51 protein-coding genes and 2 pseudogenes are annotated in these 50,726 nt (G+C 71.1%); 21 read left to right on the top strand and 32 right to left on the bottom strand.

Annotated elements, in window-relative coordinates:
- The first annotated feature begins 180 nt into the window (after positions 1–180).
- Positions 181–468 (top strand): hypothetical protein, encoded by a 288-nt coding sequence (locus ABZU52_RS17235; protein ID WP_091396025.1) that lies wholly within the window; start codon positions 181–183, stop codon positions 466–468.
- Between the two features lie 49 nt (positions 469–517).
- Here the strand turns inward: ABZU52_RS17235 and ABZU52_RS17230 are convergent, their stop codons facing one another.
- Positions 518–1,297 carry a class I SAM-dependent methyltransferase gene (locus tag ABZU52_RS17230; protein ID WP_354971990.1) on the bottom strand — a complete coding sequence of 260 codons (780 nt, stop codon included), beginning with the start codon at positions 1,295–1,297 and terminating at the stop codon, positions 518–520.
- A gap of 53 nt (positions 1,298–1,350) precedes the next feature.
- Here ABZU52_RS17230 and ABZU52_RS17225 point away from each other — a divergent pair, with 53 nt between their 5' ends.
- Positions 1,351–1,731, top strand: coding sequence for a PPOX class F420-dependent oxidoreductase (locus tag ABZU52_RS17225; protein ID WP_354971989.1), 381 nt, complete (start codon positions 1,351–1,353; stop codon positions 1,729–1,731).
- Between the two features lie 94 nt (positions 1,732–1,825).
- Here ABZU52_RS17225 and ABZU52_RS17220 read toward each other — a convergent pair whose 3' ends face one another.
- Both ABZU52_RS17220 and ABZU52_RS17215 read right to left on the bottom strand, forming a co-directional pair.
- The gene (locus tag ABZU52_RS17220) at positions 1,826–2,035 is read right to left on the bottom strand and encodes a BldC family transcriptional regulator (RefSeq protein ID WP_007073996.1); all 210 of its coding nucleotides are present in this window, start codon (positions 2,033–2,035) and stop codon (positions 1,826–1,828) included.
- A 250-nt stretch (positions 2,036–2,285) separates the two neighbouring features.
- Positions 2,286–3,125, bottom strand: a complete 840-nt coding sequence (locus ABZU52_RS17215) for a hypothetical protein (RefSeq protein WP_354971994.1) — start codon at positions 3,123–3,125, stop codon at positions 2,286–2,288.
- Positions 3,126–3,318: 193 nt separating this feature from the next.
- On the opposite strand from ABZU52_RS17215, the gene ABZU52_RS17210 reads away from it, so the two are divergent.
- The gene (locus tag ABZU52_RS17210; protein ID WP_354971988.1) at positions 3,319–4,401 is read left to right on the top strand and encodes a Glu/Leu/Phe/Val dehydrogenase; all 1,083 of its coding nucleotides are present in this window, start codon (positions 3,319–3,321) and stop codon (positions 4,399–4,401) included.
- Positions 4,402–4,703: 302 nt separating this feature from the next.
- The gene (locus tag ABZU52_RS17205; RefSeq protein WP_030332207.1) at positions 4,704–4,919 is read left to right on the top strand and encodes a DUF3073 domain-containing protein; all 216 of its coding nucleotides are present in this window, start codon (positions 4,704–4,706) and stop codon (positions 4,917–4,919) included.
- A 136-nt stretch (positions 4,920–5,055) separates the two neighbouring features.
- On the opposite strand, the gene amcA is transcribed toward ABZU52_RS17205, so the two are convergent.
- The 5 genes from amcA to ABZU52_RS17180 form a co-directional block, all read right to left on the bottom strand.
- The gene (gene amcA, locus ABZU52_RS17200) at positions 5,056–5,283 is read right to left on the bottom strand and encodes a multiple cyclophane-containing RiPP AmcA (RefSeq protein WP_124821604.1); all 228 of its coding nucleotides are present in this window, start codon (positions 5,281–5,283) and stop codon (positions 5,056–5,058) included.
- Positions 5,252–6,355, bottom strand: a complete 1,104-nt coding sequence (gene amcB, locus ABZU52_RS17195; RefSeq protein WP_354971993.1) for a cyclophane-forming radical SAM peptide maturase AmcB — start codon at positions 6,353–6,355, stop codon at positions 5,252–5,254. The genes amcA and amcB overlap by 32 nt, the downstream gene beginning before the upstream one ends.
- Before the next feature lie 127 nt (positions 6,356–6,482).
- Complete coding sequence (purM, locus tag ABZU52_RS17190; protein WP_354971987.1) at positions 6,483–7,637, bottom strand: phosphoribosylformylglycinamidine cyclo-ligase; 1,155 nt, start codon at positions 7,635–7,637, stop codon at positions 6,483–6,485.
- Between the two features lie 57 nt (positions 7,638–7,694).
- A complete protein-coding gene (purF, locus tag ABZU52_RS17185; protein ID WP_354971986.1) occupies positions 7,695–9,233 on the bottom strand; it encodes an amidophosphoribosyltransferase in 1,539 nt (512 codons plus the stop codon).
- A gap of 167 nt (positions 9,234–9,400) precedes the next feature.
- Positions 9,401–9,754, bottom strand: a complete 354-nt coding sequence (locus tag ABZU52_RS17180) for a sterol carrier family protein (protein WP_354971985.1) — start codon at positions 9,752–9,754, stop codon at positions 9,401–9,403.
- Positions 9,755–9,915: 161 nt separating this feature from the next.
- On the opposite strand from ABZU52_RS17180, the gene ABZU52_RS17175 reads away from it, so the two are divergent.
- Positions 9,916–11,829, top strand: a complete 1,914-nt coding sequence (locus ABZU52_RS17175; protein ID WP_354971984.1) for a carboxypeptidase-like regulatory domain-containing protein — start codon at positions 9,916–9,918, stop codon at positions 11,827–11,829.
- Between the two features lie 219 nt (positions 11,830–12,048).
- On the opposite strand, the gene ABZU52_RS17170 is transcribed toward ABZU52_RS17175, so the two are convergent.
- The 4 genes from ABZU52_RS17170 to purS are packed head-to-tail and all read right to left on the bottom strand — an operon-like array spanning position 12,049 to position 16,469.
- Positions 12,049–12,804, bottom strand: coding sequence for a 2-phosphosulfolactate phosphatase (locus ABZU52_RS17170; RefSeq protein WP_354971983.1), 756 nt, complete (start codon positions 12,802–12,804; stop codon positions 12,049–12,051).
- Between the two features lie 5 nt (positions 12,805–12,809).
- A complete protein-coding gene (gene purL / locus ABZU52_RS17165; protein WP_354971982.1) occupies positions 12,810–15,479 on the bottom strand; it encodes a phosphoribosylformylglycinamidine synthase subunit PurL in 2,670 nt (889 codons plus the stop codon).
- Between the two features lie 46 nt (positions 15,480–15,525).
- Entirely contained in the window at positions 15,526–16,209 is a 684-nt protein-coding gene (purQ, locus tag ABZU52_RS17160; RefSeq protein WP_354971981.1) for a phosphoribosylformylglycinamidine synthase subunit PurQ, read from the bottom strand.
- Complete coding sequence (gene purS / locus ABZU52_RS17155) at positions 16,206–16,469, bottom strand: phosphoribosylformylglycinamidine synthase subunit PurS (protein ID WP_167180584.1); 264 nt, start codon at positions 16,467–16,469, stop codon at positions 16,206–16,208. Before purS ends, purQ begins: the two co-directional genes overlap by 4 nt.
- A 356-nt stretch (positions 16,470–16,825) precedes the next feature.
- Between purS and ABZU52_RS17150 the strand changes: the two genes are divergently transcribed.
- The gene (locus ABZU52_RS17150; RefSeq protein WP_354971980.1) at positions 16,826–17,506 is read left to right on the top strand and encodes a trypsin-like serine protease; all 681 of its coding nucleotides are present in this window, start codon (positions 16,826–16,828) and stop codon (positions 17,504–17,506) included.
- A 24-nt stretch (positions 17,507–17,530) separates the two neighbouring features.
- Positions 17,531–18,094, top strand: coding sequence for a YbjQ family protein (locus ABZU52_RS17145; RefSeq protein ID WP_354971979.1), 564 nt, complete (start codon positions 17,531–17,533; stop codon positions 18,092–18,094).
- Between the two features lie 96 nt (positions 18,095–18,190).
- On the opposite strand, the gene purB is transcribed toward ABZU52_RS17145, so the two are convergent.
- Both purB and ABZU52_RS17135 read right to left on the bottom strand, forming a co-directional pair.
- The gene (gene purB / locus ABZU52_RS17140) at positions 18,191–19,615 is read right to left on the bottom strand and encodes an adenylosuccinate lyase (protein WP_354971978.1); all 1,425 of its coding nucleotides are present in this window, start codon (positions 19,613–19,615) and stop codon (positions 18,191–18,193) included.
- Positions 19,616–19,681: 66 nt separating this feature from the next.
- A complete protein-coding gene (locus ABZU52_RS17135; protein WP_354971977.1) occupies positions 19,682–20,974 on the bottom strand; it encodes an acetyl-CoA C-acetyltransferase in 1,293 nt (430 codons plus the stop codon).
- A gap of 55 nt (positions 20,975–21,029) precedes the next feature.
- Between ABZU52_RS17135 and ABZU52_RS17130 the strand changes: the two genes are divergently transcribed.
- Both ABZU52_RS17130 and ABZU52_RS17125 read left to right on the top strand, forming a co-directional pair.
- Positions 21,030–22,382, top strand: coding sequence for a 3-oxoacyl-ACP reductase (locus tag ABZU52_RS17130; RefSeq protein WP_354971976.1), 1,353 nt, complete (start codon positions 21,030–21,032; stop codon positions 22,380–22,382).
- 140 nt (positions 22,383–22,522) lie between these two features.
- On the top strand, positions 22,523–23,338 hold the full coding sequence (locus ABZU52_RS17125) for a MaoC/PaaZ C-terminal domain-containing protein (RefSeq protein ID WP_354971992.1): 816 nt from the start codon (positions 22,523–22,525) through the stop codon (positions 23,336–23,338).
- 87 nt (positions 23,339–23,425) lie between these two features.
- Here the strand turns inward: ABZU52_RS17125 and ABZU52_RS17120 are convergent, their stop codons facing one another.
- Positions 23,426–23,929: an Lrp/AsnC family transcriptional regulator gene (locus tag ABZU52_RS17120; protein ID WP_354971975.1), complete on the bottom strand. Its 504-nt coding sequence runs from the start codon at positions 23,927–23,929 to the stop codon at positions 23,426–23,428.
- Positions 23,930–24,034: 105 nt separating this feature from the next.
- Here ABZU52_RS17120 and ABZU52_RS17115 point away from each other — a divergent pair, with 105 nt between their 5' ends.
- Positions 24,035–24,964: an SMP-30/gluconolactonase/LRE family protein gene (locus tag ABZU52_RS17115; protein WP_354971974.1), complete on the top strand. Its 930-nt coding sequence runs from the start codon at positions 24,035–24,037 to the stop codon at positions 24,962–24,964.
- Positions 24,965–25,146: 182 nt separating this feature from the next.
- The gene (locus ABZU52_RS17110; protein ID WP_354971973.1) at positions 25,147–25,767 is read left to right on the top strand and encodes a DedA family protein; all 621 of its coding nucleotides are present in this window, start codon (positions 25,147–25,149) and stop codon (positions 25,765–25,767) included.
- Between the two features lie 18 nt (positions 25,768–25,785).
- Here ABZU52_RS17110 and ABZU52_RS17105 read toward each other — a convergent pair whose 3' ends face one another.
- A complete protein-coding gene (locus tag ABZU52_RS17105) occupies positions 25,786–26,427 on the bottom strand; it encodes a response regulator transcription factor (protein WP_354971972.1) in 642 nt (213 codons plus the stop codon).
- Between the two features lie 48 nt (positions 26,428–26,475).
- Between ABZU52_RS17105 and ABZU52_RS17100 the strand changes: the two are divergent.
- Positions 26,476–27,031: pseudogene (locus ABZU52_RS17100) on the top strand (DedA family protein); the annotation flags it as partial.
- On the opposite strand, the gene ABZU52_RS17095 reads toward ABZU52_RS17100, so the two are convergent.
- Positions 27,006–27,644, bottom strand: a complete 639-nt coding sequence (locus tag ABZU52_RS17095; RefSeq protein WP_354971971.1) for a TetR/AcrR family transcriptional regulator — start codon at positions 27,642–27,644, stop codon at positions 27,006–27,008. The pseudogene ABZU52_RS17100 and the gene ABZU52_RS17095 sit on opposite strands and share 26 nt — an antisense overlap.
- Positions 27,645–27,711: 67 nt before the next feature.
- Here ABZU52_RS17095 and ABZU52_RS17090 point away from each other — a divergent pair, with 67 nt between their 5' ends.
- From ABZU52_RS17090 to ABZU52_RS17080, 3 genes are all read left to right on the top strand, one after another.
- Positions 27,712–28,164, top strand: a complete 453-nt coding sequence (locus ABZU52_RS17090) for an SCP2 sterol-binding domain-containing protein (protein ID WP_354971970.1) — start codon at positions 27,712–27,714, stop codon at positions 28,162–28,164.
- Between the two features lies 1 nt (position 28,165).
- Positions 28,166–29,380: an acyl-CoA dehydrogenase family protein gene (locus ABZU52_RS17085; protein WP_354971969.1), complete on the top strand. Its 1,215-nt coding sequence runs from the start codon at positions 28,166–28,168 to the stop codon at positions 29,378–29,380.
- Positions 29,381–29,567: 187 nt separating this feature from the next.
- Positions 29,568–31,130 (top strand): AMP-binding protein, encoded by a 1,563-nt coding sequence (locus tag ABZU52_RS17080; protein ID WP_354971991.1) that lies wholly within the window; start codon positions 29,568–29,570, stop codon positions 31,128–31,130.
- Positions 31,131–31,137: 7 nt separating this feature from the next.
- Here the strand turns inward: ABZU52_RS17080 and ABZU52_RS17075 are convergent, their stop codons facing one another.
- From ABZU52_RS17075 to ABZU52_RS17050, 6 genes and pseudogenes are all read right to left on the bottom strand, one after another.
- Positions 31,138–31,959 (bottom strand): hypothetical protein, encoded by an 822-nt coding sequence (locus tag ABZU52_RS17075; RefSeq protein WP_354971968.1) that lies wholly within the window; start codon positions 31,957–31,959, stop codon positions 31,138–31,140.
- Positions 31,952–32,473 carry a SigE family RNA polymerase sigma factor gene (locus tag ABZU52_RS17070; RefSeq protein WP_354971967.1) on the bottom strand — a complete coding sequence of 174 codons (522 nt, stop codon included), beginning with the start codon at positions 32,471–32,473 and terminating at the stop codon, positions 31,952–31,954. Before ABZU52_RS17070 ends, ABZU52_RS17075 begins: the two co-directional genes overlap by 8 nt.
- 63 nt (positions 32,474–32,536) lie before the next feature.
- A complete protein-coding gene (gene purD / locus ABZU52_RS17065; RefSeq protein WP_354971966.1) occupies positions 32,537–33,787 on the bottom strand; it encodes a phosphoribosylamine--glycine ligase in 1,251 nt (416 codons plus the stop codon).
- Positions 33,788–33,886: 99 nt separating this feature from the next.
- Positions 33,887–34,450 carry a DUF559 domain-containing protein gene (locus ABZU52_RS17060; protein ID WP_354971995.1) on the bottom strand — a complete coding sequence of 188 codons (564 nt, stop codon included), beginning with the start codon at positions 34,448–34,450 and terminating at the stop codon, positions 33,887–33,889.
- A gap of 228 nt (positions 34,451–34,678) precedes the next feature.
- A pseudogene (locus tag ABZU52_RS17055) lies at positions 34,679–34,816 on the bottom strand (type IV toxin-antitoxin system AbiEi family antitoxin domain-containing protein); the annotation flags it as partial.
- Between the two features lie 174 nt (positions 34,817–34,990).
- Positions 34,991–36,280 carry an adenylosuccinate synthase gene (locus ABZU52_RS17050; RefSeq protein WP_354971965.1) on the bottom strand — a complete coding sequence of 430 codons (1,290 nt, stop codon included), beginning with the start codon at positions 36,278–36,280 and terminating at the stop codon, positions 34,991–34,993.
- A gap of 124 nt (positions 36,281–36,404) precedes the next feature.
- On the opposite strand from ABZU52_RS17050, the gene ABZU52_RS17045 reads away from it, so the two are divergent.
- Positions 36,405–37,511, top strand: coding sequence for a diacylglycerol kinase family protein (locus ABZU52_RS17045; RefSeq protein WP_354971964.1), 1,107 nt, complete (start codon positions 36,405–36,407; stop codon positions 37,509–37,511).
- Positions 37,512–37,603: 92 nt separating this feature from the next.
- The gene (locus ABZU52_RS17040; protein WP_354971963.1) at positions 37,604–39,949 is read left to right on the top strand and encodes a chromosome partitioning protein; all 2,346 of its coding nucleotides are present in this window, start codon (positions 37,604–37,606) and stop codon (positions 39,947–39,949) included.
- A gap of 45 nt (positions 39,950–39,994) precedes the next feature.
- Here ABZU52_RS17040 and ABZU52_RS17035 read toward each other — a convergent pair whose 3' ends face one another.
- Positions 39,995–40,423, bottom strand: a complete 429-nt coding sequence (locus ABZU52_RS17035; protein WP_354971962.1) for a DUF3151 domain-containing protein — start codon at positions 40,421–40,423, stop codon at positions 39,995–39,997.
- Positions 40,424–40,672: 249 nt separating this feature from the next.
- Here ABZU52_RS17035 and ABZU52_RS17030 point away from each other — a divergent pair, with 249 nt between their 5' ends.
- Entirely contained in the window at positions 40,673–41,866 is a 1,194-nt protein-coding gene (locus ABZU52_RS17030; RefSeq protein ID WP_354971961.1) for a hypothetical protein, read from the top strand.
- Between the two features lie 50 nt (positions 41,867–41,916).
- On the opposite strand, the gene fbaA is transcribed toward ABZU52_RS17030, so the two are convergent.
- Positions 41,917–42,942, bottom strand: coding sequence for a class II fructose-bisphosphate aldolase (gene fbaA / locus ABZU52_RS17025; RefSeq protein ID WP_354971960.1), 1,026 nt, complete (start codon positions 42,940–42,942; stop codon positions 41,917–41,919).
- 136 nt (positions 42,943–43,078) lie between these two features.
- Entirely contained in the window at positions 43,079–43,462 is a 384-nt protein-coding gene (locus ABZU52_RS17020; protein ID WP_354971959.1) for a phage holin family protein, read from the bottom strand.
- Positions 43,463–43,586: 124 nt separating this feature from the next.
- Here ABZU52_RS17020 and ABZU52_RS17015 point away from each other — a divergent pair, with 124 nt between their 5' ends.
- From ABZU52_RS17015 to ABZU52_RS17005, 3 genes are all read left to right on the top strand, one after another.
- Positions 43,587–43,799, top strand: a complete 213-nt coding sequence (locus ABZU52_RS17015; RefSeq protein ID WP_354971958.1) for a hypothetical protein — start codon at positions 43,587–43,589, stop codon at positions 43,797–43,799.
- A 164-nt stretch (positions 43,800–43,963) separates the two neighbouring features.
- A complete protein-coding gene (locus ABZU52_RS17010; RefSeq protein WP_354971957.1) occupies positions 43,964–45,556 on the top strand; it encodes an LPXTG cell wall anchor domain-containing protein in 1,593 nt (530 codons plus the stop codon).
- A gap of 129 nt (positions 45,557–45,685) precedes the next feature.
- Positions 45,686–46,507, top strand: coding sequence for a DedA family protein (locus ABZU52_RS17005; RefSeq protein ID WP_354971956.1), 822 nt, complete (start codon positions 45,686–45,688; stop codon positions 46,505–46,507).
- Between the two features lie 165 nt (positions 46,508–46,672).
- Here ABZU52_RS17005 and ABZU52_RS17000 read toward each other — a convergent pair whose 3' ends face one another.
- The 6 genes from ABZU52_RS17000 to ABZU52_RS16975 form a co-directional block, all read right to left on the bottom strand.
- The gene (locus ABZU52_RS17000) at positions 46,673–47,050 is read right to left on the bottom strand and encodes a metalloregulator ArsR/SmtB family transcription factor (protein WP_030332125.1); all 378 of its coding nucleotides are present in this window, start codon (positions 47,048–47,050) and stop codon (positions 46,673–46,675) included.
- Between the two features lie 57 nt (positions 47,051–47,107).
- Positions 47,108–47,647: an orotate phosphoribosyltransferase gene (gene pyrE, locus ABZU52_RS16995; RefSeq protein WP_354971955.1), complete on the bottom strand. Its 540-nt coding sequence runs from the start codon at positions 47,645–47,647 to the stop codon at positions 47,108–47,110.
- Between the two features lie 168 nt (positions 47,648–47,815).
- Positions 47,816–48,625, bottom strand: coding sequence for an SDR family oxidoreductase (locus ABZU52_RS16990; RefSeq protein WP_354971954.1), 810 nt, complete (start codon positions 48,623–48,625; stop codon positions 47,816–47,818).
- Positions 48,626–48,635: 10 nt separating this feature from the next.
- Complete coding sequence (locus ABZU52_RS16985) at positions 48,636–49,286, bottom strand: hypothetical protein (protein ID WP_354971953.1); 651 nt, start codon at positions 49,284–49,286, stop codon at positions 48,636–48,638.
- Positions 49,287–49,358: 72 nt separating this feature from the next.
- On the bottom strand, positions 49,359–50,144 hold the full coding sequence (locus ABZU52_RS16980) for a hypothetical protein (protein ID WP_354971952.1): 786 nt from the start codon (positions 50,142–50,144) through the stop codon (positions 49,359–49,361).
- A gap of 93 nt (positions 50,145–50,237) precedes the next feature.
- The coding region (locus ABZU52_RS16975) for a DUF4178 domain-containing protein (RefSeq protein WP_354971951.1) at positions 50,238–50,726 on the bottom strand (489 nt) is incomplete at its 5' end.

The following is a 50,726-nucleotide window of genomic DNA, read 5'->3' as shown; positions in this document are numbered from 1 at the left end:
GTGATCTGGCACAACACCACCATCGGGGCACCGAACCCACGATCACTGATCGCCTACGACCATTGAGCAGCCAGAATTTAGGACTCAATCATCTAGACAGCACGACGACCCGGCCCATGCGTGGGGGAGCGCCGGATCGGGTAATGACTGCCCGTCAACCGAGGGAAGGACCGCATCGACATGAGCCAGGCACCGGAGAGCGTCACCGACGGGGAGATCGTGGAGACCCGGGGCGACGAGCGGGTCGAGCTGCTGCGCGCCGACACCAACAACGACGGCAAGACCGACGTGTGGGTGGTGGACACCGACGGCGACGGCAAGGCCGACCTGTTCCAGTTCGACACCGACGGTGACGGCAAGGTGGACATCACCATGGTCGACATCGACGAGGACGGCCAGCCCGACGAGGTGGTCGACGGCGACGGCGGCCTCCCGCCCGAGCAGCTCCCCCCGACCGTCCAGGTCTGAGACGTACGACGGCCCCTGCCTCCGCTCGGCGGAGCGCGGGGGCCGTCGCTCAGTCGGCGAGGCGCAGGGTGGCCAGGTAGTAGGGGGCGTCGCGGTCGTCCACATCGGTGAGCCGCCAACCGGTGCCGTGCACCAGGCTGGCGAACTCGTCCGCCGAGCAGACCAGGTAGTCGAACCACTCGGTGCTCAACTCGCGGTAGCGCAGCCGCAGTCGCAGCTGACCACCGAGCCGGCCGCGCCGACGGTTGCGCTCGTGGTAGCCGGTGTGCACCGGGTCGCGGGTGCCGTACGGGTCGGTGCCCTGCGCGATGATCTGCGCACCCGGTCGGGCCAGCGCGGCGAGTGCGGCCAGAAACTCGGGGGCCCGCTTCCGACCCTCGAACAGCCCGAGGTTGTTGCCGAGCAGCAGGAAGGTGTCGTACCGGGGACCGTCGGCGACGTGCGTGTCGACGGTGCCGTGCACCAACCGTCGGACCCCGCGACGCCGGCTCACCTCCAGCGCGCCCGCCGAGGTGTCCAGCCCGGTGACCGGTACGCCGCGCTCCTGGAGCTGCAACGCGATCCGGCCGGCTCCGGTGCCGATGTCCAGCGTCTCGCCGTGCGCCCGGTCCACCGCGCGGTGGTCGTACGGCTGCCACTCCGCCGGCCCGTCCAGGTAGTGCGCGGCCGGGGCGCCGTTGATCAGCCCGTCGTCCCGCTCAATGATCTCGATGACCGGTCGCGGCAGTCGCCCGCCGACCAGCGGCCGGGGGCCCACCCCGGTGGCCACGGCGAGCGTGTCCCGCAGCAGTTCGCCGATCACGTCACCGATTAGAGGATCAACCGTCACGGCGTTCACGCTATCCGGCCACTCGGTGGCCCGCGCCGGCCTATCCTGGCGGCGTGACCACGCTGGATCGGCTGTCGGCCGAGAAGTACATCCTGCTCACGACCTTCCGCAAGGACGGTCGGGCGGTGCCGACCCCGGTCTGGGCGGTACGCGATGGCGAGGCGTTGGCGGTCTGGACCCGGGCCGACTCGGGGAAGGTGAAGCGGATCCGCCACAACGGCGAGGTGACAGTGGCGCCATGCGACGTGCGGGGTCGGCCACACGGGGCGGAGGTGCCGGCTCACGCGACGCTCTACGGGAGCGGTGACACAGGTCGCGTCCGCGACCTGCTGAAGCACAAGTACCGCCTGATCGGTCGACTGAGTCTGCTGGGCAGCCGGTTGCGTCGCGGCGAGGGCGGCACGGTCGGCATCCGGGTGACGTTGGCCGAGTAGCGGCGCCGACCCGGCCGGCGTCGTGCTTGACCGGGCATGGAAAGGGGCGGCGGATCGAGAGATCCACCGCCCCTGACGAAAAACTGTCGCCGGCTCAGTCGCCCTGCCGCTGCTGCGGGATCTGGCCCTGCAGCAGCGCCCTGACCTCCGACTCACGGTACCGACGGTGGCCACCCAGAGTGCGGATGGCACTGAGCTTGCCAGCCTTGGCCCACCGGGTCACCGTCTTCGGGTCGACCCGGAACATCGACGCCACCTCGGCCGGCGTGAGTAGCGGCTCTGGTTCGTGCGTTCGCGATGCCATCGGTCACTCCTCCACGTGTATAGACATCGGCCGGGGTCCCGCCGGCCGACGCGTCTCCCATGGTCCGGCTAGTCCCCGATGTCCGACATGGGCCGAACGGATGAAGGTCCCTAGACGGACGGATGAACCATGCCCGATTTTTACGACTTTTACACGGCAGAAAGTACCTTATTCGGACTCATGATCACGGTTCGTGATGCGTCAACTACGAGTGCAACTCACCTTGGGAGCGCTCCTAGGGTGATATGCCCTAGTTGCACCGCTCCAACAGCTGCACCGCGCGCCACCGTGCCACCAACGTGTCGTACGCGGCGGATGCCTCCTCGGCCTCGCCGCGCGACAGCCCCGCGAGGCCGCCGGCAACCAGTTCGGGCGAGTCGTCCGCGGCGAGGGTCTCGTCGGAGAGCAGATCGACCAGACCGCCGTAGTCCAGCTCGACCACGGACCGCGGATGGAACTCCTCCAGCCAGCGGGCCGCCTCCTCCACCGCCTCGGTGATCGGCGCCTCGCCCACCGACTTGCGCAGCACCGACAGCGCCCGCGACGAGCGGCGTCGCGCCTTGGAGATCTCGGTGCGGTAGCGCAGCGCGCGCCGGCCCGGCTGGGTGACCAGGTCCCGCTCCGCCGGGTCGAAGAGCACGAACCACCGCAGCGGTACGCCCCAGGTGGCGATCTGCTCGTGCACCCGCGGCACCCCGTGCTCCAGCACCCGGGCGCCACTGCGCCAGTCGTCCACGACCGCCCTGGCCTGCCCGGCGAGCACCGGCGGCACGAAGGCGTCCGCGAGCACCGAGGGCACCCCGTCCCGAGCGCTGAGCGCCGCCTCAGCGACCCGGATGCGCAGGTTCCATGGGCAGACCAGCAGGCTGTCGTCCGTCTCCAGGACGTACGCCTCCTCCGGCAGGTCCGGCAGCCGGGTCCAGCCGGCGCCCAGCGCCTCGATCACCGCCGTCCGCTGCCGACCGGGCCCCTCGACCGGGGCGACCGCGCGCCCCTCCGAGACGTAGCGGCGCCAGTAGCTCTGCCGATCTCGGTCGAAGGCGGCCAACGGTTCGTACACGCGCAGGTAAGAAGCGAAGAGCGACGGCACCGCGCGATCCTCCCACGAACCACGCCCGTACGCGGTCAGCGGCCGGAGCACGCGCGCCGCACCTTGGGACGGCGGCGGCGCGTCGAGCGCTCTCCCGGCTGCCGATACTAGGCTCGATCACACCGGCAGCATCCCCGCCGGGATCCACCAGGTCCGCGCCCCACAAGGACGCACACCACAGTAGGAGCCAACCATGGGCGTATTCGCGAGCACCGACGACCCGGTATCTACCAGTCACGAACAGGTCGTGTTCTGCCAGGACAAGCAGAGCGGCCTGAAGGCGATCATCGGGATCTACTCCACCGCGCTGGGCCCGGCGCTCGGCGGCACCCGCTTCTACCCGTACGCGAGCGAGGACGAGGCCCTCGCCGACGTGCTGGACCTGTCCCGCGGGATGGCGTACAAGAACGCGCTCGCCGGGTTGGACCTGGGCGGCGGCAAGGCCGTCATCTGGGGTGACCCGGAGCAGATCAAGAGCGAGGCGCTGCTGCGCGCGTACGGCCGCTTCGTGGAGTCGCTGGGCGGCCGCTACTACACCGCCTGCGACGTCGGCACGTACGTGGCGGACATGGACGTGGTGGCCCGGGAGACCCGTTACGTGACCGGACGCAGCGTGGAGCACGGCGGCGCCGGCGACTCGTCGATCCTCACCGCCTGGGGCGTCTTCCAGGGGATGCGGGCCGCTGCCGAGCACGTGTGGGGCACCCCGAGCCTGCGCGGACGGCGGGTCGGCGTGGCCGGCCTGGGCAAGGTCGGCAAGTACCTCACCGGGCACCTGCTGGAGGATGGCGCCGAGGTGGTCGCCACCGACGTCAACCCGAAGGCGCTGGCCTGGGTGCGCAGCAACCACCCGCAGGTCACCCTCGTCGACGACTCCAGCGCGCTGGTCGCCGCAGACCTCGACGTGTACGCGCCGTGCGCGCTGGGCGGCGCTCTGAACGACGACACCGTGCCGGCGTTGCGCGCCAAGGTGGTGACCGGGGCGGCGAACAACCAGCTCGCCCACCCGGGCATCGAGAAGCTGCTGGCCGACCGGGGCATCCTCTACACCCCGGACTACGTGGTCAACGCGGGCGGCGTCATCCAGGTGGCCGACGAGATCGAGGGCTTCAACTTCGACCGGGCGAAGCTGCGGGCGACCCGTATCTACGACACCACCCGCGAGATCCTGCACCTGGCTGACGCGGAGGGTGTGCCCCCGGCGGTGGCCGCCGACCGGCTGGCGGAGCGTCGAATGGCGGACGTCGGCCGGCTGCGAGCGATCCACCTGCGCTGAGCGTTGCCCGGGGGCGGATCGACGAGATCCGCCTCCGGGGCCCCGGTGCCGGGCGTCGCTGGGTAAGCTGAGCCTGGATCAAGTTTGATGCGGTTTGTCCGGTGTCACGGGTGCTAACCGTTCCGCTCCTTACCCGGTACACTGGGTGACGGCCGGATCGACGCGACGCGCAGAGCCGGCTGGCGGTAACCCGAGGTGCCGAACGGTGGCATCCCCATGTACCGTAAGAGCCACGAGAGATGCCTGACGTCATCGGGGCCCGCCTTCGGGCTGCCCCGCATTCTGTGCGAGGGGGTCGAGCCATGGGGCGCGGCCGTGCTAAGGCCAAGCAGACTAAGGTGGCGCGGGAGTTGAAGTACCACTCCCCGAACACCGACCTCACCGCCTTGCAGCGCGAACTGGCGGGTGCTGGTAAGTCTGAGCACCACTTCGACGACGACTCTAAAGAGTTCGTCGACGACGATGATGAGGATCACGCGGACGACGATCCGGATCCCTGGGTCCGTCCGACCCGCTGACCTCTCGACGCAGCTGAGCACGCGGTAACCCCCGCGTGCTCACGCACGTCCTGTGCAGGTGTAGTCGCCGACGATCAGGGGCCTGGCCCGACCGGATCCACTCCGGCCGCTCGACAGGCCCCTGACCTCGGCTCCCTCAGCGCGGGCGGTTGTTCCAGTTGTAGAACGTCGGGATGTTCTCGAAGTGGTTCCAGGCGCACACCGCGCTGGAGCCGTCTCCGCCCGACACCTCCGAGCGCAGCCGTCGCGCGTCCTCGGCCTCCTGAAGCAGTGCGACGAGCGCGGGAGCCGCGTCCCGCACCCGTTCGGTGACTCCGTCGTCCGCTTCGCGCTCAGGCCGCCGGTGACTGGTGGTCTCGGGCATGCTCCAACACTCCCTCCAATAGGCGGATCTTGCTGTTGCGGCAGTGCTCGGTCTCCGTACCGTCAAAACGCCCCAGCTCGAAGTAGCGGTTGGCCGCGTGGCCACCGCCACAGAAGCCGAAGTACGGGCAGGACGCCCGACACGCCTCCACCCCGGTCAGGAACTCCCCCACCCACGGCGTCGCCGCCGCGTCGCCGAGGATCTGCGCCAACGGGGTCGTCAGCACGTTGCCGCTGCTGAAGTCGCCGTAGCGGGGGTCGGTGAAGCCGGCCAGCTCGGGGGAAAGCACGATCACCGAGCCGTCGTGACCGATCGTCGGGATCGGGTCCAGGTGGCGGGGCAACACCCCGTCCGCCGAGTTGTCGAGCACCGCAGCGGCATAGCGCAACGACCACTCGATCTCGCGAAGGTGAATCCGCGGCTCCCGGCGCCACGCCCCGACCAACTCCGCCCAGAACGCGGACACCGCCGACGGGTCATGACTGTTGTCACGGGTGTTGACCCCCTCGGTCTCCTCGATGTTGATGCCCAACACGTCGCAGCCCAGCTCAAGGAAGTAGTCGTACAGCTCGGTGGCGAGCCCCGGCTCCGGCCGGGACACCACGGCCAGCGCGGAGAAGGGCAGACCGCGCCGGCGCAGCGCCGCGATGCCGCGCAGGATCCGGTCGTACGCCGGCTGGCCGCCCCGGTTGACCCGGTCGCCGTTGCGGGCCCGGGGCCCGTCGACGCTCACGCTCACCCGCATCTCGTGCCGGACGAAGAAATCGCACCAGTCGTCGTCGATGAGGGTGGCGTTGGTCTGCACGTGGTGCTCCACCTCAGGCCCGAACGGCGCGATCAGATCGGCCAGGTGCTCTCGACCGGCGGCCAGGGGCTCGCCGCCATGCCACACCACGGAGAAGCGACCGGTCGCCGCCCAGGGATTGACCGCGGCCGCGACCGCCTCGGCCACCGCCACCGGCATCCGCCGGTCGGCGGCTCGAAAAGGCAGATAGCAGTACGCGCAGTCGAGGTTGCAGAGGGTGGTGGGCTGCATGACGACGTACGACGGGACGGCGGCCAGACCGCGCATCCCGCTGAACGAACGCCCCCGAGCAGCCATCACCCTCCTCCGCCTAGCCTGAGCCCTTCAGGCTAGGCGGCACTGGCCACTCGGGTGAAGCCCTGATCAGGTGCTCGTACGATCAACGGAGGGGTGATCATCCTCGGGTGTGCTGACCGACCATCTGTACGTTGCCGGTGCCCTCGATGATCTCGCCGGCCTGCCATGCCTCGACCCCACGGCCGGTCAGGGTGGCCAGCGCCCGGTCGGCGTCCTCGGCCGACACGATCGCGAACATGCCGACGCCCATGTTGAAGGTCGACTCCATGTCGTGGTCGTCGATGCGCCCCTTGGACTGGATCAGGTCGAAGATCGGCTGCGGCTTCCAGGTGGACCGGTTGACCACGGCGTCGACGTGCTCGGGCAGCACCCGGACCAGGTTGCCGGGGATGCCGCCACCGGTGATGTGGGACAGCGCCCGCACCTCGGCCTCGGCGATCAGCTTGAGGCAGTCCTTGGCGTAGATCTTGGTCGGGGTGAGCAGTTCCTCACCGAGGGTCCGCTGCCGACCGAAGTCGTCGATCACGATGTCCAGGCGCATCCGGGCCGCACCGAGCAGCACGTGCCGGACCAGCGAGTAACCGTTGGAGTGCAGGCCGGAGGAGCGCATGGCGATCACCACGTCGCCCACCTCGACCCGCTCCGGGCTGAGGATGTCGGCTTCCTCGACGACGCCCACACCGGTCGCGGAGATGTCGTACTCGTCCGGGCGTAGGACGCCGGGGTGCTCGGCGGTCTCCCCGCCCAGCAGCGCGCAGCCGGCGTAGCGGCAGCCGTCGGCGATGCCCGCGCCGATCTCGGCGACCTTGTCCGGAACGACCTCGCCGGTGGCGATGTAGTCGAGCAGGAACAGCGGCTCGGCGCCGCAGGCCACCAGGTCGTCGACGACCATCGCGACCAGGTCGATGCCGACCGTGTCGTGAATGTCCATCTGCTGGGCGATCACCAGCTTGGTGCCCACCCCGTCGGTGGAGGACGCCAGGATCGGGCTCTTGTACTTCTTCGTGTCCAGCCGGAACAGGCCGGCGAAGCCACCGAGGTCACCGAGCACCTCGGGACGGCGGGTCTGCCGCACCTTCGACTTGAGCAGCTCCACCGCGCGGTCGCCCGCGTCGATGGAGACACCGGCGTCGGCGTACGAGACCGAGCGTTTGCGCGCCTGGCGGCCTGCACCGCCCGTCCACGGCTGGCGGTCGCCGCCGGCGCCGGTCGGGCTGCTTCCTGCGCCGCTGCGCTCGGACACGTGCGTCACGGTTCTCCCCTTTGGTTCTCGGTGCCGCCGGCGGTAGCCGGGCCGCGCCGGTTGGTGCTACGGGCGGTTTGCGGTAACGCCACCCGCGGTGGCGACGGACGAGCCGTTGGTGGGCGGGGCCTCCGGCGCCGAGTTGGCGACGCGTCGGCCCACCCCTTCGAGCACGTGCTTTCCGATCAGGTTGCCGGCCGGCAACTCGATCGGGTACTCCCCATCGAAACACGCCCGACACAACCGGGTCTTCGGCTGCTCGGTCGCGGCGATCAGGCCAGGAAGCGAAACGTAGCCCAGCGTGTCGGCGCCGATGGAGCGCCGGATGCCGTCGTTGTCCAACCCGTTGGCCAGCAGCTCCGCCCGGGTGGCGAAGTCGATGCCGTAGAAGCAGGGCCAGCTGACCGGCGGCGAGGAGATCCGGACGTGCACCTCCAGCGCCCCCGCCTCACGCAGCATCCGGACGATGGCGCGCTGGGTGTTGCCGCGCACGATCGAGTCGTCCACGACCACCAACCGCTTGCCCCGGACGTTCTGCCGCAGCGGGTTGAGCTTGAGCCGGATGCCGAGCTGACGCAGGGTCTGCGACGGCTGGATGAAGGTGCGACCCACGTACGGGTTCTTCATCAGGCCGGCGCCGTAGGTGATGCCGGAGGCCTCCGCGTACCCGATCGCGGCCGGCGTGCCCGACTCGGGCACCGGGATGACCAGGTCGGCCTCGACCGGGTGCTCCTTGGCCAGCTGCCGCCCGATCTGCACCCGCGCCGCGTGGACGTTACGCCCGGCGATCGTGGCATCCGGGCGCGCGATGTAGACGTACTCGAAGAGACAGCCCTTCGGCTCCGGCGCGGCGAACCGGGTGGAGCGCAGACCGTTCTCGTCGATCGCGATCAGCTCGCCCGGCTCGACCTCGCGCACCACGCTGGCGCCGACGATGTCCAACGCGGCCGTCTCGCTGGCCACGACCCAGCCGCGCTCCAGGCGGCCGAGCACCAGCGGGCGGACGCCGTGCGGATCGCGGGCCGCGTAGAGCGTCGACTCGTCCATGAAGACGAAGCTGAACGCGCCACGCAGCTGCGGCAGCACCTCCAGCGCGGCCGCCTCGACCGACAGATCCGGTCGGCTGGCGAGCAGCATCGTCACCAGAGAGGTGTCGTTTGTCGAACCGTCCGCGATGAGGCCGCGCTCGGCGACCTCCTTCTCCAGCTCGGCCGTGTTGACCAGGTTGCCGTTGTGGGCCAGCGCGATGGTCGTGCCGGAGGTGGTCGACCGGATCGTCGGCTGGGCGTTTTCCCAGTTCGACGCGCCGGTGGTGGAGTATCGGGCGTGCCCGATCGCCAGGTGACCGCGCAGGCTCGCCAGGGTGGGCTCGTCGAAGACCTGCGCCACCAGGCCGAGGTCCTTGTAGACCACCACGCCGGAGCCATCGCTGACCGCGATGCCCGCCGCCTCTTGGCCGCGGTGCTGGAGGGCGTAGAGGCCGAAGTAGGTCAGGTTGGCGACCTCTTCGCCGGGGGCCCAGACGCCGAAGACGCCGCAGGCATCCTGGGGGCCAGGTCGTTGGGGGTCAAGGTCGTGGCTCAGCCGGCCGTCGCCTCGGGGCACCTACCGCTCCCTCATGCTGGTCTGGACCGGCCGGGCGGGATCACGGGCGGATCCACACTCCTCTGCCGGGACCACTGTCGTCGCCTGACAGTGTACGCGAATCGCCGTCAATACAGAACGTCACGATTTCCCTGCTCAGCGTCACGGGGAGTGAGGCATCGGGACGACTAGAGGGGCAGATACGCCGAGAGGTCCGCACGGTTGCCACTCATCTGGACGCGACCGTCGGTGACCGCCTCCGCCCAGCCCACCCTGCCGGTCGCCAGCTCCAACCAGGTGTTCGGGGCCATCTCGACAACGTTTGGTGGGTTTCCTCTGGTGTGTCGAGGCCCCGGTACGCACTGGATCGCCCCGTATGGTGGGACGCGCACCTCCACCGATCGGCCGGGGGCGCGCTCCGCGAGGACGGCCAACAACGACCGGACCGCCTCTCGGAACACCGGCCGTTCGGGCGTACGCCCCTCGTCGAGCGCCGACAACGCGGCCGTAACGGCAGCGGACTTAATGTGCGGAGAGGACACGACGGGACGATACGGCCCCCAGGCCAGACACGCGACGCTGCCCCTGGGTCGCGCTCATGCAGTCGGACAAGGCATAGTTGCCGACGGCGTATTCGTACCGTGATGATCCCCGGCCCGGCGCCCCGCCGGTCAGAGGGAAGTCAGCCCGGAAGGCGGTGGACGTGTCAACACACCGACGTGCCTGGAAGCAGCGGGCCGGTGTGGTCGTAGCGCTGGTTGCCGGCGCTCTGCTCGCCGTCCCCGCCACACCAGCCATGGCTGCAGAGGTCAGCGTTTCCCCCGGCTCGGTCACCGTAAACGCCGGCAGCGACGCCACGATCACCGTACGCGTCACTGGGGGTAATGGCGACGAGTCGGCGAAGGTCAGCCTCTCCGGCCTCCCGTCCGGCGTCAGCTGCGCCAGTGGTTGCGGCGATGTCAAACTCTCCGGCGGCGCCCTGGGCAACCCGACAGGGTCGGTGCTGGTCCGGATCGCGGCCAGCGACAACGCTGGCGACGCGACCGCGACCATCACGGTAGCGGTCGAGGCCCCTTCGGGCCCGGACACCGCCAACGTCTCGCTGACGGTGAAGGGCAAGGCCGCTCCGCCGCCGCCGCAGCAGAACCAGACCGTGCGGTCGGTCGCCGGCAAGGTGGTCGCGCAGGCGGACGGCAAGGCCGTGCCGAACGCGTTCGTGGTTCTCCAGGACACCGCCGGTCACCGCTACGACGCCACCAGCAACGGCAGTGGCGACTTCCGCTTCACCGGCACCACCGACAAGCCGATCGCGCCCGGCCGGATCGACCTCGGCGCTTCGTTCGACAACATCAAGGCGTTCAAGTCCTTCAACGCCAGCGCGGGCCAGGCCATCACCGGGCAGCGGCTCAGCCTCGCGATCAGGGTCGAGGTGACGCCCAGCGCCACCCCGTCCGCCACCCCCGAGGCCACCCCCACCGAGGACGCTGCGACCGAGGAGGGCACCGAGGAGGAGCCCACCGAGGAGGCCAGCCAGGGTGCTCCGGCAAACGCCGCGAACACCGAGGACAGCGGCGGCATCGGCTCGTACTTGATCATCCTGCTCGGTGGTCTTCTGGTCGCCGCCGGTGTCGGCACTATCGTGCTGCTCTGGATGAAGCGCCGGGAGAACGGCGACGACGACGGCGCTCCGGCGGCCGCTGGTGGCGGCGGTGTGGTGCCGCCCTCTCGGGGCGGGTTCCGCGGTCCCGACGACCAGACCCGGGTGGTCGGTGGTCGTCCCGGCGGCGGAGTAGACCCGACCATGGTCGGCGGCGCGGCGCTGAGCGAGGCTCCGACGATGATGCACCGCCCGGTGGTCGACGACGTGCCGCCGGACCCGTACGGCGCACCTGCCCAGACGTACGGCGGCGCGGGTCAGCAGGGCTGGGGCGGCGCCGGCTACGGCGACGAGCCAGCGCCCGGTGGGTACGGTTACGGCAACGCGCCCGCTTCGGGTGGCGGCTACGGCACTCCGGCTGGCGCCGAGGGCGGCTACGGTGCGGCCGGTGACGGCTACGGTGGCGCGCCTGGTTCCGGTGCCGGCTACGGCGGCGCACCAGCGCCCGCTGGTGGCTACGGCAACGCTCCGGCCTCCGGTGGCGGCTACGGCAGCCGTGACTACGACGCCCCGGGCGGCACCGCCGCCTACCCGCCGGCTCCCGCTGGCGGCGCGGCCTACGGCGAGCGGTTCGACGAGCCGACCGGCCGGTACACCGGCGACAGCACCCAGTACCCGGCCCCGGCCGACCCGTACGCCACCGGCGTCTACCAGCCGGAGCAGGGGCAGGGGTACGGCCAGCCCGATCCCGCCCCGTACGGCGGTCGCGCGACCGAGCCGACCAAGGGATACGGCGGTCCGGAGGCTGGCGGTTACGACCAGGGCGGCTACGGCCAGCCCGCCGGCGGGTACGACCAGGGCGGCAGCTACGGCCAGGAGCCTCCGCAGCAGCGCGGCGGCTACGACGACCGAGGCTACGACCAGGGCGGCTACGGCCAGCCCGCCGGGCGGAACCGACCGGAGACCCCGCCGCCCCCGACCGAGCGCGGCGGTCGTCGCCTCGACTGGCTGGACGACTGACCCCACCACAGCGCACGGAAACGGCCGCCCGGATTCTCCGGGTGGCCGTTTCGCTGTAAGACCCACTCGGCTTTCAGGAAGTCGGACCATCCCGCAGCCCTGGACACCCCGACTTCCTGAAAGCCGAGTTGATCACAGGGTGCGGGCCGGACGCGGGCGGCCGGTGCGGCCAGACGCGGTCAGGCGGTCAGGCGGTCAGGCGGTCAGGCGGTCAGGCGGTCAGGCGGCGGAGAAGACTCCCTGGTGGAGCACCGGTACGACGTCCGACACGCCGATCCGGACGGCGACGTCGACGTCCGCGCCGAAGCCGCTCTCAGTCAACTCCCGCCCGGAGACGCTGCCACGCACTGCGGCGGGCAGATCCGGGGTGCTGGCCAGCGCGGCGAGCGCCATGGCCGCCTCCACCGAGAGCCCACCCGGCACGCCGGAGAGGGCGTCAAGCACCGAGGCGGCGCCGAGTTGGTCCTCCACCGACGGGCGCAGCGACCCGTCCGGCCAGTGCTCCCCTGCGGCGATCACGCCGATCGGGGCGTCCACCGTGCCGTACCCCTGGCGGCGCAGCCAACGCCCGACGGCGCGTGCGTTGCGCAGGCACGCCGCGACCACCGGCAGGCCGGTGGCACTGGCGGCGGCGCTGATGGCGGAGCCGTTCGGGGAGGGCAGCACGAGGTCCGCCACCACGGGTGCGCTGCTCAGCGCCGCGGGCGAGAGCGACCACGGGTGTTCCACTGTCGTCTGCCGCCGCCCGACCGCGGCGGTCGCGCCCACCCGGACGGCGTACTCGGCGGCCTGCTCACCCCAGGGGAACGGGTGCACCCGCATGCCCCGGGCGACCGCCACCTCAACGGCGGTGGTGAACGACAACACGTCCACCACCACCAGCGCCGCGCAGACCCGACCGAGCTCGGCCGCCCCGGTAAGCCCCCAGTCGAACCGGGCACCGGAACCGGGTTGGCCGAAGACGGTGGCCGCCACCGCCCTCAGCGCTCGTCAGGCGCCGGTTCGGTGACACCGGTGTCAGACTCGGACACCGCGCCGGGCTGCTCTGACCCGATCGGCTCGACCGCGCCGGTCTCCGGGGAAGGGCCCGAAGAGGCGATCGGCTCGGAAACCACCTCGGCCGCGTCGAGCGGCTCGGCCTGAGCAACCGGCAGCGGAACGCCCTCGACCGCACCCGCCACACCGGCGGCCGGCGCGGGCACCTCGACAGCCGCCGAGCCGCCGAAGAGGCGCGGCAACGTCTCGGTGTGCGCGGCGCGCAGCTCGTCCAGGCCGATCCGGAACTGGCCGTGCACCTCAAGCGCACCGCCGGCCGGGTCGGTGACGCCGATCAGCTCGAACGGCACGCCCCGCTCGGCGCAGAGCGCCGCGAACGCCTTGTCGTGACCGCGCGGCACCGACACCAGCGCACGGGTGGCGGACTCGCTGAACAGGTAGACGAACGGCATCGAGCCCTCGGCGAACTGCTCCGGCACCGCGATCCGGGCACCGACGCCGCGACGCAGGCAGGACTCGACCAGGCTCTGCGCGAGGCCACCGTCGGAGAGGTCGTGTGCCGAGCTGAGGTGACCGACCCGGGCCGCCTCGGCCAGCAGCTCGGCGAGCGCCTTCTCCCGCCCGAGGTCGACCTGCGGCGGAATGCCGCCGAGGTGCTCGTGCGTCACCCAGGCCCACTCCGAGCCGGACAGCTCCACGTTCGTTTCACCGAGCAGGTAGAGCTGGTCGTGGTCGCCACCGGCGCGCGGCACGAAGCCCATCGGCACCCGGTCGGCGACGTTGTCCAGCACGCCCAGCACGCCGACCACCGGGGTCGGGTGGATGGCCGCCGCGCCGGTCTGGTTGTAGAAGCTGACGTTGCCGCCGGTCACCGGGATGCCCAGCTCCAGGCAGCCGTCCGCCAGGCCGCGCACGGCCTCGGCGAACTGCCACATCACGCCCGGGTCCTCCGGCGAGCCGAAGTTGAGGCAGTTGGTCACGGCGATCGGCTTCGCGCCGGTCACCGCCACGTTCCGGTACGCCTCGGCCAGGGCCAGCTTGGTGCCGTGGTACGGGTCCAGTCGGGCGTACCGACCGTTGCCGTCGACCGACAGCGCCACGCCGAGGCCGGTCCGCTCGTCGATCCGGATCACGCCGCCGTCCTCCGGCTGGGCGAGCACGGTGTTGCCCAGCACGTAGCGGTCGTACTGCTCGGTGACCCAGGTCTTGTCGGCCAGGTTGGGCGACGCGATCATGCGCAGCACGGTCTCCCGCAGCGCCTCCGGGTCGGCCGGGCGGGGCAGCGTCTCGGCCCGGTCGGCCTGGAGCAGGATCAGGTCGGCCGGCTCCCGCATCGGCCGGGCGTAGACCGGGCCGTCGTCGACGAGCGAACCCGGTGGCACGTCGACGACCAGGTGGTCCTGCCAGGTGATCAGCAGTCGACCCGGGCGGCCGTCCGGCTCCGGTGCGGTGACCTCACCGATCGCGGTGGCGAGGACGCCCCACTTCTCGCAGGTCTTGAGCACGGCGTCGAGCTTGTCCGGCTCGACGACCAGCAGCATCCGCTCCTGCGACTCGCTGGCCAGGATCTCGTGCGGGTCCATCGAGGGCTCGCGCAGCGGCACCCGCTCCAGCCAGACCCGCATGCCGGTGCCGGCAGCGGCGGCGGTCTCGGTGAGCGCGCAGGTCAGGCCGGCGCCGCCGAGGTCCTGGATGCCGACGACCAGTTGGCCGTCGTACAGCTCGAGGCACGCCTCGATCAGCAGCTTCTCGGTGAACGGGTCGCCGACCTGCACGGCGGGTCGGCGGGCCTCGCTGCCCTCGTCGAAGGTGGCGCTGGCCAGCACCGAGACGCCGCCGATGCCGTCCCGGCCGGTCTTGGCGCCCATCAGCACGACAACGTTGCCTGGGCCGGCGGCTGCCTTGTTCTGCAGCCGGTCGACCGGGAGCACGCCCAGGCAGAGCGCGTTGAGCAGAGGGTTGCCCTGGTAGGACGGGTCGAAGACCAGCTCACCACCGATGTTGGGCAGGCCGAGGCAGTTGCCGTAGCCGCCGACGCCGGCCACCACACCGGTGAGCACCCGGGCGGTGTCCGGGTGGTCCGCGGCGCCGAAGCGCAGCGGGTCCATCACGGCGACCGGGCGGGCACCCATGGCGAGGATGTCCCGGACGATGCCGCCGACGCCTGTCGCCGCGCCCTGGTACGGCTCGACGAAGCTCGGGTGGTTGTGCGACTCGACCTTGAAGGTCACCGCCAGCTCGTCGGAGACCTGCACGACACCGGCGTTCTCACCGATGCCGGCGAGCAGCCGGTCGCTGTGCGGGGCCTTCTCACCGAACTGGCGCAGGTGCACCTTGCTCGACTTGTACGAGCAGTGCTCGCTCCACATGATCGAGTACATGGCCAGCTCGGACTGCGTGGGCCGGCGGCCGAGGATCTGCCGGATCCGGTCGTACTCGTCGTCACGCAGGCCCAGCTCGGTGTACGGCTGAAGCTCGCCCGGGGTGCCACCGGCACGCGGCACGGTGTCCACGCCGTCGGTCCAGATGGCGGCGGCCGGCTGGGCGGGAGCGGTCGCCGGTGCGACCGGCTGCGCCGGGCTCGGCTCGCCCGGCTGCGCCGGGGCGGAGTACGCCTCCGGTGTGTCCCGTACCGGGTCCGGATGGGTGGTCATGACCTCTCCTCGCTGCGCTCGTGCCCGCCGGAACCGCTCCTCGCACTCATGCCGGCGCCCCGACCAGGTGCTTGAGGACCGACGTGAAGAAGCCGAGGCCGTCCAGCGAGGGGCCGGTGAGCGCCTCCACCGCGTGCTCGGGGTGCGGCATGATGCCGACAACGTTGCCGGCGGCGTTGGTGATCGCGGCGATGTCGCGCTGGGACCCGTTGGGGTTGCCGCCGACGTAACGGGCGACGACCCGGCCCTCGGCTTCGAGCTGGTCCAGCGTCGCGGTGTCCGCGACGTAGCAGCCCTCGCCGTTCTTGACCGGGATGAGCACTTCCTGGCCGGGCTGGAACGCGTTGGTCCACGCGGTCCCGGCCGACTCGATGCGCAGGACCTGGTCCCGGTTGCGGAAGTGCAGGTGCTGGTTGCGGGTGAGCGCGCCGGGCAGCAGGTGCGCCTCGCAGAGGATCTGGAAGCCGTTGCAGATGCCGAGCACCGGCAGGCCACCCCGGGCGGCGTCCACGAGCGTCTCCATCACCGGGGCGAACCGGGCGATGGCACCGCACCGCAGGTAGTCACCGTAGGAGAACCCGCCGGGCAGGACGACAGCGTCGACGCCGTGCAGCTCCGGGTCGCCGTGCCAGAGCCGGACCGGCTCAGCGCCGGCGATCCGGACGGCTCGGGCCGCGTCCCCGTCGTCGAGCGAGCCGGGGAAGGTGACCACACCCACCCGGGCGGTCACGAGCGGGCGTCCGCGGTCTCGTCGGCCTCGACCAGGCGGACGGTGAAGTCCTCGATGACCGGGTTGGCGAGCAGTTTGTCGGCGATCTCCCGAGCGCGGTCCAGGTCCGGTTCACCGGTGAACTCGATCTCGATCCGCCTGCCGATCCGAACCGAGGCGACGTCATTGACGCCGAGCCGGGGCAGCGCGTTTGCGACGGCCTGGCCCTGCGGATCGAGGATCTCGGGCTTGAGCATGACGTCGACGACGACGCGAGGCACTGGGCACTCCTGACTGTGTACGCAGTTGGGTGCCGACCCACAATGGGCGAGCGCAGCCAGCGTACCTGGCAGATATCGCCGCGGACGCACCGGCCGGGTGCAGTTCAGGCAGTGATCGACATTACCGGCGCTCAGGGTGACCCGCCAGCCGCGACAGCCGGCTTCAGCAGGACATATACGGCGCAGCGGGTGGCCGAATCGTTACATCAGTCGATCTCGATCTGATCCTTGATAACGACCGCGTCGCGCCCTACTGTACATCGACGTAAGTCGATTCAGGCGCTGGTGGAAACCCCCGCTGCCGCCTCACCCGCACCCGGCGACCCCGGGCCCGCCCCGTCCAAGGAGTCCCCCCGATGCGCATCCGCCCCCTGCTCGCCGTACTCAGCATCGCGCTGGTCGGCGCCCTCGGCGTCACCTCCGCCGCGTCCGCCGCCCCGCCCAGCCCGAACATCATCGGCGGCGGCACCGTCTCGTCCGCGCCCTGGGCCGCCGCGGTGCTCAGCAACGGCTCGTTCACCTGCTCCGGCAGCGTCATCGCCGCGCAGTGGGTGCTCACCGCCCGGCACTGCATCAGCGGCACCATGTCGGTGCGCGTCGGAAGCGTCGACCGCACCTCCGGCGGGGTCACCCGCACGGTCAGCGCCACCTACACCCGCAACGACCTCGCGCTCATGCGGCTTTCCAGCACCGTCAGCACCTCCGCGGTGAGCCTGGCCAGCAGCAACCCGCCGATCAACTCGACGAACTCGATCTACGGCTGGGGCATGACCTGCTACAGCGGCTGCTCGGCGTCCACCCAACTGAAGACCGCCACCGTCCGGGTGACCAGCAACAGCGTCACCGACGCCTACGGCGGCCAGGCCATCCGCAGCACCCGGATCAACGGCAACGCCTGGCGCGGTGACTCCGGTGGCCCGCAGTTCTACAACGGTCAGCAGGTCGGCGTCGCCTCCACCGCCGACGGGTCGAGCATCCAGAACTACGGCAGCGTTGCGTACAACCGGGCCTGGATCACCTCGGTGGCCGGTGTCTGACGGTTAGCGCCCGGTGAGGCGCGGATGGTCGGCCACGCGCCGACCGTCCGCGCCGCTCCGTTTTGCAGCATCCGATCAGGTGAACAATGCACACGATCGGGTCGCGCCACTCCTGACAGCATCGGAAACGTGCTGGTCGTGACGACAGATCAACTGCCCGGCTACGAGATCCGCCAGATTCTCGGTGAGGTGGTGTCATCGATGGCCAGGACGCGCAACCCGTACCGCGAGGGTGTGAAGAACCTGCGCGGTGGCGCGTACGACCCGATGGCCCCGGACAACCTGACCCGGTGGCGTACCGACTCGGTGACGCGCCTCGGCGAGGAGGCCCTGCGGCTCGGCGCGAACGCGGTGATCGGCATGCGGTTCGACAGCCGGGACTGCGGTGAGCTGTGGATGGAGATCTGCGCGTACGGCACGGCGGTTATCGCCGTACCCACGATGCCCCAGGTCATGCCGGCCGACCAGCCGGCGGTGGCGGCGGAGACCGCCACCGACCCCGCCTTCGCCGAGTCTCTCGGCGGCATCGCCGAACCCGCAAGCGGCCCCAACCTACGAACAGCCCCAGAAACCCCCACCCACGGATAACCCCACCCCTGCCCCGTTGATCAAGAGGTTTGCGTCATCCAGGAGATCGAAAATGACGCAAACCTCTTGATCAACAAGGAAAGCGAGGGCGGGGGACTACAGGATGGGGGGTGGGGTGTAGGTTGCCGCCTCCGGGTGGGCTTCCACGACGGCCGTGATGCGGCGGGTTACCGCTTCCACCTGGGCTTGGGCGGCGCCTACGAAGGCGTTGCGGTCGGCGACCAGGGTGTCGATGTCGGCGCGGGACAGGCCGAGTCGACCGTCCGCCGCCAGGCGGTCGAAGAGGTCGTTCTCCGGTGAGCCCTTCTCGCGCATGGCCAGCGCCACGGCGACCGCGTGCTCCTTGATCACCTCGTGGGCGACCTCCCGACCGACGCCCCGCCGGACCGCCGCGACCAGGACCTTCGTGGTGGCCAGGAACGGCAGGAAGCGCTCCAGCTCCCGGTTGATCACCGCCGGGTACGCGCCGAACTCGTCGAGCACGGTGAGGAACGTCTGGAACAGCCCGTCGGCGGCGAAGAACGCGTCCGGCAGTGCCACCCGTCGGACCACCGAGCAGGACACGTCCCCCTCGTTCCACTGGTCGCCGGCCAACTCGCCGACCATCGACAGGTAACCCCGAATGATCACGGCGAACCCGTTCACCCGCTCCGACGAGCGGGTGTTCATCTTGTGCGGCATCGCGCTGGAACCCACCTGGCCCGGCTTGAAGCCCTCCGTCGCCAGCTCTTGGCCGACCATCAACCGGATCGTGGTGGCCAACGACGACGGCGCGGCGGCGGTCTGGGCCAGCGCGGCCAGCACGTCGAAGTCGAGCGAGCGCGGGTAGACCTGCCCGACGCTGTCCAGAACCCGGGAGAAGCCCAGGTGCTCAGCGACCCGCCGCTCCAACTCGGCCACCTTGTCGGCATCGCCGTCGAAGAGGTCGAGCTGGTCGGCGGCCGTGCCGACCGGTCCCTTGATCCCCCGCAGCGGGTACCGGGCGATCAGCTCCTCCAGCCGCTCGTACGCGATCAGCAGCTCCTCCGCCGCCGACGCGAAGCGCTTGCCCAGCGTGGTGGCCTGCGCCGCCACGTTGTGCGAACGACCGGTCATGACCAGCTCGGAGTGCTCGTGAGCCAGCGAGGCAAGCCGGGCCAGGGTGGCCACCACCCGGTCCCGGATCAGCTCCAGCGAGGCGCGCACCTGGAGCTGCTCGACGTTCTCGGTGAGGTCCCGGGAGGTCATCCCCTTGTGCACGTGCTCGTGCCCGGCGAGCGCGCTGAACTCCTCGATCCGGGCCTTCACATCGTGCCGGGTGACCCGCTCCCGCTCGGCGATCGAGGCGAGGTCGACCTGGTCGAGCACCCGCTCGTACGCCTCGACCACACCGTCCGGCACCGGCACGCCCAGGTCACGCTGTGCGCGGAGCACGGCGAGCCAGAGCCGCCGCTCCATCCGGACCTTCTCCTCGGGCGACCAGAGGGCGACCAACTCGGGTGAGGCGTACCGGTTGGCGAGCACGTTCGGGATCGTCGTCACGTACCTCATTGTCCCGCACGCGCTGGTCAGCACCCGGACCGGGCCGGGCCAACGATCAGCGCGCCCTCAGCGCTCCAGGATGGCGGTCACGCCCTGACCACCGGCGGCGCAGATGGAGATCAGCCCGCGTCCGCTGCCCTTCTCGGCCAGCAGCTTGGCCAGCGTGGCCACGATCCGCCCGCCGGTCGCGGCGAACGGATGCCCGGCGGCCAGCGAGGATCCGTTCACGTTGAGCCGGTCGGTGTCGATCGCGCCCAGCGGGGCGTCCAGGCCGAGCCGGTCCTTGGCGAACTCCGGCGACTCCCACGCGGCGAGGGTGGCCAGCACCTGCGACGCGAACGCCTCGTGGATTTCGTAGTAGTCGAAGTCCTGCAACGTCAGCCCCGCGCGGGCCAGCATCCGGGGAACCGCGTACGCGGGTGCCATCAGCAGCCCCTCGTCGCCGTGCACGAAGTCGACAGCCGCTGTCTCCGACCAGCTGAACCAGGCCAGTACGGGCAACTGATGCGCCGCCGCCCACTCCTCGCTGGCCAGCAGCACCGTGGACGCGCCGTCGGTGAGCGGCGACGAGTTGCCGGCGGTCATGGTGGCGTGCTCGGCATCCGGGCCACGGGTGCCGAAGACCGGCTTCAGCGAGCCGAGCTTCTCCAGGCTGCTGTCCGGGCGCAGGTTCGCATCCCGGGTCAGCCCCAGGTACGGCGTCATCAGGTCATCGAAGAAGCCCCGGTCGTAGGCGGCGGCGAGTCGCTGGTGTGAGCGCAGCGCCAGCTCGTCCTGGGATCGCCTGTCGATCTGCCAGCGCAGGGCGGTGCGGGCGGCGTGATCCCCCATGGACAGGCCGGTGCGCGGCTCGGCGTTGCGCGGGATCTCCGGCTTGAACGGCTGGAGCGGGCGCAGCTTCGCCGCGACCTTGAGCCGTTCGCCCAGCGTACGGGCCGAGTTGAGCTTGAGCAGCGTGCGGCGCATCTCCTCGTTGATGGCGAGCGGGGCGTCGGAGGTGGTGTCGACCCCGCCGGCGATGCCCACGTCGAGCTGCCCGAGGGCGATCTTGTTGGCGACCAGGATGGTCGCCTCCAGACCGGTGCCGCAGGCCTGCTGGATGTCGTACGCCGGGGTGTGCGGGTCGAGTCGGGAGCCGAGGACCACCTCGCGGGTGAGGTTGAAGTCGCGGGAGTGCTTGAGCACCGCACCGGTGACCACCTCGCCGACCCGCTGCCCGGCCAGCCCGTAGCGGGCGATCAGGCCGTCCAGCGCCGCGCCGAGCAGGTCCGCGTTGGACGCGTCCGCGTAGCGGGAGTTGGAACGGGCGAAGGGGATGCGATTGCCCCCGATGACCGCGACGCGCCGGATGCTCTGCACGATCCGCCTCCTCGACATGTGTTGCTCGAACCCTACTCGCCAGTAGGCTACGCCCATGACCGACAGGTACGCGAGCTTCGTCCAATCGGCCGCCGGCCGCGCGCTGGTCAAGCGCCTCGGGCTGCCCGACCCGCCCCGACTGCGCCGGCACCACCCCGGCGACCCGCTGCTTCCCGGGCCGGCCCTGCTCGGCGCGGCCACCGGCGGCCGGCTCGCCGAGCCGGCCGCCAAGATCCTGACCGCCGCCGGGGTCGAGCTGCGTGACACCGGCACCGCCGGACCGCAGGACCGCTTCGGAGCCCTGGTGTACGACGCCACCGGGATCACCGACTCGACCGAGCTGCGCCAGCTGTACGACTTCTTCCACCCGCAGGCCCGGGCGGTGCTGCCCAACGGCCGGGTGATCGTGTTGGGCACCCCGCCGCAGGAGTGCCCGACACCCCGCGAGGCGACCGCCCAGCGTGCCCTCGAAGGGCTGGTCCGCAGCATCGGCAAGGAGTTCGGTCGGGGCAGCACCGCGCAACTCGTCTACGTGACCCGCGCCGAGGGCGACATTCGCACGGGTCTCGAATCGACCCTCCGCTTCCTCCTCTCCGGGCGGTCGGCGTACGTGTCGGGGCAGGTCATCCGGGTCGGCGGCGGTGCGGCGAGCGCCCCGGCCGACTGGGATCGTCCGCTGGACGGGCAGGTCGTGCTGGTCACCGGCGCCGCGCGGGGAATCGGCGCGGCACTGGCGAAGGTGCTGGCCCGCGACGGCGCGCAGGTGGTGGCCCTGGACATCCCGGCCGCCGGCGACGCGCTCGCCGCGGTGGCGAACGACATCGGCGGCACCGCCGTCCAACTCGACCTGACCGCGCCGGACGCGCCGACCCGACTCGCCGAGCATCTGGCCAGCCGGCACGGCCGGGTCGACGTGGTGGTGCACAACGCCGGCATCACCCGGGACAAGACGCTCGGCCGGATGGACGCCGACCGGTGGGACCAGGTCATCGACGTCAACCTGTCCAGCCAGGAGCGGATCAACGACGTGCTGCTGGAGCGGGAGCTGATCCCGGCCGGCGGGCGGATCATCTCGGTCTCCTCGATCGCCGGGATCGCCGGCAACCGGGGGCAGACCAACTACGCCACCAGCAAGGCCGGCGTGATCGGGTTGGTCGACTCGCTCGCCCCGAGCCTGCGCGAACGGGGAATCAGCGTCAACGCGGTGGCCCCCGGCTTCATCGAGACCCGGATGACCGCCCGCATCCCGTTGGTCGTCCGCGAGGCGGGCCGGCGGATGAACAGCCTGGCCCAGGGCGGGTTGCCGGTGGACGTGGCCGAGACGATCGGTTGGCTCGCCTGGCCGGCCAGCGGCGCGGTCAGCGGCAACGTGGTCCGGGTCTGCGGCCAGAGCCTGCTGGGGGCGTGATGCGGGGCAAGGGGGAGCCGGACGACGACCTTTCGCTGCACGAGCTGATCGACGGCCCGACCGAGGCGCTGACGGCGGAGACCGTGACGGCGGCGCTCGGGCCGTCGTCGCGCAGCCGTACCCGTGTCGAGCTGCCCCGGATGCCGGCGGTCGGGGCGCTGCACCGACGGGCGTTGCTCGGCGCGCTACCCGGCCTGGGCGGCGGGCGACGCGGGCCCGACCTGCCGGCGGTCGAGTTGACCGTGCGCGGGGTGACCGTCGACCGGACGCAGCTGGCCGACTACGACCGGGTCTGCGGGTTCCGGCTCAGCGATCGGCTGCCCGCGACGTTTCCGCACGTCATGGGCTTCCCCCTGGCCCTGCGCCTGATGACCGCTCCGGACTTCCCCATCCCGCTGATCGGCCTGGTGCACGTCGGCAACCGGATCACCGTGCACCGCCCGATCACCGCCGATGAAACCCTCGACTTCATCACGTACGCGGACAATCTGCGCCCACACGAGCGGGGGCGGCAGGTCGACGTGGTGTTGGTCGGCTCGGTCGACGGGGAGGAGGTGTGGCGCGGCGTCTCGACGTACCTCGGTCGGGAGGGCAAGTCCGGCGGACGCGACCGGGGCGAACGTGCCGCAGCGCCCACGACCACCGCGCGCTGGCCTGTGGAACCACGTGTCGGTACGGAGTACGCGCGGGTTTCCGGCGACCACAACCCGATCCACACGTCCCGGCTCGGGGCGCGGCTGTTCGGCTTCCGCCGGCCGATCGCGCACGGCATGTGGAGCAAGGCGCGCTGCCTGGCCGCGGTGGAGGCCCGACTGCCGGACGCGTACACCGTCGAGGTCGCCTTCAAGCTGCCAGTGCCGCTGCCGAGCACGGTGAGCTTCGCGCTCCTGCCGGACGGCGGGTTCACAGTGCACGACTCACGCGGCCGGCCACACCTGGCGGGTCTCGTGCGCTGAGCGCACCCGGGCGGCCCGACCGCCGACGACAAGACCCCGCACGGCCCGCTGCTCGCCGCACCGGCCCTGGTCCGCGCGGCCTGACTCCTACGGTCCTTGACCTGGTGACGCGTCGGCGACCGCCGGGTGCGGTTCGCCGGGCCAGTCGAGCACGCTCACCGGACGTTCGAAGAACGTCTCCAGCACGACCATGGCCTGGGTGCCGGTGACCCCGTCGATGCCGAAGATGCGGCGCAGCGCCGCTTGCAGGTCTTCGGTCGTCGCGGTACGGATCTTCACCAGCAGGGATGCCGCGCCGGCGATGATGTGCGCTTCCTGGATCTCGGGTATGGCCGCAAGCGCGTCGCGGGTGGGGGGATCGCCCATCCACGAGTCGGCACTGACCATCACGAAGGCCGACACGCCACGGCCGACGAGCGCCGGGGCGACGTCGACGGTGGTCCGGCGGATCACGCCACGTTCGCGCAGCTTGCGTACCCGGTCATGGGCCGAGCCGGCGGACAGGCCCACCGCCTTGGCGAGTGTCGCGTAGGGCTGGGTGGCGTCCCGCTGCAGGTGCGCTAGCAACGCGCGGTCGATGTCATCTACCACCGAGGCATCTCCATTGAACAGGATTTGGGCAACTGACCTATTGACCTTATCAAGTATGGTGCTTACATGTTTTTGCCGAACGACACTCCAACGTAGGGGCAGGCGATGGCCGATACCGTTCCCGCTGAGTTCCGTCTCCTGGACGAGCGGTTCCGTGGCTGCGACGGCGACTTCGTGGTCGAACGGCTGCACAGCGGCGCACGCAAGACTGAGGGGCCAGCGTATTTTCCGGCCGGCCGCTACCTGGTGTGGAGCGACATTCCCAACGACCGGATGCTGCGTTGGGATGAGACAACCGGGGCTGTCGGCGTCTACCGCCACGGCTCGGGTTACGCCAACGGCAACACCGTGGACCGCCAGGGTCGGCTCGTCACGTGCGAACAGGGCAATCGACGGGTCACCCGCACCGAGCACGACGGCACCATCACCGTGCTCGCCGACGGCTTTCACGGCAAGCGGCTCAACAGCCCCAACGACGTGGTCGTCCGCGCCGACGGCACAATCTGGTTCACCGACCCGATTTACGGCATCCACAGCGACTACGAGGGCAACAGGGGCGACAGCGAGTTCGACGGCGCCTGTCACGTGTTCCGCCTGGACCCTGCCACGGGCGACATGCGCATCGTGGCGGACGACTTCTGCCGCCCCAACGGCCTGGCGTTCTCAGCCGACGAACAGCAGCTCTACATCGTGGATACACGGCAGGACCCCAGTCACATCCGCGTCTTTGACGTCACGGCCGAAGGCACCCTCGGCGGTGGGAAGATCTTCGCCGAGTGTGACTTCGGCCGATTCGACGGCATTCGTCTCGATGACGGTGGGCGGGTGTGGGCGGCGGCCTGGGACGGGGTGCACTGCTTCGACCCCGACGGTGCCCTCATCGGCAAGTTGCTGCTACCCGAACCGGCAGCCAACCTCACGTTCGGCGGGCCGAAACGCAACCACCTGTTCGTCACCGCCGGAACCTCGGTGTACACGCTGCGAGTCACATTCAACGGCGCCCATTACCCCCCGGCCAGCAGCGAGAAGCGATGAGGGACGCGAACCCTTCCGATACGCCCGCCCCGATCACGACGACGGCGGCGATCCAACAGTGCATCGCCCGCAGCCCCGGCAGTGTCGGTTGACGACAGGAGCTGAGACGGCGCTTGGCTGAGCAGTCCGCGCAATGTCGGCGAAGCGCCACCGGCCGCCGCCGAGCCGCCGAGCATGGGGGCATGGACGCCCTGCTCGACCTCCTCCGGGGGACGGTCACATCGCCGTGGGCGTACCTGCTGATCTTCGGCCTCACCGCGGTCGACGCGTTCTTTCCCGCGGTGCCGGGCGAGGCGGCGGTGATCACCGCGGCGGTGCTCTCCGCGAGCGCCGGGCATCCCAGCCTGACCCTGGTGATCATCAGTGCCGCCCTCGGCGCGCTGGTCGGCGACCACATCTCGTACGCGATCGGGCAGGGCGGTGGCGCCCGCCGGCTGGCCCGCCTGCCCGACGGCAGCCGCCGGCGGACCAGCTCCGACTGGGCCCGCCGGGCCGTGGACCGGCGCGGCGGAATGATCCTGACCACCAGCCGGTACGTGCCGGGCGGCCGGACCGCGGTCACCCTCACCATGGGCGCGGTGCGTTATCCCCGCCGGTCGTTCCTGCTGTACGACAGCATCGCGGCGATCACCTGGGCGCTGTACTGCGGGCTGCTCGGCTACTTCGGCGGGCTGGCCTTCGAACGTGACCCGGTGAGGGGTGTGCTGGCCGGGGTGGGGCTCTCGGTGGTGGTCACGTTCGGGCTGGAGGGGATCCGGTGGCTACGCCGCCGGGCGCACCGCCGCGCCGCCGCGCGCCGCTGACCGTGCCGGTGCCGCAGGTCAGAGCAGGTCGGCGTCGTACACCAGGATGGCCAGCTGCACCCGGTTGCCCGCGTGGAGTTTCGCCAACGCCCGGCTGACGTGTGCCTTGACGGTGGCCTCGCTCATCGTCAGCCGCCGCGCGATCTCGGCGTTGCCGTGCCCGCGCGCCACCTCCCGGACGATCGCCAACTCCCGCTCGGTCAGCGGTGCGAGCCGCTCCCGGGCCGCGTCCCGGCGGGCCGGACCACGCTCGGCGAACGAGCTGATCAGACGCCGGGTCACCGTCGGGGCGAGCATCGCGTTCCCGGCGGCCACCGTCCGAACGGCGGCGGCCAGCTCGCGGGGCGGGGTGTCCTTGAGCAGGAAGCCGACCGCACCGGCCCGCAGCGCCCGGTGCACGTACTCGTCGAGGTCGAAGGTGGTCAACATGATCACTTTCGGGCCGGCGGCGACCACCTCGGGCGCGACGGTCAGCCCGTCGACGCCCGGCATCCGCACGTCGAGCAGCACCACGTCGGGGCGTAACCGCTGGGCCTGCTCCAGCGCGCCCGCGCCGTCCGCTGCCTCACCGACGACGGTGATGTCCTCCGCCGCCTCAAGGATCAGCCGCAACCCGGCCCGGACCAGTTGCTCGTCGTCGACCACCACCACCCGGATCACGCCGCACCCGCCACCGGAATCAGGGCCCGGACCAGGAAGCCGCCGTCCACCGCGGTGATCACCGCGGGGGTGTTCGCGGCCTCCGGGGCGCCCGTACCTGCCGGCGGTGATCCTGGTGGCCGCCGCCGGGGCGCTGGTCGGCGACCACATCTCGTACGCCATCGGGCGGGGCGGTGGCACCCGGCTGCTCGACCGACTGCCGCCCGACGGTCGACGCCGAGCCGCCATCGACCGGGCCCGCCGGGGGATCGCCACCCGGGGCGGTCTGATCCTCACCGTGGCCCGCTACATTCCGGGCGGCCGGACCGCGGTCACCCTCACCATGGGTGCGGTGCGCTATCCCCGGCGACGGTTCCTGGCCTTCGACGCGCTGGCCGCCGGCTCGTGGGGGCTCTACTCGGCGCTGGTCGGCTACGTCGGCGGGCTGGCCTTCGAGCAGGACCCGCTGCGTGGTCTCCTGCTCGGTCTGGGCCTCGCCCTGACGGTGACGGTGGTCGTCGAGGCGGTCCGCTGGCTCCGCAACCGCCGCCATGCGGGGCGAGCCGAGCCGGGCACCGACAGTGTCTCCGCCGGGGCCGTCAGTCGGCCGGCGGACGCCAGGTGACGCCGTGCAGGAGTTGGGCGGCACCGAGCCAGGCCACGTTCATCATCCGGGTGGCAGTCTTCTCCGGTTCGGCCTCCGGGTGGTCCGCGAGCCAGTCGGCCAGCGACTCGGTCGCGCCGACCAGGGCGTACGCGACGACCTCCAGGTCGATGGCGGCGATCTCGCGGCCCTCGGCGCGCAGCGCGTGGTCGAGCATCCCGGCGACCACCTCGACCAGCCGGGCCCGCATGGTGGCCAGCTCGCCGGCGAACGGCTGCTCGCCCCGGGCCTGCCGGTAGAGCACCGCCCAGCCGTCCCGGTGCGCGCCCACGAAGCCGAAGAACGCCTTCAGGCCGCGCCAGAGCCGCTCGTCGGCTGGCAGGTCGGGGGCCGCCGCCCCGGCGATGGCCTGCATCATCCGGGTGCCCTCCCGGTGCAGGCAGGCGACGAAGAGCTCTTCCTTGGTGCCGAGGTACGCGTACACCATGGGTTTGGAGATGCCGGCGTCCTCCGCGATCTCGTCCATGCTGGCGGCGTGGAAGCCACGTCGGGAGAAGACCTTGACGGCCGCGTCGAGCATCTGCTGCTCGCGGACGGCGCGAGGCAGGCGCTTGAAGGCGGGGACGCTGGACACCTTGCGAGCATACCTACTCGTGCGTAGGGTTACGCGCGAGTAGCCAATCTTCCGGAAGGCGCACCTGATGACTGACTTCGACCCGGCCACCTTCGCCAACGTCGGCCCCAAGGAGTTCGCCCAGCTGGTCAAGTCCACCCCGGACGACAAGATCGCCCAGGTGATGTCCGGTGACATGCGGGACAAGATCCTCGGCGAGGTGTTCGGCCGGATGCCGTCGCTGTTCCGCGCGGACCGGGCCGGTTCCACAAACGCCGTCATCCACTGGGTCATCACCGGTCGCCCCGACGGTGGCAGCGACACCTACGAGGTGGTCATCGCCGACGGCACCTGCGTCGTGAACGAGACCCCGCAGCACGACCCGAAGCTGAGCCTCACCATGGGCCCGGTCGAGTTCCTGAAGATCGTCTCCGGTGGCGCCAACCCGGTGATGATGTTCATGACCGGCAAGTTGAAGGCGAAGGGCGACCTCGGCCTCGCCGCCAACATCGCCAACCTGTTCGACATCCCCAAGGCCTGACATGGCTGAGTTCTCGCTCGACCTGAACGAGGAACAGCGGGATCTACGCGACTGGGTGCACGGCTTCGCCGCCGAGGTCGTGCGCCCAGCCGCCGCCGAGTGGGACGAGCGCGAGGACACCCCGTGGCCGGTGATCCAGGAAGCCGCCAAGGTCGGCCTCTACGGCTTCGAGTTCCTCGCCACCTGCTGGGCCGACCCGACTGGGCTCTCCCTGCCGATCGCCAGTGAGGAACTCTTCTGGGGTGACGCCGGCATCGGCCTGAGCCTCTTCGGCACCTCGCTCGCCGTCGCCGCCATCTACGGCGCCGGCACCCCCGACCAGATGGTCGAGTGGGTGCCGCAGTGCTTCGGCGACGTCGACTCTCCGGCCGTCGCCGCGTTCTGCACCAGCGAACCGGAAGCCGGCTCCGACGTCGGCGCGATGCGCACCCGGGCCGTCTACGACGAGGCCACCGACGAGTGGGTGCTGACCGGCCAGAAGGCGTACGCCACCAACGGCGGCATCGCCGGAGTGCACGTGGTCACCGCCTCGGTCGACCCCACGCTCGGCTCCCGGGGCCAGGCGGCGTTCGTCGTACCGCCCGGCACCCCCGGCCTGGCCGCCACCCGCAAGCTGCGCAAACTCGGCCTCCGCGCGTCCCACACCGCCGACGTCTTCCTCGACGGGGTACGCGTACCCGGCCGCTGCCTGCTCGGCGGCAAGGACGCCCTCGACGAGCGGTTGGCCCGCGCCCGGTCCGGGCAACGGGCGACCGGACAGGCCGCGATGCGTACCTTCGAGCTGTCCCGACCCACCGTCGGCGCGCAGGCGCTCGGCGTGGCCCGGGCAGCCTACGAGTACGCGCTGGACTACGCGAAGGACCGGGTCCAGTTCGGACGCCCGATCATCGAGAACCAGGCGGTCGCGTTCGCGCTGGCCGACATGCGGATGGAGATCGACGCGGCGCGGCTGCTGGTCTGGCGCGCCTCCTGGATGGGCCGCAACAACCGCCCGTTCACCGCGGGCGAGGGGTCGATGTCCAAGCTCAAGGCCAGCGAGGTGGCGGTGTCGGTCACCGAGAAGGCGGTGCAACTGCTCGGCGGGGCCGGCTTCCTGCGTGACCATCCGGTCGAGCGCTGGTACCGGGACGCCAAGATCTACACCATCTTCGAGGGCACCTCGGAAATCCAACGGCTGGTCATCTCCCGGGCGATCTCCGGGATGCAGATCCGCTGAACGCTGTCGGCCCGGCCCCTTTCCAGGAGTCGGGCCGACAGCGGTCGGGATTCCACCATCTGTGCCGTCTTCGTCACCCCACGCCGACGCCGACTGGGCCTCCGGCCGCGCCCAGTGCATGATCAAAGAAAGAAGCCTGATGGACGGGGCCGCCCCGTCCGCGCACCACCCCGAGGAGGTCTGCGGCATGGACCTGCCGTTCATCGTCACCACGCTGACCCGTCGCGGCCTGCTCACCCCCGGCAGCCCGATCCGGGTCGCCTCGCAGCTCAACGCTCTGCGTACCTGGGGGTGGAGCCTGGCGGGCGAGTTGCGCCAGGCGGCTGCCCGCGACCCCGGCCGGGCGGCGATCATCGACGAGGATGGTGTCGAGCTGACCTACCACGACCTGCTCGACCGGGCCGAACGGATGGCCCGCTCGATGCGGGCCGGGCTCGGCGTACAGGCCGGCCAACGGATCGGCGTGCTCTGCCGCAACCACCACGGGCTGATCGAGACGATCGTCGCCGCCACCCTGCTCGGCGTCGACGCGGTACTGGTCAACACCGGGCTCAGCGCCGCCCAACTGGGCACCGTCGCCGAGGAGCAGCGGCTGCGGCTGCTCGTGCACGACGACGAGTTCGCCGAGCGGGTCCTCGGCCTCCCCGCCGAACTGCCCCGGCTCGACGAACGCGCCCGCGAGGAGTTGGTGGCCGGAGCACTCCCGGGTGACCTGCACCCGCCGGAGCGCGACGGCCGGATCATCGTGCTCACCTCCGGCACCACCGGTACGCCCAAGGGCGCTCGCCGGCCGACGCCGAGCGGTTTCGGACCGCTGGTGTCCATCATCGACCGGATCCCCCTGCATTCCCGGGACCGGGTGATGATCGCCGCGCCGATCTTCCACACCTGGGGATTCGCCGCCCTCCAGGTGTGCCTGGCACTGCGGGCCACCATCGTGCTGCACCGCCGCTTCGACCCGGCCGCCACGCTCGCCGCCCTGACCGCGCACCGGTGCGACGCGCTCTTCGCCGTACCGGTGATGGTGCAGCGGCTGCTGGAGGTGCCGCCGCCGGACCCCCGCCCCACTCTCACTGTCGTCGCGGTCAGCGGCTCCGCCCTGCCCGGCGGGCTGGCCCCGAAGTTCATGGACGTGTACGGAGACGTCCTCTACAACCTCTACGGGTCCACCGAGGTCTCCTGGGCCTCCATCGCCGGCCCGCAGGACCTGCGTCAGGCACCCACCACCGCTGGTCGTCCGCCGCACGGTACCCGGCTGGAGATCCTCGACGACGACGGCCAGCCCGTACCGGACGGACGGGTCGGGCGGATCTTCGTCGGCAACGAGATGCTCTTCGAGGGCTACACCTCCGGTGCCAGCCGGGAAACCCACGACGGCCTGCTCGACACCGGCGACCTGGGCCGGCTCAACGCCGACGGGCTGCTCTTCGTCGACGGCCGGGCCGACGACATGATCGTCTCGGGCGGCGAGAACGTCTTCCCGTCCGAGGTGGAGGACCTGCTCGCGCAGTTGCCGCAGGTCCGCGAGGCGGCCGTGATCGGCGTGCCCGACCCCGAGTACGGCCAGCGCCTCTCCGCGTTCCTCGCCCTGCACCCCGGCGAGACGCTCGACCCCGAGGCGGTCCGCGAGTACGTCCGGCACTTCCTGGCCCGGTTCAGCGTCCCCCGGGACGTGATCTTCGTGAAGTACCTGCCCCGCAACGCCACCGGCAAGGTGCTCACCCGCGAACTACGCCGCTACTACGGCTGACCGCCGTTCAGGGGTAGAGGGTCAGGCCCGGCGCCCGCGCCAGCTCGACGAGCTCCTGCGAGGTCAGCAGCGCCTCGCGGGCAGCCCGGGCGCCTGGGCCGCGGTCCCCGTAGAGGAGGTTACCTGCGGTGACCGTCACCGACGTGCCGTCCACCCGCATGAGCTGCACCCAGCGCAGAGTGCCCCCGGCCGGGTCCGTGCTGGTGCTGAGCATCGCCACCCCGTCGTCGCCCAGCCCCCACACCTCGCAGTTCCGATGGTCAGGCGCCTCCGCACAGTCCGCCTGCGCTTCGGCCCCAGTGGGGCTCACGGCCACCTTCAGATGGCTGTGCCGCCCGTCGCGACTCAGTGTTGCGATCGTCTCGTACTGCCGGTATGGAGGTTGGTACGCGAACTGCGGCCGATCGCACTCGGGCACCGTCCCGGTCACGGTGAGGTTCGTCGGCACGGTGGTGGCCAGCGCCGCCCTCAGCGCCGCGGTCAGCCGAGGTACGCCCACCTCCCAGGGCTCCGTCGGGCGTACGCGCACCGTGTCGTACGTCGCCAACGGTGGCTCCGGTCCGCTGGGCAACGGGATCGGTGCCGCGCAGAGCGACGCATCGCCAGACCCGGAACTCATCGGTGGCAGGGCCATCTCACCCGGTCCCGGTGCGGCGACCAGGGTCGGCACCGCGACGGCCGCCACGGCCGCGGCGACCCCGGTACCGGCCAACGTCAACGCCCGGTGTCGGCGGCGCTGCCGGTCGGCGGTAATCAACCCGTCCAGATCGACCCGGCTCGGCGGCGACCCGGCCACGGCGTCCCGGAAATGCCTCGTCAGTTCATCCATCGGTCCGTACCTCCTCGATTCGAGTCGGCAGGTCGACGAGGCGACCACGCAGCGCCTCGATCGCCCGAGCCGACTGGCTCTTCACGGTGCCGGCGGTGCAGCCCAACTCGCGGGCGGTCTCCTCGACGGACAGGTCGCAGAAGTAACGCAGCACCAGGACCGCGCGGCGGCGCGGCGGCAGCTCGGCCAGCAGAGCGAGGATGGTCAGGCGATCCGCGGCACCCTCGGTGGCGCCGGCCGCCAACGGCTGATCCGGCACCTCCGCCCAGGCTGCCTCCCGCCGCCACGGCCGGCGCCGCTCGTCCAGCCAGACCCGCAACAGGGTGCGCCGGACGTACGCGTCCGGATTGTCCATGGCGGACACCCTCGGCCAATGCCTGAGCAGCTTGATCAGCGCGGTGGACACCAGGTCGTCGGCCGTGTGCCAGTCGCCGCACAACAGGTACGCCGTGCGGCGTAACGACTCCAGCCGCGCGCCGACGTAGTCGCGGTAGCCCTCGACATCGACCGGCATCCGCCCGCCACCCCCTCGTCTCACCGGTCAAACGGCGGAGGGACGGCCGGGGGTTGCCCGGTTTCAGCCGGGAATCGTGATCCGGCCGTCGATCGCGGCGGCGGCGATGTCGGTGCGGTGCTGCGAGCCGGCCAGCTCCACCCCGTTCACCAGCGCGTACGCGGCATCCCGCGCGGCGGCCAGGTCGGCGCCGGTGGCCGTACCGCAGAGGACCCGGCCGCCGGCGGAGAGCAACGCGCCGTCGCTGGCCCGGCGGGCGGTGCCCGCGTGGATGATGCCCGGACCGTCCGCGCCGGTGATCACGTCGCCGGTACGCGGCGCGGCCGGATAGCCCGGCGAGGCGAGCACCACCGTCACGGCGCTGCCGTCCCGCCACCGCAGCGGCGGGTGCTCGGCCAACGTGCCGGTGGCCGCCGCGTGCAGCAGCCCGCCCAGCGGCGTCTCCAGCAGCGCGAGCACCACCTGGGTCTCCGGGTCACCGAACCGCGCGTTGAACTCGATCACCCGAGGGCCGGCGGCGGTGATCGCTAGCCCGACATAGAGCAGGCCGGCGAACGGGGTGCCGCGGCGACGCATCTCCGCCAACGTCGGGTGCACGACGTCACGCATGACGTCGTCGACCAGGCCGGCCGGCGCCCAGGGCAGCGGTGCGTACGCGCCCATGCCACCGGTGTTCGGCCCGGTGTCGCCGTCGCCAAGCCGCTTGAAGTCCTGTGCCGGCACCAGCGGCAGCGCCGCCTCACCGTCGGTGACCACGAAGAGGCTGACCTCCGGGCCGTCGAGGAACTCCTCGACCACGACCCGTCCACACTCGTTGGCGTGCGCCAGCGCGGCGGCCCGGTCGTCGGTCACCACCACGCCCTTGCCGGCGGCGAGCCCGTCGTCCTTCACCACGTACGGCGCGCCGAACTCGTCCAGCGCCCGAGCGGTGCTCTGCTCGTCCGTGCAGACGTACGCCCGGGCGGTCGGCACGCCGGCGGCGGTCATCACGTCCTTGGCGAACGCCTTGGAACCCTCCAACTGAGCGGCCGCGCCGGATGGACCGAACACGGCGATGCCCTTGGCGCGTACCGCGTCGGCGACCCCGGCGACCAACGGCGCCTCGGGCCCGATCACCACCAGGTCAGCCGCCGTCTCCACGGCCAATGCCGCCACCGCGGCCGGATCTGAGGCGTTGACGGCCCGCAGCTCGGCGAGCCCCGCGATCCCCGGATTACCCGGCGCCGCCACGAGCGCGGAAACGCCCGAATCCGCCGCCAGCCCGAGAGCAAGCGCATGCTCCCGCCCGCCACCACCCACCAAAAGAACCCGCACGCCCGAGATCCTACTGTCCCCCGCCCAAACCCCCGCCGAGCCTCGGTGATCAAGAGGTTTGCGTCAGCTGCGGACTCATTCTTGACGCAAACCTCTTGATCACCTTCGCTGGGCAGCCGCGATCGCTTGGCGGACCGTCCACGGGATGTAGTCGGGGTTCAGGGTGTCCCGCCAGGTGAAGCGGAGGATGGTCCAGCCGGCGTTGACCAGGCGGTTCTGGCGACGGCGGTCAGCGTAGGCGGCCTCCGGAGTGTCGTGCGCGTCTCGGCCGTCCGCTTCGGCGATCAGCCTTGGGCCACGCCAACCCAGGTCGCCGATGCCGAGCAGATAGCCGTCGTCGTCGCGTACCTCCAACTGCAGCGTGTCTGGCGGCACCCTGCCGTCCACACACCGCAGTCGGCTACGCGTCTCCAGCGGCGACTGCGCCCGCCCGTCCGCCTCGGCCAGACAGGCGCGTGCCAGGACCGCACCCCGCCGCCCCCGGATCAGGTTCGGGATGGTCGCCCGGCGCGCCGGGTCGATACGGCCCCGGTTCAGCGCTGAGTCGAGGACCGAGACCGCTGGATAACGATCAACCCGAAGGATCACGTCCGAGACGGTGCGGATTGGGGAGGTCGCCGGGATGCCTGCAACCTCGACGACGTCGCCGGAACCGACGGTCACCTGATGCACCGTCAACCACGGCACCAGGGAGCGCTGGGGCCGAGGTCGATCGACTGGGACCGAGACGTGTACCTGTGATGTCCGACGAAGACCCGCGATGCCGTGCAACTCCAACGCCGAGTCCAGAACAGCGAAGGCGCCCGGGCCCAGGCTCAATACCGCCGCGCGGATTCGCGCCCGCCGAAGCGTCGAATCACTGAACTCCGCATCTGGAACGAAGCAGCCACGAAGAAGCCGCTGCCACCTGCCGGACCGGTGCAACTGTCGGATCTGGTCCCTGGTCAGGCCGGCACGCAATGCCTGGCCCATGGTGACCAGGCCGTCCTGCCCGGCCGCGATCTGGCGAAGAAGCTGATACGCACCCACGCCCACACCCTGCCCACCTGCCCCACCCGAGCGAAGCCCCTGTGGACAACCCCCTGCTCCCTGTGGATAACCCCGCCCACTTCGGCTCGGTGATCAAGAGCTTTACGTCAACTTCGCGGGGAAATCTGACGCAAACTTCTTGATCACCGGGCCGAAAGGTGGAGGGGCGCGGGGTTAGGGGAGGAGGGGGTGGAGGTGGACGTTTTCTTCTCGGCCTGGGCCTACGCCTACGACGCTCACTCTCGTGTTGCAGAGTTCTTCGACCCGCGCGATGTAGCGGCGGGCGTTCTCCGGGAGGTCGTCGATGGTGCGGGCCTTGGTGATGTCCTCCCACCACCCGTCGAGTTCCTCAAAGACGGGCTTGGCGTGGTGGAAGTCCGTCTGGCTCATCGGCATGTCGTCGACCCGGACGCCGTTGATCTCGTAGCCGACGCAGATCGGCACCTTGGGCAGCCCGGTGAGCACGTCCAGCTTGGTGATGACCAGGTCGGTGACGCCGTTGAGGCGGCAGGCGTACCGGGCGACGACCGCGTCGAACCACCCGCACCGGCGCTCCCGGCCGGTGGTGGTGCCGTACTCCGCGCCGATCTTGCGCAGGTGGTCGCCGTTGGCGTCGAACAGCTCGGTCGGGAACGGCCCGGCACCGACCCGGGTGGTGTACGCCTTGCTCACCGCGATGACCTTGTTGATCGCGGTCGGCGGGATGCCCGCGCCCACGCAGGCGCCACCGGCGGTCGGGTTGGACGAGGTCACGAAGGGATACGTGCCGTGGTCCATGTCGAGCATGGTGGCCTGGGCGCCCTCCAGCAGCACCGTCTCGCCCCGGTCCAGGGCGTCCCAGAGCATCGCCCGGGTCTCCGCGATGTACGGCTTGAGCCGCTCCGCGTACTCCAGGTACTCCTCGACGGTCGCCTCAAGGTCGATCGCCTTGCGGTTGTAGACCTTGAACAGGATCTGGTTCTTCTCGCGCAGCGCGAGTTCCAGCTTCTTGCGCAGGATGCCCGGGTCGAGCAGGTCCTGGAGGCGGATGCCGATCCGGGCGACCTTGTCCCCGTACGCCGGGCCGATGCCGCGGCCGGTGGTGCCGATCCGGGACGAGCCGAGGTAGCGCTCGATGACCCGGTCCAGCGCCCGGTGGTGCGGCATGATCAGGTGCGCGTCACCGGAGATCCGCAGCCGGGACACGTCGACGCCGCGCTCGGCTAGGCCGTCGATCTCGGCGAGCAGCACCTTCGGATCGACCACCACACCGTTGCCGATGATGATCATCGCGCTCGGCGAGAGCGCGCCGGACGGCATCAGGTGCAGCGCGTACTTCTGGCCGTCCGGGGTGATCACCGTGTGTCCGGCGTTGTTGCCGCCGGAGTAGCGCACGACGTAGTCGACCCGCTCACCAAGCAGGTCGGTAACCTTGCCCTTGCCCTCGTCGCCCCACTGAGCGCCGATGAGCACGATCGCTGGCATCTTTTCCGCCTCCAGAAGGCTCGGGTGCCAGGTGGCGACCGCTCGGCGAGCCCGGGGTGTCAGGTTAACAAGTAGTGACGGCGTGGCCGGCAGGGGTCGCGTCGAGAGGCAGGAGGCTCCTTCCGTGTACGACGTGGTGCTGCTCACCCTCGGTTCGGAGCGGGACGCTCCCGGGGGCTGTGGCAGCGGCGGGGCCTGCTGCGGCGGTGCGACCGGGGCCGACACCGCCCCGACGAGCCAGACCGACGCCGCCCAGACCGGGACCGCCCAGACCGACGGCAACCAGACCGACTCCGGCCAGACCGACACCGACCGAGCCGACAGCGGCCAGACCGGCCAGACCGAGCAGTGCGCGACGGAGCGACCGCGGGTGCCGGTGCTGGCCTGCGCCGATGCGCTGAACGCCCGGGGCGCCCGGGTGGAGACGATCACCGCCCGTTCCGACGCGGAGATCGACGCGGTGTTGGCCCGGCTCGACGGCCCGGCCCGGCCGGACGGTCTCACCTGGCCGGACCCGGACAGCAAGACCCGGCTGGTCGTCGCCACGGCCAGCGACGGGCAGTTGCGCGCCGTGCTGCGCCGGCTGGTCCGGCGGTACGCCCCGGCGCCGAGCAAGCGCCCGGCGGACCTGCCCGGCAACCGCACCCTGCCCGACCTGCCTCCGGTGGCCGTACTCCCGCTTGATCCGGCCCGTGCCGGCACCCACCGGGACCTGGCCGCGCAGCTCGGGCTGCCCCGTGACCCGGCGGCGGTGGCCGCCGCGGTGCTGGACGGCACGCCGCGCCGGCTGGACCTGCTCCGCAACGACGGCGGTTCGGTGACCCTGGACGGCGCGCTCCTCGGTGCCGCCGACGACGCCGGTCGGCCGCTGCACTGGCGCGCCCGGGTGGAGGTCGACGACACCATCCTCACCGACGGTGCGGAGCCGCTGCTGGCCTGTGCGGTCGGCAACGCCGGCGGGTACGCGACGCTCGACGACGTGACGCTGCTGACCGCGCCGGACCCGGCCGACGGCCAGGTCGAGGTCGCGGTGGCCGTTCCGGTGGTCGTCCGCTCGGCGTGGGGGCGCAAGCGGGTACGCCTCGAAGTTCGGCGGGCCCGTGGGCGGGCGGTGTCGGTGCTGCCCAGGGAGGGCAAGGTGCCGTACCTCGACGATGGTGTCGAAGGTGAGCTGACCCGCAAGCGTTCGTGGTGGATCGAGCCTGGTGCCTGGGCGGTCTGGTCGATCTGACCTCGACCGCACCGACCGGCCGACCTGCCTGCGCCGAGCGGCCCTGCCGGGCGAATGGGCCTATCCTCGCAGGAGGACTGGGGAGGGCCGTAATGGACGAGAACGCCGACCGGGCGCAGGTGCCCGGCCAGCAGCCGGTGCCGGAGCGGGACGTCGAACCACTCTGGCCTCCGGATCCGGGCGACCGCGGCGCGGTGCCGCCCTGGGCTGCGGTCGCCGAGCAGCGGGGTGGGCCATCGTCGGTCACCTCGCCGGTCACGCCACCGGTGGCCGCGCCGCCGATCGGACGACCGCCGGTTCCCGGTCAACCCGGCGCCGCGGCCCTGTCGCCGCCGTCGCCGTCGGACTACCCGTCGCTCACCGGCGCCGTCCCGGCGCCCGGGGGGTGGGCGCCCAGCGGCCCGTCCGGCACCGGATCGGGTTGGGCGCCCGCGCAGCCGAGTTGGCCACCACCGACCGACCCGGCCGCTGCCGCACCGCCGCCCACTCCGCCAGTGACCGGCACCCAGCCGCCGGCAACCGGCAGCGGGAGCAACGGTGGGCCAACTGGCACCGGCATCCCCGCTGCCGCTGCGACACCGAGCACCACCTTCGCGCCGTGGGACGGCCGACCCGCCGCGAGCGGCGCGGCCGGTACAGCGAGCGGCGCGGCCAGTGCAGCGAGCGGCGCGGCCAGTGCAGCGAGCGGCGCGGCCAGTGCAGCGAGCGGCGCGGCCAGTGCAGCGAGCGGCGCGGCCAGCAAGGCTGGCGAGGCGACGCAGGTACAACCCGACGACCGGGGGCCGAGCACCGCTCCGATCACCCCGGGCGGGGTCGACCTGGACCTGCCGTTCACCCTGGACCGCCCCACCGCCACCGACCGACCCATCCCAGCCGGCCCCGCGCCGGCAGACTCCCCGACCGCGGGCCCTGCGGGGCCCGGACCGGCATCGCAGGCCGGCGGGCCAGCACCCCAGCCCAACGGGCCGACACCGCAGCCCAACGGGCCGAGTACGCAGGCTGGCGGGCCCGGTGCGGACGGGTCCGCCGACGGGCCGGCGCGGCCGATTGCCGACTCGCCGTGGGCGTATCCGCCGCAACGCCCGGCTGGAGCGGCCGGTTCCGCGCAGGAGGAGGCCAGCGCGACGCCTCCGATTCCGCCTCCGCCGCCCGTCGTCCCGCACGCCGTCGTGCCGTCCGCCGGCCCCGCGCAGGCACACCCCGGGCAGCCGTTCACCCCGGCCATCCCCGGTCAGGCCGGCCCGGCGCAGATTCCGCCGCCGCCCGACCTGACGCAGTTCAGCAACCCGCCGCCCGGCCCTCCCACGCCGCAGCAGGCGGGGCCGGTGACTCCACCGCCCGGGCCGTTCCCACCATCGCCGGGTTGGTACCCACCGCCCTGGCAGCAGGGCTCGCCCGGCGGCACGCCCGGACAGTCGTACCACGAGGTCGACGGGGTGGCCCGGGTGCCGGCCCCCGGGTACCCGGATGCGACCGCGTACCCGGACGCGACCTGGACACCGGAAGAGACCGCCGCGCCGACCGCCGAGGACTTCGCCCGACGCCGCCAGGTTCGCCCCGCCGACCCGGTGGCGACCATGGGGGTACGCGCGGTGGTCAACAAGATGGGCCTGCTCCGGCTCTCGCCGGGGCGGCACGAGCAGGAGCTCAAGCGGGACATCGAGATGGTGCGCCGCAACTTCGGCGGTCTGCGGCAGGTGACAGTGGTCAACCCGAAGGGCGGCGCCGGTAAGACGGTGGCCATCCTGCTGCTCGCGATGACGTTCGGTCAGAAGCGCGGCGGCTACGTGCTGGCCTGGGACAACAACGAGACCCAGGGCACCCTCGGGATGCGCGCCCAACAGGACTTCCACTCCCGCACGGTGCGGGACATGCTGCGTGACCTCGGGCAGTTCCAGGGCGCGCACGGGCGGGTCGGCGACCTGTCGCAGTACGTCCGCTCGCAGGGCGAGGGGATGTTCGACGTGCTGGCCTCGGACGAGTCGGCCACCGGTGGCGAGATGCTCACGGCTGCCGCGTTCGCCGAGATCCGTGAGGTGGTCAGCCGGTTCTACAAGTTGATCTTCGTGGACACCGGCAACAACGTGCGGGCGCAGAACTGGCAGGCGTCGATGGACGCCACCGACCAGTTGGTGGTCACCATGTCGGCCCGTAACGACTCGGCCGAGACCGCCGCCCGGATGCTCGACCACCTGGAGCAGAGCGGCCGGCAACGGCTGGTCCGGCAGGCCGTGACGGTGGTGTCGATGCCGCCGTCCCGCAAGGAGATCGACCTGCCGGCCATCCAGGAACACTTCGCGGCCCGCACCCGGGCGGTGCTGCTGGCTCCGTACGAGCGGCTCATCGACAGTGGCGAGCCGATCCGGTACGGCGGGCTCTCCTCGGCCACCCGCGACGCCTGGCTGAAGATCGCCGCCGCGGTCGCCGAAGGGCTGTAACCCGCCGACGGCCGGCCCGGTGTCGGGCCGACCGCCGGGGCGGGGTCAGTTGCTCGCGAGCGCGTCCGCCGCTTCCGGGTCGCAGTCACGCAGGAACTGGGCACAGCGGGCCGCCTCGTCGGCCTCGCCGATCTCGTCGGCGGCGCGGGACAGCAGGTACAGGCAGCGGAGGAAGCCCCGGTTGGGCTCGTGTGACCACGGCACCGGGCCGTGCCCCTTCCACCCACTGCGGCGCAGCTGGTCGAGGCCCCGGTGGTAGCCGGTGCGGGCGTACGCGTACGCCGTCACCACCTGGCCCTGCGCGAACGCCCGCGCCGCGAGCTCCGCCCAGGCCGCGCTGTAGGTCGGGAAGCGGGCCGCCACCTCGGCGAACGCCTCATCGGTGCCGGCCTCCTCGGCGGCGGCCAGGGCGGCGTCGGCCTCGGCGTTCAAGGGCAGGCGGGTGGCCGGTGGCTCTGGCAAAAGGTTCTGCATCGCCCCATTCAACCCGCTGCACGGGGCGACACGCGAGCGGGTCGGCCGACGTGTTCCGCTGAACGGCTGAGGAGTTGGTCACGCCTGCGGCCTATGCCGCTGCCTGGTGTTTTCCACTACAACTAATGGTCCGGAGCCTCCCCAGGAACCGGTTACGCAGGAGCCCGGCGGCCACGACCGCCGGGCTCCTGTCGTTTCCACCCCCGGCCCGAGGTTTGACCGGCCCCGGCGGAGGGGCAGGATGGCCCGGTGCCGACCCCACCTCCCGCTGACGTCATCGAGCCGCACCTGCACGCCGGCGAGATCCAGACCCGAGCCGAGTTCGATCAGCAGCTGGCCACCGGCCGGCTGACCGGGCTGACCGTGCAGGGCCTGCGGCTCGACCTCACGCCGGTGCCCGACCTGACCGGCATCGACGTCGCCGGCACCCTCTTCGTCGGTTGCCGGTTCGCGTCCCGGGACGTCGGCGCCGACCTGGTGCGGCGCGGCGCGAACGTGGTGCCGCCGTTCTCGGGGTTGCCGTACCCGACCCAGCCGTCGCACCTCTACACCCCGGACGACCTGGCCGCCGGGTTCGCCGAGGGCGGGTTCACCGGGATGTACGACACCCGGGTGTACGACCACTACCGGGCGCACGGCGGCGCGCTGCCGGACGTCAAGGAGGCGCTGGGTCAGCGGCTGCACGACCACGGCGTGGACAACGCGCTGGCCGACGCCACCCGGGTCTGGCTGACTGCGTACGGGCCGCAGTCGGTGGTGGGCATCATGGGCGGGCACGCGGTGCGGCGCGGCAGTCCCGCGTACCGGATGGCTGCCGTGCTGGGTTGGGAGCTGGCGCGAGCCGACCGGCTGGTGGTGACCGGTGGCGGCCCCGGGGTGATGGAGGCCGCGAACCTCGGCGCCTACCTGGCGGGCCGACCGGCGACGGATGTGACGGCGGCGATCGACCTGCTGGCCGCCGCTCCCGACTTCACCGACCACCACCGGTACACGGCCACCGCGCTGACGGTCCGGCAGCGGTACGCGGCGCTGCCCCGGCAACGCGGCGACGATCTGAGCTGGGCGCGTGCGGGTGGGCTGGCCGTCCCGACCTGGTTGTACGGGCATGAGCCGGCGAACCTGTTCGCCGGGCGGATCGCCAAGTACTTCTCGAACGCGATCCGGGAGGACACCATCCTGCGGCTCGCCCGGGGCGGCATCGTCTTCGCGCCGGGACGGGCGGGCACGGTGCAGGAGGTGTTCCAGGCGGCCACCAAGACCTACTACGGCACCGACGGTGCCAGCGGCGCCTACATCTTCCTGGACCGTGACTACTGGACCCGGGAGCTGCCGGTGGAGGCGCTGTTGCGCCCGCTGCTGGCCGCGTCTCCGTTCGGTGACCTGTCGTCGACGATCCACCTGACCGACGACGTTCGCGAGGCCGTACGCCTGCTGACGACCTGACGACGACGGCCGGCGCCCCGGGTGGGGAGCCGGCCGTCGGTCAGACGTCGTTACTTGGTCATCGTGGTGCCGGTGGAGCGCAGGTGCTCGCACGCCTCGACGACCCGGGCGGCCAGGCCAGCCTCGGCGGCCTTGCCCCAGGCACGCGGGTCGTACAGCTTCTTGTTGCCGACCTCGCCGTCGACCTTCAGCACGCCGTCGTAGTTGCGGAGCATGTGGTCCGCGACGGGCCGGGTGAAGGCGTACTGGGTGTCGGTGTCGATGTTCATCTTCACCACGCCGTAGTCCAGAGCCTCGCGGATCTCGCTCAGCAGGGAGCCCGAGCCGCCGTGGAAGACCAGGCTGAGCGGCTTGTCCTTGCCGTACTTGGCACCGACCGCCTCCTGGATCTGGTTGAGGATCTCCGGACGGAGCTTGACGTTGCCCGGCTTGTAGACGCCGTGCACGTTGCCGAAGGTCAGCGCCGCCATGTAGCGGCCCTTCTCGCCGAGGCCGAGCGCCTCGACCATGGCCAGGCCGTCCTCGGTGGTGGTGTAGAGCTTGTCGTTGATGGCGTTCTCGACGCCGTCCTCCTCGCCACCGACGACGCCGACCTCGATCTCAAGGACGACCTTGGCCTTGGCGGCCTCGTCGAGCAGCTGCGCGGCGATCTGCAGGTTCTCCGCGACCGGCACGGCCGAGCCGTCCCACATGTGCGACTGGTACAGCGGCTCCTCGCCGCGCTTCACCCGCTCCTGCGAGATGCCCATCAGCGGACGGACGAACTTGTCCAGCTTGTCCTTCGGGCAGTGGTCGGTGTGCAGGGCGATGTTGACCGAGTACTTCTTGGCCACCTCGTGCGCGTACGCGGCGAACGCCACCGCGCCGGTGACCATGTCCTTGATCGAGGGGCCGGAGAGGTACTCGGCGCCACCGGTGGAGACCTGGATGATGCCGTCGCTCTCCGCGTCGGCGAAACCCTTGAGCGCCGCGTTCAGCGTCTGGGAGGAGGTCACGTTGATCGCGGGGTACGCGTACCGGCCAGCCTTGGCGCGGTCCAGCATCTCCGCGTAAGCCTCGGGGGAAGCGATGGGCATGTGATGTGCTCCTTACTTACCACTCTCGGCCGTGCTGGCCGCTGTTCTTCATTTGTGCGCCGGACCGCGCTGTCCTCCACCCCGAAGTATCCCGTAGGTGAGGTGCGCCGGAACAACCGACCCGGGTGCTGGCCGTTCACCGCCGGTCCAGGTTGTCCGGCACGATGACGCTGATCAACCAGGTCACCACTGTCATCACGATGGCTCCCCAGAACGCCGGCCAGAATCCGTCCACCCGGAACGGCAGGTCGAGCCCGCGCGCGATCCGGTCGGTGAGCAGGAACAGCAACGCGTTGACCACCAGCGCGAACAGGCCCAGGGTCAACAGGTAGAACACGCAGCCGACGACCCGGATCACCGGCTTGAGCACCGCATTGATCACGCCGAAGATCAGCGCCACCACGATCAGGGTGAGGACGGTGTTGCCACCCGAGCGGCCGTGCACGTCCACCCCGGGCACGATCAGCGTGGTTATCCACAACGCGACCGCGGTGATCGCCAGTCTGATGAGGAAGCCCACGGCACCATCCTGGCACCGGGTCGTGTCGCCGAGGGCTGATTCCGCCTACTCCGCTTCCGGGCGGTACGCCCGCCCAGCCCGTACGGTGGGTGGGAACCGTGCCCCGAGACTCCCGGGAGGGACGATGGGTCAGCCCGACGAGGACTTCACCCCCGGCGACCACCTCGCGCCTCACGAACGCGACCCCGAGGCGGACCCGGCGGACGCGGTCGAGCAGGCCACCGTCGCCGGCCCTGCCGACGTCGACAGTGAGCCGCACCGCGGCCTGGAGGTCGACGACTGGGACGCGATGGAGCAGGCCCGGGTTGTCACCGGCGACGAGGACGACTACCGCTGACCCCGCGTACCGCAGTAGCGGGGGACCGACCGAACATTGCGGTGACTCTGATCAACCTTTCGGTTCGTCTTACGCGGTGGGCGGCTCCGCGGGCTGCAGTGAGCCTTAGCGATTCCTTAAGATCCGCAGGCTCCACCTGATCCCCCAACTGGAGGAACCCCCTCATGCTCACCCACTCCACCCGGCGTTGGCTCGCCGGTCTGGGCGTAGCAGGCGCGTTCGTCGCTGCCTCCGCCAGCCCGGCCGTCGCCGCTCCCGCGGCGACGACACCGACTCCGGCCGAAGCGCATGCGGCGGAGGGCTTCGACCTGTACGCCAACAACGTCATCGTCGCTCCTGGCGGCCCCGAGAAATGGGTCTCGCTCTACTCCCTCATTGAGCAACCGCTGACCGATTACACCGTCAAGGTGGACCGCAGTGCGGTAAGTGGTTTCGCCGATGTGCAGACGCCGGTCTGGCCCGACTCCTGCAAGGAGACGACCACCGTCATCACCTGCACCGTGAAGGACGCGGAGGAAGCGAGTGTGCAACTGCTCGCTCTGACCGTGCTGCCCCGCGATGGGGCGAAAGCCGGCCAGGAGGGTGAGCTGACGTTCACTGTCACCACGCCGAACGCTGGCACGGCCAGCTTCCGCTCCACTGTCACTGTCGGCGAGGGTGTCGACCTGGTGTCTGAGCCGTTCATGCACCTGGAGGGCGCCCCCGGCGACACCAAGAAGTCACCTCTGTCCGTGGGCAACGCGGGCGAGAAGGCCGTCGAGGACGTGGTGCTCTTCTACTTCGGCTCGTACGGCCTCGCTCCTGACAAGCGGTACGAGAACTGCGAGTACACCGAGAAGGACTTCGACGCCTACGCCTTCGCGTGCAAGATCGACGCGACTCTGGCGCCGGGTGCGGGTGCGACGCTGGACGGGTCATTCGGTTTCGCCATCCCCGGTGACACCTGGGCCCCCAGCGAACACTACGGCTTCGCCACCTGGCTCACCCCCGCCGACTGGGAGGCCTTCCGCGCCGAGGTGCCGACCGCCGGCGAGCTGGGCGAGAAGGGCACCGATGGGGTCCTGAAGTTGGAGCCTGCCGACAAGCCCAAGGCTTCCGCCAGCTCGTCGCAGACCGACACCAACCCGTTCAACAACGAGACGCTCCTGCGGCTGAAGGTCAAGGGCGACCAACAGGCCGACGTGGTGGCGAACGGCGCGTCCGTGTCTGGGGCGGTCGGCAAGACCGTGCCGGTCAAGGTCGGTTTCACCAACAACGGTCCGGCGGCGATCAACGCCGGCGGTGACCGGGGTATCTACACCATCGCGCTGGTCACTCTGCCCAAGGGCACCAGCGCCGTCGAGGCCCCCGAGACCTGCGTTGACGCGGAGGGCGAGTTCGGTGAAGACGCCGGCAAGCCCGGCGCGACCGCCTACACCTGCTTCGTGGATGGTGTGCTCGGCAAGGGCAAGACCGCCGAGTTCCCGTTCTCGCTCAAGGTGGATGAGTCGGGCAGCCTGGCCGGCACCATCGAGCTGATGCACGGTGGCCCGGACGAGAACCTCACGAAGGACCTCGACCCGTCGAACGACGTCGCCAAGATCCTGGTCAACGCGGCCGGTGGCACGGGCGGTGGTGACGGCGACGGTGACGGCGGCTCGCTGCCGATCACCGGTCAGTCCACCGGCCTGATCGCCGGCCTCGGCGCGCTGCTGCTCGCCGCGGGAGTCGGCGGCTACCTGGTGGCCAAGCGCCGCCGGACCCGCTTCGTCGCCTGATCCATTCCGCACCACCGGTGCCCCGTCGACCACCACGGTCGGCGGGGCACCGTCGTTGAGCCGCACGGTGCGGGCGGGTGGTGACGGGCCGGTCCGGCGCGGCCGGGACCTTGGGCTTCGGTACCCTTTGTGGCCGTGGACACAGCTGAGACGACTCGCGCTCTCGTGGAGAGCGTCGCCCTGAACCCGCTCGATCCCAAGGACCTGTTGCAGACCTTCGGGCTGATCGGCGTGTGGGTGATCCTCTTCGCCGAGACCGGCCTGCTGGTGGGCTTCTTCTTCCCGGGTGACTCGCTGCTGTTCCTCGCCGGGGTCGCCTCGTCACCGGTGGCAGACGCGATCTTCGGCGACGGCACCCGCCTCTCCCTTGCCGGCCTGCTGATCGGTGGGCCGATCTGCGCGATCCTCGGCGCCCAGCTGGGGCACTGGCTCGGCGCGCGGTACGGGCGGCCGATGTTCGAGCGACCGAACTCCCGGCTCTTCAAGAAGGAGTACGTGGAGAAGGCCGAGTACTACTTCCAGAAGTTCGGCCCGGCGAAGGCCGTCGTGCTGGCGCGCTTCATTCCGATCGTCCGGACGTTCCTCAACCCGGTCGCGGGGGCGCTCGGCATGCCGGCCAGGAAGTTCCTGCTCTGGAACATCGTCGGCGCGGTGCTCTGGGTGGACGGCATCCTGCTGATCGGCTACCTGCTGGCCGAGCAGATCTACCAGGCCATCGGCGACAAGATCGACCACTACATCCTGCCGGTGGTGGCCCTGATCATTCTGATCTCGGTGCTGCCGATCTTCTTCGAGTTCCTGCGCGACCGGCGGGCTCGTAAGCGCGGCGAGGCGGTCGCGGTGGTCGCGGCGGCCAGTGCCGCCGGCGCGGTGGAGGCGGCTCGCGAGGCGTTCGACCACGACGGGCACCAGCACGGCCGTCAGCGCCCGGAGCACGGTCAGGATCGTTGAGAGGTACGACGACGGCCGGCCCCCTGGGAAGGGGGTCGGCCGTCGGCATGTCGAACCCGGCCTCCGGTGGTGCGACCGGGGACGAGCAGGTGTCAACCACCGGTGGCGCCACCCCTGGCTCGCCACCGGACGCCGCCCCGGCTCGGGACGGCGTGGAGTGCTACGTCAGCGAGCCTTCTTGGTGGCTCGCTTACGCGGCGGGGTCAGCAGGTCGGCGATCGTCGCGATCGCACTCGGGACCAGGCTGTAGTACGCCCAGACACCGCGCTTCTCCCGCTGCAACAAGCCGGCCTCGGTGAGGATACGCAGGTGATGACTGACCGTCGGCTGAGAGAGGCCGAGCGGCGCCGTCAGGTCACAGACGCACGCCTCGCCCTCGGGGGCCGACTGGATCAGGCTGAGCAGCCGCAACCGAGCAGGATCAGCAAGGGCCTTGAGGACCCCGGCGAGACGCTCGGCATCGGCACGTTCGATCGGCTCGCCGTTTAGCGGCGAGATCTGAGGCATAGTCATTTCGGCCAACGCAGTTCCCACGTATTCCATCCTTCCACCAGCAGCATCGATCCGCCTGCATATCAGCAGATCCGAATCGGCAGACTTTTACGCCACAAGGCCGAGGTCAGCCAACGTATAGGCCGCCCGGTACGGCAATCCGGCGGCTCGCACCGCGTCGCCGGCGCCTCGATCAACAATAACCACCACGCCCACGACTTCCGCCCCGGCCTCGCGAAGCGCCTCGACAGCGGTCAAAACACTTCCGCCCGTCGTCGATGTGTCCTCCACCGCCAACACGCGGCGGCCGGCCACCTCCGGTCCCTCGATCCGTCGCTGAAGACCGTGGGCCTTGCCCGCCTTGCGCACCACAAAGGCGTCCAGGGCCCGGCCGGTCGGAGCGGCGGCGTGCAGCATCGAGAGCGCGACAGGGTCCGCACCCAGGGTGAGGCCCCCGACCGCGTCGAACTCCCAGTCGGCGGTGAGGTCGAGCAACACCCGGCCGACCAGAGGAGCGGCCTGGTGATGGAGCGTGACGCGCCGCAGATCCACGTACCAGTCTGCCTCGCGCCCCGACGAGAGCACGACCCGTCCGTGGACCACAGCCAGGTCGGTAATGAATTTGCGCAGGTCGTCGTGGTCCCCCATGGCGATAGAGGTTACTGCGCAACTCTGAACGCCGTATGCGGGGTCCACCCTGATCAGCCCCGAGGGAACCGATGACTAGCGATGTCCGACTACGCTCAGCGACTGGTCCGACAGCGGCGCGCCAACGCCGTCCCACCGTCCGCTCGGTGCGGACGGGCCTGTCGAAGCTCAGCGCTCGTCGCGACCTATCCGGCCGCGGGTGTCCCGCGCGACCGCCTGGAGTAGCCGCCGCGGCGCGTGTCGCATGCCGGCGACGACCACCTTGTACTTCCACGCGGGGATGCTGACCATCTTGCCTTTGCGCAGGTCACGCAGGGCTTCGTCGACCACATCCTCGGCCCGCAGCCACAGCCACTCCGGCGTCTTGGACATGTTGATGCCGGCCCGCTGGTGAAATTCGGTGCGGGTGTAGCCGGGGCAGAGAGCCATCACCTGAACGCCGAACGGCCGCGTCGACTGGCCGACAGACTCACTGAAGTTGGTGACCCACGCCTTGCTGGCCGAGTACGTCGATCCGGGCATGGCCGTACCGAAACCGGCGACCGAAGAGACATTTATCACTGCCCCATTTCGCCGTTCAGTCATCGGCCGGAGCGCCGCCAGGGTCAACCGCATGACCGCGTGCACGTTGAGCCGTAACAGTCGTGCCTCGTCCTCCGCGGTTGAGCGCAGGAACGGTTTGTTCAGGCTGATGCCCGCATTGTTGACCAGCAGGTGCACCGGGCTGCCATCGGCGAGCCGTCGCTCCACGGTGGCGCAGCCGTCGTCGGTGGACAGATCCGCTGGGATCGTCTCCACCTCGCGGCCGTACGTGGAACCCAGCTCGGCGGCCAGCTCGGTCAGCCGGGCCGCGTCGCGGGCCACGAGCACCAGGTGCCAGCCGTCGGCGGCCAGCCGCCGGGTGAACGCCGCGCCGATGCCGGCGGTGGCCCCGGTAACCAGGGCTCGGCGCTCGGCAGTCGTGGGGTCGAGCGTCACGGGGCGGTCCTCACCTGGGCGGGTACGGGGGCGCGGGCGGCGGAGGCTGGTGCGAGGCGGGCAGGAACATGGGTGGTGCGGTTGGCGTCGTCGAGCGGTGGCGGCCGAACCAACTGTTCGCCGCCGGCAGCACCAGCAACGTGGCTACTACAAGGTAACCGAGCCCCTGTGCGACGGAAAGCCCAGCGTTGAGCGGGATCCACCAGGACGGGTACGCGTCGCCGATCAGGCCCAGCAACTCGGCGAGCGCCTGCTCGCCGGAGCCCAGTTGCAGTGGCGCGGCCCGTTCACCGACGACCACCGCCACGCTGCAACAGCCGGCGAGCAGGCCGAGCCCGCTGACCACCCAGGTCGCCACCCGGACGCCGTTGCGCCCGGCCAGCAGCCCGAAGGCCAGGCCGGCGAGCAGCGGCGCGGAGAGCACCGCCACCACCGCCGACAGCACCGCAGACGCGCGAAGCAGAGTCACCACGTCGTTGATCTGCTCCGGGCTCGCCGAGGTGTCGCGGGCGGCGGTGCGGAACGCGTCGACAGTCCCGCCCAGCACCACCAGGTCGACCACGGCGTACGCGAGCGCGGCCACCGCCATCACCAACAGCACGGTCGCGGCCGACAGGACGACGGCGGGCCGGCGGGCCGGTGCCGATTCGGGGTACGACACGACGAATCCCTCCGGTAGGCGTCGGGTTGCAACCTACTCGGAGGGATCGTCGGCGTCGTGCTTATCGAGCCGTCAGCTCGTCGACGGCGGGGCTGACCCGGGCCGGTCCGTGGGCGGCGTGTCGTCCGGCCGGTTCGTGGCCGGTGGCGGCGGGTAGCTCGGCTCCCCACTCGGCGGATAGCCCGGCTCACCGGACGCCTGCGGGTAGCCCGGCTCACCGGACGCCTGCGGGTAGCCCGGCTGACCCGGCGCCTGCGGGTAGCTGGCGCCCGGGGTCGGCGGCTCCCAGGCCGCGGTGGGCTTGCGGAAGAACGGGTTCGCCTTCGGCAGCGCCAGCAGGACCAGCGCCGCGATCAGCGCGATCAGGCTGAGCACACCGATCAGGAGGCTGACCGGGGTGGCCCAGGAAGGCAGGGCGTCCTCCAGCCGGCGCTGGATCTCCTCGGGGCTCGGCCCGTCGCCGGACGTCCCGCCACCGGTGTTGAAACCGCCGGACGCGTTGCTGAGCAGGCCTCCGCCGACGCAGCAGACCATGATGCCGCCGACGATCCAGGTGGTGATCCGGGCACCGTTGCGGCCCTGGTTGTTGAAGAGGGCCAGGACGCCCAGCACGATGGCGAGCAGCAGCAGGACGATGCTGCCGCCGATGCCGATGGCGACGACGACGTCCGCCACCTGGTCGCCGTCGGTGCTGCTGCCCGCGTAGGCGTCACGAAGCGCGTCCCGCGTCGTGCCGATGGTGCTGAGCGTGATGATCAGACTGATCACCTGGAGCGCCAGGAACAGGAAGAGCAGGTAACTGGAAATCGACACAATGGATGGCCGCTGACGGGCCGGCGTGCTCTGGGGATCGACCACGATTCTCCTTCCCTAAGATCGCGCCCACACCGTATCGACAACCAGCCAGTTCGGCATGCCGTGACGAGCCCGGCGCGCCCATCTGGCCAGGGCTCAGCGGGCCTCGGGCATGGGGCGGATCGTCAGGTCGGCGGGGTCGAGCAGGTCACCCCGGGCCACCCGCCAGCCCTCTTCGCCGTACGCCTCGAACGAGAGCCGCGCGGTGCCCCCGGACTGGTAGTCGTGGTAGCGCATGGTCCCGGTCGACGGCAGCTCGGTCTCCCCGGTGGCGGTGTAACGCGCCTGCCCGGTCTCGGCCCAGGTGTAGCGCCGCCCGCCGAGTTCGATGGTGGGGGCGCCCGGGGTGACGGTGGCGCCCGGCTCGGCGGTCCAGAGCACCAGTTCGAGTTCCGGGCCGTCCTCCACGGAGAGCCGGTGGCGGGTGCCGGAGTCGTCGTCGAGGAGGTGCTGCACCCAGCTCCAGTCACCCTCGACCAGGCGGATGGTGGCGCTTACCGCGTACTCCCGCTCGCGGATCCGCACGCGGTCGCCCGGGGTCAGGCGGAGCGGGCCGCCGCGCGCCGGCTCCGCCGCGGCACCGCG

Origin of the sequence: Micromonospora sp. NPDC005220 (assembly GCF_040607895.1) — a bacterium.
In the GTDB taxonomy this organism is placed as follows: Bacteria; Actinomycetota; Actinomycetes; order Mycobacteriales; family Micromonosporaceae; genus Micromonospora.
This window is presented reverse-complemented; position numbering and strand designations above follow the sequence as displayed.

Excerpts from the sequence above, each read along its gene's own strand:
- ABZU52_RS17235 (WP_091396025.1), top strand. The coding sequence starts at position 181 with ATGAGCCAGGCACCGGAGAGCGTCACCGACGGGGAGATCGTGGAGACC.
- ABZU52_RS17220 (WP_007073996.1), bottom strand. The coding sequence starts at position 2,035 with ATGGCATCGCGAACGCACGAACCAGAGCCGCTACTCACGCCGGCCGAG.
- ABZU52_RS17210 (WP_354971988.1), top strand. The coding sequence starts at position 3,319 with ATGGGCGTATTCGCGAGCACCGACGACCCGGTATCTACCAGTCACGAA.
- ABZU52_RS17205 (WP_030332207.1), top strand. The coding sequence starts at position 4,704 with ATGGGGCGCGGCCGTGCTAAGGCCAAGCAGACTAAGGTGGCGCGGGAG.
- amcA (WP_124821604.1), bottom strand. The coding sequence starts at position 5,283 with ATGCCCGAGACCACCAGTCACCGGCGGCCTGAGCGCGAAGCGGACGAC.
- amcB (WP_354971993.1), bottom strand. The coding sequence starts at position 6,355 with ATGCGCGGTCTGGCCGCCGTCCCGTCGTACGTCGTCATGCAGCCCACC.
- purL (WP_354971982.1), bottom strand. The coding sequence starts at position 15,479 with ATGACCACCCATCCGGACCCGGTACGGGACACACCGGAGGCGTACTCC.
- ABZU52_RS17150 (WP_354971980.1), top strand. The coding sequence starts at position 16,826 with ATGCGCATCCGCCCCCTGCTCGCCGTACTCAGCATCGCGCTGGTCGGC.
- ABZU52_RS17145 (WP_354971979.1), top strand. The coding sequence starts at position 17,531 with ATGGTCGGCCACGCGCCGACCGTCCGCGCCGCTCCGTTTTGCAGCATC.
- ABZU52_RS17130 (WP_354971976.1), top strand. The coding sequence starts at position 21,030 with ATGACCGACAGGTACGCGAGCTTCGTCCAATCGGCCGCCGGCCGCGCG.
- ABZU52_RS17125 (WP_354971992.1), top strand. The coding sequence starts at position 22,523 with ATGCCGGCGGTCGGGGCGCTGCACCGACGGGCGTTGCTCGGCGCGCTA.
- ABZU52_RS17115 (WP_354971974.1), top strand. The coding sequence starts at position 24,035 with ATGGCCGATACCGTTCCCGCTGAGTTCCGTCTCCTGGACGAGCGGTTC.
- ABZU52_RS17110 (WP_354971973.1), top strand. The coding sequence starts at position 25,147 with ATGGACGCCCTGCTCGACCTCCTCCGGGGGACGGTCACATCGCCGTGG.
- ABZU52_RS17090 (WP_354971970.1), top strand. The coding sequence starts at position 27,712 with ATGACTGACTTCGACCCGGCCACCTTCGCCAACGTCGGCCCCAAGGAG.
- ABZU52_RS17085 (WP_354971969.1), top strand. The coding sequence starts at position 28,166 with ATGGCTGAGTTCTCGCTCGACCTGAACGAGGAACAGCGGGATCTACGC.
- ABZU52_RS17080 (WP_354971991.1), top strand. The coding sequence starts at position 29,568 with ATGGACCTGCCGTTCATCGTCACCACGCTGACCCGTCGCGGCCTGCTC.
- ABZU52_RS17075 (WP_354971968.1), bottom strand. The coding sequence starts at position 31,959 with ATGGATGAACTGACGAGGCATTTCCGGGACGCCGTGGCCGGGTCGCCG.
- ABZU52_RS17070 (WP_354971967.1), bottom strand. The coding sequence starts at position 32,473 with ATGCCGGTCGATGTCGAGGGCTACCGCGACTACGTCGGCGCGCGGCTG.
- ABZU52_RS17050 (WP_354971965.1), bottom strand. The coding sequence starts at position 36,280 with ATGCCAGCGATCGTGCTCATCGGCGCTCAGTGGGGCGACGAGGGCAAG.
- ABZU52_RS17040 (WP_354971963.1), top strand. The coding sequence starts at position 37,604 with ATGGACGAGAACGCCGACCGGGCGCAGGTGCCCGGCCAGCAGCCGGTG.
- ABZU52_RS17035 (WP_354971962.1), bottom strand. The coding sequence starts at position 40,423 with ATGCAGAACCTTTTGCCAGAGCCACCGGCCACCCGCCTGCCCTTGAAC.
- fbaA (WP_354971960.1), bottom strand. The coding sequence starts at position 42,942 with ATGCCCATCGCTTCCCCCGAGGCTTACGCGGAGATGCTGGACCGCGCC.
- ABZU52_RS17015 (WP_354971958.1), top strand. The coding sequence starts at position 43,587 with ATGGGTCAGCCCGACGAGGACTTCACCCCCGGCGACCACCTCGCGCCT.
- ABZU52_RS17010 (WP_354971957.1), top strand. The coding sequence starts at position 43,964 with ATGCTCACCCACTCCACCCGGCGTTGGCTCGCCGGTCTGGGCGTAGCA.
- ABZU52_RS17000 (WP_030332125.1), bottom strand. The coding sequence starts at position 47,050 with ATGGAATACGTGGGAACTGCGTTGGCCGAAATGACTATGCCTCAGATC.
- pyrE (WP_354971955.1), bottom strand. The coding sequence starts at position 47,647 with ATGGGGGACCACGACGACCTGCGCAAATTCATTACCGACCTGGCTGTG.